Origin of the sequence: Streptomyces sp. NPDC050610, assembly GCF_040654875.1 — a bacterium.
Taxonomy (GTDB): Bacteria; Actinomycetota; Actinomycetes; order Streptomycetales; family Streptomycetaceae; genus Streptomyces.
This window is the reverse complement of record NZ_JBFAIV010000044.1, coordinates 1-56,603: the sequence shown is the minus strand read 5'-3', so window position 1 is coordinate 56,603 and position 56,603 is coordinate 1. Positions and strand designations below refer to the sequence as shown.

The following is a 56,603-nucleotide window of genomic DNA, read 5'->3' as shown; positions in this document are numbered from 1 at the left end:
GTGTCCTGGACGAGGACCGAGTCCGGCGCGGCGGCCGCCGCCTCCGCCGCGCGCACGGCGTCGTCGTAGACGCCCGGCACCTCCGTGACCCGCGCCCCCTCCCCCGCGATGGCGGCCACGGCGCCCGGGTGCACCCCGTGCGCCACGAAGACGTGGGCGTGGTGCCCGAGCAGCCGGGCGGTACGGGCCACCGCCCGGCCGTGATTCCCATCGGTGGCGGTGACCAGCCGTACCGATGCCCCGTCCCGACCACTGCCCTGAACCCCGTCCCGAACTCCGTCCCGGGCGGCGTCCGCCTCGCGCCGGGCCAGGACCCGGTGCACCGCCCAGGACGCGCCCAGCGCCTTGAACGCGGGCAGCCCCAGCCGCGCCGACTCGTCCTTGACGAAGAACCGGCCGACGCCCAGTTCGGCGGCGATCCCCGGGAGTTCGGTCAGCGGCGTGGGTGCGTAACCGGGCAGCGAGGCGTGGAAGGCCCGTACGTCGGCGGGCGCGGGCTCGCACGTCCAGGCGCGGGCGGCGGGACGCGCGTACCAGGAGGGCGGACGGGCGGACGGCGCGCGGAAGGGCGTACGGGCGGAGGCGGCGATCTCTGGCATGGGGCCAGCTTGCGATCCGGGCGCCCCATCGGTCCAGCAAATGTTTCCGGCCCAGGTTCGTCGGGCGAGCCGCCGGTGAGCTGACGGTGAGCCGGCGGCGGACGGAGCGACACTGGCACGAGGCGCCCCGAAGCGCCCTCCGAGGGCCCAAACCGCCTGTCCTCCACCGCCCCCGGAAAGTTTCTCGGAAGAATTCCGAAGAATTCTCGGCGGAGGTGTCGATCCCGGCGTCTCCCGTTCGACGCAAGGGTGAGAGGCGGGGAGAGTCCCCGCCCCTCCCGACCGAGGAGTCACCATGCCGCGCTACCTGACGATGATCCGCATCGACGAGCGGAACGCCCCCGCCGACGGCCCCAGCCCCGAGCTGCTGGAGCGGATGGGCGCGCTGCTGGAGGAGATCACCAAGGCCGGGGTCATGCTGGACACGGCCGGGCTCACGCCGACCGCCGAGGGCACCCGCGTCACCTGGTCCGGCGGCAAGATGAGCTGCACCGACGGGCCCTTCACGGAGAGCAAGGAAGTCATCGGCGGCTACTCCATCATCCAGGCCAAGGACAAGGCCGAGGCGGTGGAGTGGACCAAGCGGTTCCTGCTCACGCACGAGGACTACTGGACCATCACGGCTGAAGTCCGCGAGATCATGGAACCCTGACCCGGCCACGCCTGCTCGAACGCGCTTGCCCCGCCCTCGCGCGGCTGCTCTGATAAGTGCCCGTGACGGCAGCAGCGAGTACGAGCAGGACGACTGAGACGACTGAGACGACCGGGATCTCCAAGACAGCCGAGGCGGCCAAGACGGCCGAGGTGGTCAAGACGGCCGAGACGGCCAAGGCGGTCGAGACGGTCGAGACGGTGTTCAGGATCGAGTCCGCGCGGATCATCGCCGGTGCCGCCCGGATCGTACGGGACGTGGGCATCGCCGAGGAGTTGGCGCAGGACGCCCTGGTCGCCGCGTTGGAACAGTGGCCCGAGTCGGGCGTACCGGAGAAGCCGGGCGCCTGGCTCATGGCCACCGCCAAGCACCGCGCGATCGACCTCGTACGCCGCAAGGAGACGTACGCGCGCAAGCTGGCGGAGGTCGGGCGGGCGCTGACGGACGTACCGTCGCCGTACCCGGGAGACCTCGAAGGCACCGCGGACCCCTCCGACCCCTCCGACCCCTCGGACGCCGGGGCCATCGGTGACGATCTGCTGCGGCTGATCTTCACCGCGTGCCACCCCGTGCTGTCGACCGAGGCCCGGATCGCGCTCACCCTGCGGCTGTTGGGCGGGCTGACGACGCAGGAGATAGCCCGCGCCTTCCTGGCTCCGGAGCCGACCGTCGCCCAGCGCGTCGTCCGCGCGAAGCGCACCCTAGCCAAGGCCGGGGTCCCCTTCGAAGTGCCGGGCGCAGCCGAGCGGACGGCGCGGCTCTCCTCGGTCCTGGAGGTCATCTACCTCATTTTCAACGAGGGTTACTCCGCGACGGCCGGCGAGGACCTGGTGCGCCCGGCGCTGTGCGAGGACGCGCTCCGGCTCGCCCGCGTCCTCGCGGGCCTGATGCCCGGGGAGCCGGAGGCGCACGGTCTGGCCGCGCTCCTGGAGTTCCAGGCGTCGCGCATCGCGGCGCGTACGGGCCCGGACGGCGCCCCGGTGCTCCTCGCCGACCAGGACCGGTCCCGGTGGAACCGGATGCTCATCCGCCGCGGCATCGAGGCCCTGCACCGCGCGGGCCGCGGCCCGTACGCCGTCCAGGCCGCGATCGCCGCGTGCCACGCGCAGGCCGTCCGCTACGAGGACACGGACTGGGCGACGATCGCCGCACTGTACGGACGGCTGACGGCCCTGGCCCCGTCCCCGGTGGTGGAGCTGAACCGGGCCGTCGCCGTATCGATGTCCCAAGGCCCGGCGGCTGCCCTGCCCTTGGTCGACGCCCTGGCCGGCGAACCGGCCCTGAAGGGGTACCACCTCCTGCCGAGCGTCCGGGGCGACCTGCTGGCACGCCTGGGCCGCGGCGACGAGGCGCGTACGGAATTCGAGCGCGCGGCGTCCCTGACCCGCAACGCCCGTGAGAAGGCGCTCCTTCTGGAACGGGCCGCCGCCTTCCCGAATCCCGAATAGGGAGCCGGAGGGGAAGCCCGAGAGGGGGCCCTTGAGGGAGCCCTTGAGCGGCGTGCTCGGCGCACAGGCAGCCGACGCCCTTCCCGACCCGCTCCCGGCCCACCCACTCGGGATGCCGCTCGATCATCAGCGCCGCCCCTCGTCCACGATCGTCCGCTCGACGGCGGCGAAGTCCCGGCGGAGTCCCGGCGGAGCCACGTCTCGTCGCGTTCAGTCGATGACGGCGGTGGCTTCGACCTCGACCAGGTGCTCGGGTATGTGCAGCGCCGCGACGCCCAGCAACGTACTCGGCGCGGCCGGAACGACCCCCAGCTTCGCGGCGGCGCGCGAGACCCCCTCCATGAACAGGGGCAGCTTGTCGGGGGTCCAGTCGACGACGTACACGCTCAGCTTCACCACATCGGCGAACGAGGCCCCGGCCTCGGCCAGCGCCGTGCCGACGTTGAGGTAGCTCTGTTCGACCTGAGCGACGAGGTCGCCCGCGCCGACCGTGACCCCGTCGGCGTCCCAGGAGACCTGCCCCGCGGTGTGGACCAGCTTCGAACCGGTCGCGATCGACACCTGCTGGTAGGCGGGGATCTTCGGCAACCCGTCGGGGTTCATCAAGGCGACGGCCATGCCGCTCACTTCCATCCGGTCTCTCGTAGTTACTGGCGAACCGTAAGAGAGTCCGCGCTGACGTGGAAGAACGCACTTTTCCGTGGCTGGGGGACCTCATGGTCACCGAGCAGTCGAGCAGCCGAGCGCCCTGCCGTCCCGACCGGACCCCGACCGGCCCCCGACCGGACCCCGACCGGACGCAGCACTCAACGCACGGCGTCGTCCGCGAGGATCGCCTGAAGTCTCGCGCGGCATTCGGAGACGAAGGCGGGAAAGGTGCGCCAGTAGTAGGAGACTCCGCTGACGCCCACCGCGATGGCCCAGGCGCGGGCGCGGGCCCAGGTCGCGTCATCAAGGCCCAAGGCGTCCCAGTAGGCCCGTCGCGCCTGCGGCGGCAGGTCCCAGACGGTGGAGTGCTCGGCGTCGGGGAGGCCGACCGAGAGCCCTCCGAAGTCGATGACCGCGTGGAGCCTGCCGTTCCGGACCAGCAGGTTGGTCGGCTTGAGGTCGCCGTGGAGCCACACGTGGGGCCCGGAGGGCTCGGGCAGGGCGAGCGCGGCCCGCCACAGCCGTTCCAGGGCGTCGACGTCGAGTTCGGCGCCCACGAGGGCCCGGCACTCGTCGAGACATCCGCCGACCCACTGGTCACACGGCTCCAGGGTGCCCCCGCGGTACCAGCTGAGACCGTCCCCGCGCGTCGCCCCCATCAGGTCGACGCGATGCAACTCCCGCACGACGGCCGCCAAATCGGCCCCGAACGCGGCCCAGTCCCGGACGGTCTCCGGGCCCGCCTCCTCACCGTCGATCCAGCGGTAGACCGACCACACCAGCGGAAAGGCGTCGGTCGGCGCCCCCGCGTGAACAGGCTCGGGAATCGGCCGCGAAAGGCGGGGCGCCAGGCGCGGAAGCCATTCCCGTTCCTTCCGCAGGGACTGCCCGGTGCCGGCCGTTCGCGGAAGCCGTACGAGCAGGTCGGCGCCCAGCCGGTACATGGTGTTGTCCGTACCCGCGCCCGCGGGCGACAACGGCAGGGCGGCCCACTCCGGGCGCTGCGCCTTCAGCAGCGACCGGACAAGTTCTTCGTCGGCAGGGGTCTCGTCCTCGTGAAGCGTCACGCGGAAAGTCTCGACGCAGGAGGGAGCGGGGGCCAGCGACTTTCCATCGCGCCTGATCAAGGCTCTGGAAGCCCCTTGCGGAACCGGCACGTTCAGAGACAGCCGCGAGAAGCCGTCAGCCGGCACCTCCACACCACCCACCACCGTTGACAGCCATGGCTAACGACATTAGCTTTTAGCTAACAGCATTAGCCAAGCAGGCCGGAGGGACGCCATGACCGAGTACCTTGCCGTCGAAGGCGGGACCATCGCGTACGAGGTGGCGGGCGACGGCCCGCTGATCGTCCTCGCGCACGGCATGGGCGACAGCCGCTCCGCGTACCGCGCCGTGCTCCCGCGACTGGTGGCGGCGGGTCACCGGGTCGCCGCGGTCGACCTGCGCGGGTGCGGCGAGTCCAGCGCCGACTGGCCGACCTGGAGCCGTACCGCCATCGCGGGCGACCTGCTCGCCGTGATCCGCCATCTCGGCGGCGGCCCGGCCGTACTCGTCGGCCACTCGATGTCCGGCGGTGCCGCCACCATCGCCGCCGCCCGCGAACCCGCGCTGATCAGCGCGGTCGTGGAACTGGGACCGTTCACCCGCAAGCAGTGGGCCCGCCTCGGCGACCTGCGGGTACGGCGCTTCCGCCAGGGCATGCTGCGGCTGCTCGGCGCGAACGCGCTCGGCAGCGTGCCGCTCTGGCGCTCGTACCTCGACGTCGCCTACCCGGGCGTGAAGCCGGCCGACTGGACCGAGCGCCTCGACCACCTCAGCTCCCTGCTGCGCGAACCGGGCCGGATGAAGGCGTTCCAGGGCATGGCCCGCAGCGCCCCGGCCGACGCCGGCGCGCGGCTCGGCGACGTCCGCTGCCCGGTCCTGGTCGTGATGGGCACGCTCGACCCCGACTGGGCCGACCCGCACGCCGAGGGTTCGGCGATCGTCGACGCCCTGCCGGCCGGCCTGGGCCGCCTTGAGATGATCGAGGGAGCCGGGCACTACCCGCACGACCAGTTCCCCGACCAGGTGGTTTCCCTCATGCTCGCTTTCCTCCAGCCGCAGCCGGACGCCGCCCGTGCCTAGGGCCGGGCTGGACCCGACGACCGTGGTCGCGGCCGGCGCCGCCCTCGCCGACGAAGTGGGCATCGCCAACCTGACGATGGGCCTGCTGGCCGAGCGGCTCGGGGTCCGTACGCCGTCCCTGTACAAACACGTGGGCGGCCAGGAAGACCTCAACCGCCGCATCGCCGCCCTGGCGCTGAGCGAGGCCGCCGACGCCGTCGGCGGCGCGGTCCAGGGCTACGCGGGGCAGGACGCCCTGGCCGCCGCGGCCCGCTCGTTCCGCGCCTTCGTCCTGGAGCACCCCGGCCGGTACGCCGCCACCGTCGGCATGGAACCCTCCGGCCCCGACGACCCCCTGGCCGCCGGGGGCCGGCGGCTGCTCGACGCGTTCACGGCGGTTCTGCGCGGTTACGACATCCCGGAGGCCGACGTCGACCACGCCCTGCGCGCGCTGCGCAGCCTCTGCCACGGTTTCGCCACCTTGCAGGCGGCGGACGGCTTCCAGTGGAGCGCCGACGTCGACACGAGCTTCGAGTGGCTGATCGCCTTCGCCGACCGGGGCCTGCGGTCGTACGCGCCGGGGGCGGGGGCGGCGTAAGAGCGGGACGGCCCGCCGCCTGCGACGAACAGCGCGGCCACGTCCAGCAGTTGCGCTGACACGCACCAACTGTCCGCGACCGCGCCCCCGCACCCCCGGCCTCAGCGGACGTTCACCGTCACCACGTCGGAGGTCCGCTGCCGTACGGGGTGGCTGTCCTTCGGGGTGTTCAGGCCGTACACCGCCGCACGGTATTCCACGGCGCCGCTGTGCGCGGCCTTGATGTGCACGGCGACCTGCGCGTCGCCGTCGCCCCGCTCGACGACGGAGCCGCAGGTCACCTGGGCCCAAGCCTGCTTGCCGCTACGCCATTCCAGGCATACCCGCAGGTAGCTGGAGGCGTCGTCGTACGCGCTCGCCGTCACCGCGAAGGCCTTGCCGACCTGCGCCGTGTGCGGCGCCTTGATGCTCACGTCCCCCTTGGCGAACGCCGGCCCGGCGGCCAGCGCCACCGAGGCCAGACCCAGCGCACCGATCGCGGCGGCACGGCCGCCCCGTACCTTCATCCCGGTCTTCTTCGTCCTGGTCATGGACTTACCTCCCGTGGGCCTCCCCGGACGGCGAGACCCTCCCTTCGCGAGGACGCCCACTGCGCCTCGCTGATCACCGAGACGGACCTCCTGCCCCACCCGTTGCCTCGCGTCCGGCGCCTTTACGGATCCATGGCAAAACGCGCCAACGCGCTGCGCAGACCCGGGAGTCGGCCGCCCTGCGCGACCACGAAGCGGACCGGTACAGGGCGGCGCCGGACACAGCTTCCTCCCGCCTAACGACGCAGCGCCTCCGCACCGGCGTACCGGGCACTGTCGCCCAGCTCCTCCTCGATGCGGATGAGCTGGTTGTACTTGGCGGTGCGGTCGGAGCGGGACAGCGAGCCGGTCTTGATCTGGCCACAGCCCGTGGCCACCGCCAGGTCGGCGATCGTCGTGTCCTCCGTCTCGCCCGAGCGGTGCGACATGACGACGGTGTAGCCCGCCCGGTGGGCGGCGTGGACGGTGGCCAGGGACTCCGTCAGGGTGCCGATCTGATTGACCTTCACCAGGACCGAGTTGGCGACGCCGGAGCGGATGCCTTCGCGCAGGAGGGTCTCGTTCGTGCAGAACACGTCGTCGCCGGTGAGCTGGCAGCGCGCGCCGACCCGCGCCGTCAGGTCCTGCCACCCGGCCAGGTCGTCCTCGGCCATCGGGTCCTCGATCGACACGACGGGATAGGCATCGATCAACTTCACCAGGTAGTCGGCGTGTTCGGCGGGGGTGCGCCGGATGCCCTCGCCGGTGTAGTCGTAGACGCCTTCGCGGAAGAACTCGGACGATGCCGGGTCCATGACCAGGCCTATGTCCGTACCCGGCCGGTACCCCGTCCGTTCGACCGCGGCGACGACGAAGTCGAGGGCTTCTTCGGCGGTGCGCAGGGCGGGCGCGAAGCCGCCCTCGTCGCCGACGCCCGTGGAGTGCCCGGCGTCGAGCAGGTCGCGGCGCAGGGTGTGGAAGATCTCGGACCCCATCCGCACGGCCTCGGCGAAGGTCTCCGCGCCGATCGGGGCGATCATGAACTCCTGGAAGTCCAGCGGATTGTCGGCGTGTGCGCCCCCGTTGACGATGTTCATCATCGGTACGGGCAGCAGCCGCGCGTCGGAACCCCCGAGGTAGCGGTAGAGCGGCAGCCGGTGTGCGGCCGCCGCGGCCTTGGCGGCGGCCAGGGAGACCCCGAGGATCGCGTTGGCGCCGAGCCGGGACTTGGCGGGGGTGCCGTCCGCGGCGACGAGGGCGGCGTCGAGGCCGGCCTGGTCCTCGGCCTCGCGGCCGATGACGGCGGCGGCCAGCTCCATGTCGACGTGGCGGACCGCGCGGTCGACGCCCTTGCCGTGCCAGCGGGCCGGGTCGCCGTCGCGGAGTTCGACGGCCTCACGGGCGCCGGTCGAGGCCCCGGAGGGCACCGCGGCCCGGCCGATCGACCCGTCCGCCAGTTCCACGTCTACTTCGACGGTGGGGTTGCCCCTGCTGTCGAGGACGCGGCGGCCGGTGACGGAGGTGATGACTGTCATGGGAATCCTCCCGTTGTCGCATACGTGCCGAGATCCGGCTGCGACGACGGTGGCGCTGGATCCGGCACGAAAAACTATACAGCAATGCTGTTCAGTTCAGCTGTTCAGATACGCTGTGCAGCCCCACTGAACAGCCGCACTGAACAGCCCTGCTGCGCAGATGTGCTGCGTTAAAGTTCGGTATGCCCCTTCCGGAATCCGCCGCCGTCGCGGCCGACCTGCGCACCGCGATGGGAAAGCTCACGCGGCGCGTGAAGCTTGAGGACCAGATGCCGCTCGGCCAGGTGGCCGTCCTGGGCGCACTGGACCGCAGCGGCGCGATGACCACCAGCGAACTCGCGACCGACCAGCGCGTACGCCCGCAGTCCATGGCCCGCGCCGTAGGACTCCTCATGGACCAGGGCCTCATCACCCGCCGAGCCCACCCGACCGACGGCCGCAAGAGCCTGGTCGAACTCTCCCCCGCCGGCCAGGCACTGCTGGAAGAGGAACGGGAACGCAGGGCCGACTGGCTCGCGCGAGCGATCGAGGCGGAACTGACCCAAGAGGAACGGGCACTGCTGGCGCAGGGAATCGGCCTGGTGGAGCGCATCGCGGCGCACTAGCCGGTAGCCAGGCAGCGCTCCTCTGACACTGCCCTGTCCCAGGTGACTGTGGGGCAGGGGGTCTGTCCTGCGGTGCCTACGGTTGCGCGGGACAGGCCGGCAGTTGGTGTCCAACCGTAAGCAGCATGGTGGTTCATCCGCGGAGCCAGGCCAGCAGGCGTCGCGGAGTCGGTCGCGATGTGCTGGCCGGCAGGCGCCGGGGGGCCGGTTCGGCTCTCCTGGCTTGTTGGGCGAGCCGGTATTCGTCCGCCTCGCGGATGAGCTCACGAGAGCGGATCTGGTGCCACTCGAAGTGCATGCCCTCGCTCCTACTGCTGGAGTTCCAAGACGTCGGCGACCACGCAGCTGACGTTGTCGGAGTCGCCGGAGCCGTTGGCGAGGGTGATGAGTGCGCGGACCGCCTGCTCGGGCTCACTGATCTCGGAGAGCACCCGGTGGATCTCTTCGGTCGGCACGACGGTCGGCAGGCCGTCGGGGCAGAGCAGATACCGGTCTCCCCGCCGGGCATCGTGCAGGCGCATGTCGGCGGTGGTATCGGTTCCTTGGCCCAGGGCCCGGGCCAGCAGTGACCGCTGGGGGTGGGAGGCGGCTTCTTCCGGGCTGAGGCGTCCTTCGTCGACCATCGACTGCACCATGGTGTGGTCGTGGGTGATCTGGAACAGCTCTCCGTCACGCAGGAGGTAGACGCGGGAGTCGCCGATGTGGACGAGGGCGAGTTGCGATCCGGTCCAGAGCATCGCGGTGAGTGTGGTCCCGGCCTCTTCGGGGGAAGAGCCGGCCCCGGCGAGGCCGTTCACGGCTTGTTTGGCCTGTTCGACCGCGTCTTCGAGGACATTGAGGAGATTGCCCGCCGGGATGCTGTCGGTTTCGAGGTGCTTGAGCGCGTCGACGGCGGCAGTGCTTGCGGAGCCTCCTTGACTGCCGTAACCGTCGGCGACGGCGAGCAGGCGGGACCCGGCATAGGCGGTGTCCTGATTGCTCTCGCGGATGAGGCCGGTGTCGGAGAGAGCGGCGTGGATGCCCAGGGGCTTGAAGGTCGGGGACATGACAGGGTCCTTCCGTGACAGGTGGTCGACGAGGAAGGTGGCCAGGTCCCGCCGTGCGGCGGTGTCGGCTTCGACCTGGGCCCAGAACGCGCGGATCTCCTGGGCTGCCGCGTCTGCCTCCAGCGTGCAGACGCGCTGGATGCGGGTCAGGGGCATACCCATGCGCCGGAGCCAGGCGACCAGGCGGGCTTGGTCCAGTTGTTCCGGTGCGTAGAGCCGGTAGCCGGTCACCGGGTCGACGCGAGCGGGAGGCAGTAGGCCGAGCTCGTCGTAAAGACGCAGCGCCTTCGGCGACAGCCGGGACGCCTTCGCGAACGCCCCGATGGTCAGCAACCCCATGCTCGTTCCTCCTCATGCCGAGCACTCGCCCGGCCCAACCGATCCTGTGGCCTCCCCCAAGGTGAAGGTCAACCAAGGTCCTACTCGGCTGCGTCCGATGGGCTCGACCGGTGCCGAGCCGTCCCATCACGGATAGATCCGGGCATCGTAGGCGGCCCGCCGGCCACCGCACGTTCGCTGTCAGCACCGCATCCGGCGTCCCCACCCGCTGGAAGCCCCGGCCCACCGGCCGGCGGGCCGTCGCCGCCACGGCGAATTTCGCCGCGTCATCCCGCTCGATCAGCTCGTCCGGACACACGTCCACCACCGAACCCGTTGGTGTTCGGACGACGAATTCTGCTATTTCGGCCTGTGGATAGTGGGGCTCGGCCGGGATGCCTTCGCGCGGGCAGTGATCGATCCCGACGCTCTGGCCGACACCCCAGAGGTTCAGTTCCTGGTGGGTCGCCCTCGGGAGCTCTGGAACGACGACTGGCCGGAGTGGGAGTCCCTCGAATACGTCGCCATGGAGGCATATGGGCTGCTCACCCGCGCGGATGACGATTGCGGGGACGCATTCCATGAAGCCGTCGAAGCCGAGCAGGGCGCTGTAGGCGGCAATTCAGGGCTGCGCGGCGAGCAGTGCGACGTGCGATGCGAAGACGAGGCGCTGCGCGAACTGCTGAGGCTGAGCGCGATGTTCCCCCTCCGGCCACTTGCCCGGTAGGCGTGTTAAGCACGAGGGATCAGGCCGAGGCTTCGGGGGTCTCGGCAGACAAGCGATGCCACGCGTGGCCGCAGCCGTCGGAGCAGAAGCGCTCTCGTCGGCGTTCGTCGGCGATGGCCAGCACCGCGATCAGTAGCCGGAACGACTTGAGGCGCTCGTCGTGCGGGGTGAGACCCAGGCTCGCGCCCTGTCGGGTATCCCACCACGCAGCGCGTGAGCCACATCGAACTCGTCAACCATGCGGTGGACCGTACAGGTGTCCTGTCGCAGTGCAGCTGACAGATCGTGGGCCGCTGACCTGCTGGGTTGCCATGTCGTTTGAGAACGCCGCGGGCCGACGTTCTCAAACGACATGGCTTTCACGGAAGCGCGCTGGTGGTGGGCAAGGACAGCTCAGCCGTCTCGCTCTTCGGCAAGGCTGCCCATGGCCGTCCGGAGACGGTGCCGGGCTGCTTCCAGATGTTCGGCGTAGTCGGCGGCGAAGATTCCAGGGAGCGCTTTGTCCAGTGTTCCCGCGATCTTGTGGATCGGGGCCCATGCGGCCGGATCGTCGACCAGGCGGCTGAGATCTGTCATCTGTACTCGCTCCAGCCAGTCCGAGAGGACCAGGGCCTCGTCGGGGGTGAGCTTGATCGTGATGTCGCTCTTCTCCACGACCGGAACCTAATTAGTCGCGCTTGGGCCAGATCGGGCCCTGGTCGGTCCAGATGACGCCCTTGTTGCGGCACAGACAGAAGGGGTGGCCGATCGGGTCGGTGTAGACCTGCCAGCCATAGCCGTTGGGGCCGATGAAGTCCTGCCTCAGCGTCGCACCGAGGTCGAGGACGCGGCGCTGCTCGGACTCGATCTCGTCCACTTCGAAGTCGAGGTGGAACTGCTTGGGGTGCTCGCTGTCGGGCCACTGCGGAGCGCGATAGTCGTCCACCCGGATGAATGCCAGCTCGATCTCACCGAACTGGATGCCGGCCCAGTCCTCGGAGCTGCCTTCCTTGATCGGACGGCCCGTCACCTCGGAGTAGAAAGCCGCCAGCTTCATCGTATCCGGGCAGTCGATAATGAAATCGGTGAGTCGCAGCATCCCGCGATCTTGTCACAAGCTCACACCCCGACTTCGAGACAGGCCAGTCGCGATCTCGATAGAGACAGAAGCGTCGGCAGAGGGGGTCCTGGGTTCCGAGGGTGGTGTAGATCCGCGCGAATCGTCGGCTCAGCTCGGCGGTTGTTGCCAGGTAGAGCTCTTTGGGGTCGAGGGCGGTTGTGGGCGGGTCGAGGATCAGGGGCGTCAGCATCACGATCTCGGGGAACGCCGCGAGGCGACTGCGGCCCCCTTCCCCCTGGCCGCCACCTCCGTCCACGGGCCGTCGAAGTAGGGGACTGTGCAGCTTAAACGGGACCAAACCCGTCGTCCAGGTGATCACGCAGTCCGGCGCGATCCCCCACCGCCGGGCCGCATCTCCTGACTGCTGAGGCGAGGGGACGGGCTTTTGGTCAGGCTCGTAAGGTGTAGGCATGTGGACCCAGCACATCCAGGCTCTGTAATCACGAGGCGTTGAGGGCGATGCCGTAGGGCGTCGCCCTCCTTGGCGTGCCTGTTTACGTGATCCATCTCCCTTGTGCCGCCCACACCGAGGCGGCGAGATGCCGGGCCTCGTCTTTCTTGAGACGGCGGCTTTTGAGAGCGCGTGCAGGCACGGTCCCTTCCCTTCACCGTCGCCTGGAGTGCCTCGTGCCTGCGTTGCTTCCCCCTGCCCTCGAACCATTTCTCGACTTGCTGCGCTGCCCGGTGTGCCGCGCCTGTCTCCGACCCGACCGTGGCTCACTGCGCTGCCCGGAGGGCCACACCTTCGACATCGCCCGTCAGGGCTACGTCAGCCTGCTGACGGGCATCCGCGCCACCAGCGGTGACGACGCAGCCATGATTCAGGCCCGAAACCGGTTCCTGTCCACTGGTAGGTACGCCCCTATCCACCAGCCCCTGACTCGTATGACAGCCGACGCCCTGCCTGGTCAAGGCACGGTCGTAGACGTCGGATGCGGCACCGGCTACTACCTGGGCGGCGTACTCGATCAACTGCCCGGCATCCGCGGCCTGGGGCTGGACACGTCAGCACGCGCCCTGCGCTCAGCAGCCCGAGCCCATCCGCGAGCTGCTGCGGCGAGCTGGGACGTCTTCCGCCCCTTCCCCTTGGTTGACCAGAGGGTCGACGTCGTGCTGGACGTGTTCGCCCCGCGCAACCCGTCCGAGTTCCATCGAGTGCTCCGTCCGACCGGCCGGTTGATCGTGGTGCGCCCCATCGAGCGGCACCTGGCCGAGCTACGGGGCCAGATCCCCGCGATGGTCACGATCGACCCGGACAAGGAACAGCGCCTGCAACAGGCGTTGGACCCCTACTTCCAGGCCGCCGATACCCAACACGTTGAATACACCACGCCCCTGACCAGGCAAGAAGCCATCGACCTGGTGGGGATGACACCGAGCGCACGCCACCTGACCCACGCGGACCTGAGCGGCCACGGCTCCCTGCCCAGTCAGGTGACCGTCTCCGTGCTGGCCACCTCCTACCAGCCTCGGTAACCACGGGCGGGCGGATACGCCTACTGAACCGACAACCCAATGGGCGCGCCTGGCGCCCCACCTTCCTGGCAACTCGGGCAAGGTGGGGCGTCCGTCCGCTGGCCGTCGTGATCTCTCGGACCATCCGACAGCCGGAGCGGTGGGCACTGCCCTCGCGGGCAGGTGGCTCTGGTGGGCTCGTTGCTGCGCAGATCAGCCGGGACCCGTTCACTTCACACTGCAGACCCGGTGGGAAGTCGCAGATAGACCGGGAACGGACACCTATCGTGCTCAGTGTCCTGTCTCAGCTAGGTCCGGGCATCGAAGGCATTCGGACCTGGGATGCCCGTAGAAGCTTGAGACGCCCGATCCCGGGATCGTCTCAAATGGCTCCGGGTAGCTTCTTGTTCGGTATATGTGCAATATCCCGTGGGTTCGACCGGGGTTTCTTCCGCCGTTGCAGCAGGTCAACCGAGCAGGCGGGACTGGCGAGCCGTGTGGATCATGATGGGGTCTCGGAAATCCTGAAACCCCATCATGATCCACATGCTTCTTCTGTCGGCTGATCTAGTCGTCTTCGTCGGCACCCAGATTCATCGCCTCGCACAGGACGCGGATTGCCGCGCGACGAGCGGGGAAGCTGTTGCGGGTACCGAGTGCGCCCGTGCCTGATCCGCTGGGCGTGACGATGCCCGCGGCCGCCCACACCGGGTTGTCCCAGGCGAAGAAGTCGTCGTCGTCCTTCGCGGTGATGGCCTTGAACGCAACATCCGGATCTACGTGGTCGGTGTACATCGCGGACATCGCGCCGACCAGGCCATAGATCACCACGGCGCTGGTGGCGATGGTGTTCTTCCGCTGGGTTTGGCGTGCCGGAGTCGAGAGCTTGCCGTATTCCGGGCGGACCTTGACCAGGGAATCCCATGCGCTGATCAGCCAGCTGGACTGTGCTTCGACGTCGGCGGTGGTGACAGGCCCGCCCTTCCAGGAGGTTTCGATCGCCCTGCTGATGGTGTTGAAGGCGGTCAGTTTGTGTGAGCTGGCGGATACGGAGTTGGCCAGGACCTCGATGTTGTCCTGACCCAGATGCTCGCTGCCGTTGACGAGCCTACGGGCGAGCTCCTGCTCCTTGGTCTCCGAGTAGGCGTACTTCGCGGTGGAGTCGTTCACCTTGTCGCCGCGAGTGTTGTAAATGGTCGCGACCTTCTTCGCGAGCGCATCATCGAGCATCCAGATCCGTACCTGGAAGCGAGTGCTGAGGTCGAAGCTCCCCAGCGGGTTGTCCGCAGCAGCCAGGATCGACTTGATCCGAGAGAGAGAGTCAACGGCGCAGTCGAGCACACCTGAGGTGATGGTCAGATTGGTCTGCCCGGTCTCATCGTCGAACCAGGTCTCATAGACAGACTTGCTGGGATCGAGCCTGATCGAGATGTTGCCGATGATTGCCTCGTTGTCGAGCAGCTCGCTAGTCCACTTGTTGACCTTGATCTTCGTCTTGCCGATGAGACGCTTGCCCTCCATGTGCGCAGGACGGATGTTGCCGGTGAGGGAGAGCAACCCGCTCTTGTGCAGATCCACGAGGTAAGCCCCGGTCATCTGGCACTCGACGTGTACGCCACCGGCGTCATCGACCTGCGCGACGTTGAGGATCTCCAGCGGGAGGGCGAGACCTTGGGTTTTTTCGGCGACCGTCACGTTCGTCTCCTTTGTGCGGGACGCCTTGGTGACGCCCATTGGTCAAGCATACGCAACCTACGTGTGTTTTTCAATCGTCACGTGCGATGGGGCTGCGCTACGTGTCAGGGCTGCCTTCTACGTGTCTCCGAGGGTGTCGCCCGCCCAATCGTCGTCGTCACCCCGACGCCCCGTCCTCCATCTGTACGTCCTTCTGTAACTGCACAATGCGGAGAGGGATCTCTCGATCTCGGCGGCGGTCTCTCTCAACATGGTGGCGAACCACATGGTTCCGTCGAACCTGGGGACCAGCTCCACCTGGAGCCGGTCGTTGAATTCGTCGATGAACTGCTGGAACCCGTGCCCCTCCTGGAGGGCGAGTGACCGCCAGTGGGGTGAGGCGTAGAGAGCGGTGGTCGTGACGGTTTCCGGGTAGTGGGCGATGAGGCGGCGATGGTCACGGTTACTGCCGTGCTGGAGCGGGGGAAGCGCCCGGACACGTCGTGATGTGTCCTCCTGGCGGAAGCTCCGGCCGGTGAGTTCGTTCCAGAGAGCGGCTCCGCGTTCGTAGCAGGTGCTGAGGACGACGAGACCGTGCTCGTGGAGAAGGCGCTGGTGACGTTGTTGGGCTTGGAGGACGTCAGGGAGGTCGGTCAGGTCGGCCTGGATCATGTAGTTGCCCGGGGGCTGCCCAGTCCAGAGCCTGTGGCGGAGACAGACCTGCTCGTGGAAGCGGGAGCGCCGGGCGGTGACCTGGTGGATGCGGTTGTAGCTTCCGGTGCGCCGGGCGACGCAGAGACGGCAGGGAACGCCAGGGAAGAAGTCCGGGCGGTGGGGATGACGCATCTTCGGCTGTTGGCCGAGATAAGGGATCGCCTGCAGGAGGCTCTCCCGGGGCTGTCCGCTGGCCATGCTGAGCCGGTCGATGTAGTCCTGCCGGGACTCCAGCCAGTGGCTCTGCGCGAATGTCCTTTGCGCAAGGATCCCGTTCGCCTCGCCCAGCCGGCGGAGGTAGGACTTCTCGCTCTCCTGCGGGAACGGTGTGACGGTGCGGGGGAGCGGACGGACCAGCCAGTAGTCGGTCGGCTCGCTCATCCGGCCCTCTGGCGGGAGGAGTTCTCGCTGTTGTGGTCGATCCGGGTCTTCTTCAGCTGGCCCAGGGTGATGCATTCACTCTGGTCGAGGATCGACGAGATGGCCGCGACGCGGATCAGGTGGGAGAGGCTTCCGATCACGCCGCCGGTGCGTTGGTGCAGGTAGTCGGAGAGATTCACCAGGGTATTGGGCTGATGACGGTGAAGGCGCAGAGTGTTCTCCAGCGTGGCGATCAGCGATCGCCATTCCGCGTCGCGGGGAAAGGGGCCGGTGCGGACCAGGACGGAGCGTCCGCCCATCTGCCGGCCGCGGATCCCGGTGAACACGCCGGACTGCTCGACGTCGATGCCGGCATAGACGAAGGTCGCGGGAAGGTGCTCCGTGAAGTACTTCAGGTGGTCGGACAGGTCCTCACCGGCGGTGGTGCCGTGGTTCAGCAGGTGAATCTCGTCGTCGAGCACGAGGTCCGTGCGGGCCTCGATCATCACCTGGCAGACGACGTTGGTGATGTCGATCGTGTTGTGCCGGGCCGAGACGGAGGGCAGGCCGAGGAAGCGGGCGAACTCGATGGCGAGCTTGCGGGGTGACCCTTTCGGCGGGGCGGTTAGATAGACGACGGGGATCCGGTCACTCTCTGGGTAGCGCTGTCGGACCCGTAGTTCGTGGAGGCGGCCGAGCTGCTTGAGCGCGGTGGTCTTGCCCGTTGTCTGCTGGCCGGAGACGATCAGACCGCGCCGGGCGCCGGATTCGCGCTGGTTGAGCAGGGTCAACAGGCGTCCTTGGTGGGCGATCTCCCGGACGGCCGCAGTGCGTACGACTTGAAGTTCGGAGTGATAGAGGACGCGGGCATCGTCGTAGAGTTCCTGGTCAGCAGGGCTCAGCGAACACCGCTGGCTTTCGGGCAGCAGATCGAAGGCCGCCTGGTCGGCTTCGACGAACTGCCGCCAACCGGTGAGCTGCGTGGTGGGATCACGCCGCGTCTCCAGCAGGCCAGTGGCGCCGCCCGCGTCCGGCTCCGGTGGGTTCACCACCATTTCTCAGCCTCCTTGCGGGCATCGAAGATTCCGAGCGGGACGACGTCCGCAAGAGCGTCCTCGCCTTCCTCCGCGTCGCGAGAGGACATCTCGACGGGCTCGGCGGGAGCGGGCCGGGGCCAGGAGGGAGTACTGGTCGACCGGGTGCGGACGGCGACCTTGCGCTCCTTGCGACTGCGGCGGGCGGGCTTGTCCGGCGTGGCCTGGGGGCCGTCGGCGGCCCGGTCCAGGAGAGCGACCGCGGCCTGGGCGATCTCCTCCTCGGTGACCGGATCGGTGCCGCGTTCGGCAAGGACACGGCGGGCGTGGTCCCAGGCCAGCTCGCCCATCGGAGTCGGTGCGGTGCGGAGGTGCCGCCAGATCGCCGTGATCCAGGTGCCCTCGCGGTGGTTGCGTACCCAGATGCGGGAGATGTCATAGGGGTCGTAGCGGACCTCCCACCGCTTGCCGTCCCGTCCGGTCCCGGACGGCTGCCGGCGCCATGGCGTCAGCTCCGGGCTGTCGTAGGTGCGGTGACGTATGCGGATGCCGTAGGAGTTGATGGTCCGCAACTCCCTTGGCAGCAGGCCGATGTACTCCTCTGGGCTCAAGGGGACTGGGACGTAGCCGGCTGCGGCGACCAGGGCGGCGTACTTCTCGTTCGGGCTCATCGCCCGCTCGGGCATGAACGGATCGCGCAACCCGTCGTGCGGACGGTTCTGCCAGATGACGATCCATTCCTGGAGCAATTCCTGGAGCTGGTGGACCGACCAGAGCGGCCCGGAGCCCGGATCACTGCCGCGGTGTTCGGCGCTGCGTCCCTTGTGGCCGGGGAGGTACTGAGTGAACATCGTGGCGACCGATCCCAGTGTCGACTCGATGTGCGGTTTGTCGGTAGGGGTGTCCGGGTGGCAGGGCTGGAAGTTCAGGCCCAGGGACCGGCAGGCCGTCCGGAAGGTTTCGGAGAGATATGCCTTGCCGCGGTCGCAGACGATCGTCTCGGGTGTGATGACCGGGACGGCCGCGGCCTTGGCCAGCCGCTCGTCCAGCGCCATGAGCGAGGCGTGCGGCAGAACCGACCGCGACATGCGAAGCGCGTCTGCCCAGCCCGGCCGCATCGGTTCCGGGGTCATCGCCCGCGCCAGCAGCAGGGCGGCGTCGACCGCCTTCGTCGAAGGCCGCAGCACGGCTGCCGCGAGCGTCCTGGTCGCGATGTCCACGATGCCCGTCAGCTCGACCGTGTCCACGGTGCCGTCGGTCATGAACGACCAGGACATCGAGCGGAGTCGAATCGATCTCCATCACCTCGCCGGGCCGGGCTGCGGTGAGCTGGCCGAACATGCCGTCCGGCTGCTTGGCCAGCGAGCGCCGGGTGCGGGCCAAGCCCAGGGTGTGCCGGCCGGATGTGACCGCCGACAGGAGCCTGTAGAACGTCGCCCGCGACGGCAGCGGGACTCCGGGGCCGTGCTCGGCCTCCACCAGCCGTTCCATCCGGCGCCGCAGCACCTGGGCGGAGACCGTTGACCGGCAGGTCTGGTCGTCCACCACCCGCCGCAGAGCCTCGACAACCCGCCGTTCAGCCCGGCCTGTGCCGTCTGGAGCCGTCCGCAGCCGCGGGTCGACCAGGCCGAGAACCCCTTCCCGCTCGAAGCGGGCCCGCATGTCCTGCAGCACCGTGAGCGACACCGCCGTCCCGGCCTCCGCCAACTCGGCGGCCTTGGCGAGTTCCCGCTGCCGCAGCGACTTCACCGCCGGGTTGTACTCGGGCCTCACTGGCCCGTCCGGAGCGTAGGCCGGACAGCCGGTGAGCAACTCCACCAGATGCCGCTGCCACCACTCGGCCCGCTCCACCGCCTTGCCCGGCAACCCCTCCAGCACCCCGGCGGCGGGAACCGTCATGCGCGGCGAGGCCGCCGTGACCACCACGAACCCGTCGGACGCCAACAGATGCGGCAACAGCACCACGCTCGCCGACCCGTTCTCGTCGACGAGCCGGACCGTGGTCCCCTCCAGGGCCGCCACCGTGTGCAGGCGTTCATCGAACCGGACCGCATCACCCACCCGCAGCAACCGCGGACGCATCGGCATAGCCACCTCCCATGCTCGCGTCGGACAGCCGGACCGTCGCCCCCGCCGACAGCAGAGCCGTTTCCAGGTCAGCAGCGAACACCTGGCGCCAGAGCAGGTGATAGAGCACCGGAAGCACCGCGATCGGGTCGCCGACCCTGCGAACCCCTTCCAACAGCGGGGCGTCCTCGGAGAACACCGCCATCAAGCGGGCGGCGACATCCGGGCGGTGCACTCGCGGATGCCGGTAGCCGGCCAGCCACCGCGCGTTCGCCATCAGCACCGCATCCGGGGCTCCGACCCGCATGAAAACCCAGCCCACCAGCGAACAGGCCGCAGCCGTCGCGGCGAACTTCACCGCGTCACACGGCTCGATCCGATCATCGGAGCGGACGTCAACCACCAGTCCCGTCCCGTCCGCGCGACGCACGAAGAAATCCGGCGTGTGCCGGACCCGCTTCCCCTCCGGGTCCGGCCACGACAGCCGGAACGGTTGCGAGGCCATCCCCGTCACCAGCGGATCGAAGTCCAGCAGCACCAGCCGGTCCCGCTCCAGCCACGACTCGAACCCCACGTGATCACCGCAGGTCGCCGACCAGTACCAGCCGCACCAGTTGCCCTGACCTCGAAATGCCGGGAAACGCCGCTCAGGCGGCACGTCCTCGAACCGAACCGGCCACAACTCGCCCAGCGTGCCCCGCCGCCGTACGCCTGCCGCGGTGACGTACTCGACCTCGAAGTCCTCCGCGGACTCCGGAACCTGCCCACGCTCCGCCACCCCGGCCTCCGGTACGACGCTGACTAGACGCTACGACCGTAGAAGCGCCGGACCCGCCGGACCCGCCGGACCCGGAGAAGACTGAGACACCCCACAACTTGCCCGGGCATGACCGAGACTCCCACTCGCATGCCCGGAGATCTCCGAGACTGCCCGGACATAGCAGAGACAGGACACTCAGGCTCACCCGCCCCAAAGTGGCGTAGCTAACTTCTGCAAGCGTTCGCTTGCAGAAGTTAGCGAGGGTGGTGCAGCATCGAGGCATGGCATCACTGAACGTCGGCAATCTCGGCGAGTTCCTGCGGGAGCAGCGGCGCAGCGCGCAGCTGTCGTTGCGGCAGCTCGCCGATGCCGCCGGGGTGTCGAACCCGTATCTCAGCCAGATCGAGCGCGGGCTGCGCAAGCCGAGCGCGGACATCCTGCAGCAGCTCGCCAAGGCGCTGCGGATCTCCGCCGAGACCCTGTACGTGCAGGCCGGGATTCTCGATGAGCGGGACCGGGACGAGGCCGAGGTGCGGAGTGTGATCCTCGCCGATCCCTCGATCAACGAGCGGCAGAAACAGGTGCTGCTCCAGATTTACGAGTCCTTCCGCAAGGAGAACGGACTCGCGCCGGACCACGAAGACGGCGACGACGAAGCAGGCACATCCTCTAGCTGATCCGGGAGACCATCGCCATGGCCATCGCCGAAGACATCCGCAAGACCCTCACCGACCCGAAGCCGCTCTACGCCGCGGCCGGGGCCGCTGACGCGACCGCCGAGAAGCTCGGGCAGCTGATCGCCGAGGCGCCCGGTCTCATCGCCGAGCTGCGGGAGACCGACCCCAAGGCCGTGCAGGAGCGGGTCACCAAGCAGGCCAAGGAGGCCCAGGTGACCGTGCAGACCAAGGTCACCGAGGTGTTCGGGTCCCTCGACACGGATCTGAAGAAGTGGCGCGACACCGCTCAGGACCTGGCGCTGCAGGGCGTGGGCCAGGCCGTGGGGTACGCGGCCAAGGCCGGCGAGACGTACGAGAAGCTGGCCGAGCGCGGGCGTGAGGCCGTGCAGACCTGGCGCGGCGAGGCGGCCGACGAGGTCGCCGAGATCGCCGTGGCCATCGAGCCCGACCCCGAGGAGTCCGCCGCGCAGGACGGGACGAAGGACGAGGCCAAGGGCGAGGCGAAGAGCGAGTCCGCCGCCCCGCAGGCCTCCGCCAAGAAGCCCGCCGCCCGCAAGCCCGCCGCCGCGAAGAAGCCGGCGCCCAAGGGCGCCGACCAGTAAGGCTCCGGAACGGGCCGGGCACGCCCCGCGTGTCCGGCCCGTTGTACCGGTACGGTGGCGTGGCGGCGAGCGCCGACCGTAAGGGCCGCAGAAGCCTTACGGGCCCCACAGCGGACGAGAGGACTGAGAGGTGAACGGCGTGCTGGTGCAAGCCTTCGGCAACGTCATGTACTGGGTGTCGATCGCCCTGCTGGTCTTCACCCTGGTCGCGTTCATCGACGCCGCCATCCACCGCGAGGACGCCTACCGCGCGGCCGACAAGCAGACCAAGCCGTTCTGGCTGATCATCCTCGGCATCGCGACCGCCGTGAACCTCTTCATGGGCATCCTGTCCTTCCTGCCGATCATCGGGCTCATCGCCACCATCGTCTACATGGTGGACGTGCGCCCCGCGCTCAAGCAGGTCTCCGGCCGGCGCGGCGGCCCGCGCCGCGGCGGCTCCAGCTCGGACGGTCCGTACGGGCCGTACAACGGCGGCCGCTGACAGCCTCCCCGGAGGACGCAGAGGGCGCCAACCCAGAGGACGTCACCCCAGAGGACGTCAGCCCAGAAGGCGTCAGCCCGGAGGACGACACAGCGCATAGGGCGTCAGCCCGGAGGGCGTTCGGCCCGGAAGACCTCCGGGGCGGGCGCCCTCAGCCGCGGTCCAGCAGCAGCACGGCGACGTCGTCCGTCAACTCCCCGCCGTTCAGGTCCCGTACCTCGGTCACCGCCGCGTCGAGCAGCTTCTCCCCGCGCAGCCCCTCCCCGAGCTGACGGCCGATCAGCTCGGCCATCCCCTCCTGGCCCAGCCGCTGCGTGCCCGCGCCGATCCGGCCCTCGATCAGGCCGTCGGTGTACATCAACAGGCTCCACTCGGAGCCGAGTTCGAGATCATGGCGCGGCCAGCGGGCCTCCGGCAGCAGTCCGAGGGCCGGGCCGCCGTCCTCGTACGGGAGCAGGAGCGGTAACCGCTGATCCGGCCGTACGAGCAGCGGCGTCGGGTGGCCCGCGAGGAACATGCCCGCGCTGCCGCCGTCCGGCGCGATGTCGACGGTGCAGAGCGTCGCGAAGATCTCCTCGTTCGCGCGCTCGTGTTCCAGGACCCGCTGGAGCGTGGAGAGCAGTTCGTCGCCGCTCAGCCCGGCGAAGGTCAACGCCCGCCAGGCTATGCGCAGTTCGACGCCGAGCGCGGCCTCGTCCGGGCCGTGCCCGCAGACGTCGCCGATCATCGCGTGCACGGTGCCGTCGGGCGTACGGACCGTGTCGTAGAAGTCGCCGCCGAGCAGCGCCCGGCTGCGGCCGGGGCGGTAACGGGCGGCGAAGCGCAGGTCGGAGCCGTCCAGCAGCGGGGTGGGCAGCAGGCCGCGCTCCAGCCGGGCGTTCTCCTGCGCGCGCAGCCGCGACTCGCTCAACTGCCGCTGCGCGATATCGGCTCGCTTGCGCTCGACCGCGTAGCGGATCGCGCGGCTCAGCACCCGCTCGTCCAGTTCGTCGCGGAAGAGGTAGTCCTGCGCCCCGACCCGTACGGCCTCCGTCGCCCGTTCCGCGTCCGTCTCGGCGGTCAGCGCCAGTACGGCGTGGCGCGGCGCGAGCCGCAGCACCTGCCGCAGCGTGTCCAGCGCGTCCCCCGCCTCGGGGCAGTCGCTCGGCGGCGCCAGGTCGAGGAGGATGCAGTGCACGTCGTCCGTGAGCAGCCGGGCCGCCTCGGTGAGATTACGAGCCGTACGGATACGCACCGGCTTGCCCGATACGTCCAGCATCTCGGGCAGGGAGAGCACGTCCGCCGGATCGTCCTCGATCACGAGCAGCGAGAGGCCGCCGTCGGACGGTGCGGCGGTCCGGGGCTGCGGCAGCGTCCGAGCCTCGCCCGGCGGAGCCGCCCGCGGCCCTGGCACGGGTACGGACATCGGTTCGCTTCCCTTCCCTCCCCCATGAATCCATGGCACGCCGGAGGGCACGGGGCCCCGGGAGGCGCGGCCCCCTCAGGGCGCGGCGGTCCGTTCGATCAGCGGGCCGCCGGACGCGACCATAGCGCCAGGGCACGGCCCAACGGAATGGCATCAAGTGATTCACCCGCGTCATACGACGCCCCCCGCCAGGCATTTCGCCTGCCACGCGACAATCGGGCAATGACAAACATCACGCTGGTCCAGGGCGACATCACCGAGCAGTCCGTCGATGCCGTCGTCAACGCCGCGAACACCTCTCTCCTCGGCGGCGGCGGTGTCGACGGCGCCGTCCACCGGCGCGGCGGGCCGGAGATCCTGGCCGCGTGCCGCGCCCTGCGCGCGTCGCACTACGGCCGCGGCCTGCCTCCCGGCCAGGCCGTCGCGACGACCGCGGGCCGCCTTCCCGCGCGCTGGGTCATCCACACGGTCGGCCCGGTCTTCTCCGAGGACGAGGACCGCGGCGGGGTCCTCGCCTCCTGCTACCGGGAGTCGCTGCGCGTCGCGGGCGAGCTCGGCGCCGCCACGGTCGCCTTCCCGGCGATCTCCACGGGCGTCTACCGCTGGCCGCTCGCGGACGCGGCCCGCATCGCGCTGCGTACGGTCCTCGACACCGTGCGAGGCGACGCCCGCCCCACCGCCGAAGCCGGTCCCGCCGCCACTCCCCCGAGCGGACCCGCCGCCGGCCCCCTCACCGAAGTCCGCTTCGTCCTCTTCGACGCGCGGGCGTACGCGGCCTTCGACGACGCCCTGCGGGAGCTCCGCTGACCCCGCCGCCCCTGCCGCCCTCACGTACGCGCATAGGTACGCGCATACGTACGCACGTACGCGCACCACTCACCCCATGCGCCCCGCCGACCCCACAGCCGTCACGCGTCAGGCCGTACGACCCCCAGCACCGGCATCGAACCCGCCCCCGCCAGCGTCACCTGGCGGCCCGGCCGCGGCGCGTGCACGATGGCGCCGCCGCCCACGTACATGCCGACATGACTCGCGTCGCTGAAGTAGATGACGAGATCCCCCGGGCGCATATCGCGCGCGTCGACCTTCGGCAACTGCCGCCACTGCTCCTGCGAGGTCCTCGGTATGGAGCGGCCGGCGGCGGCCCACGCCTGGAGGGTGAGGCCGGAGCAGTCGAAGGTGTTCGGACCGACCGCCCCCCATACGTAGTCCTTGCCGATCTGCGCCGTCGCGAACGCGACCGCCCGCTTGCCCAGCTCGGTCGCCGCGCCCCCGCCGCCCTTCGGCGCCCCGGCGCCGAGCCACTTCTCCTGCGCCGCGTTCGCCCGCTCCTCCTCCAACTGCCGCAGCCGGTCCCGTTCCTTCGCCGCCAGCCGCGATTCGAGGTGCTTCGCGGTCCGGAGCCGCTCCTCGATCTCCTTCTTGGCGTCGGCCCTCTTCGCCCGCTCGTCCGCGAGCTGCTCCCACTGCTCGCTCGCCGCCTTCGCGTATCCGTCCAGCGCGGTCCGGGTGGCGGCGAGGTCCGCGATGAGCCCGCGGGCGGCCTGCTGGCCCTTGCGGGCGAGGGCCGCGTTGTCGAGGAACTGCGCCGGATCGCCGCCGAACAGCATCCGGGCCTCGGCGGGCATCCCGCCACTGCGGTACTGGGCGCGGGCCATCGCCCCGGCCCGGTTCCTCAGCCCGGCCATCCTGTCCTGCGCGGCCACCACGGCCCGCGCGATCTTCAGGATCGCCCGCTCCTGCTCGCTCTGCCGCTCGCCCGCGGCGTTGTACGCGTCCGTGGCCGCCTCCGCCTTCCGGTAGAGCGAATCGACCTCCGTACGCACCTCCTCCAGGCTCTGCCGCTTCGCTCCGGGACTGCCCGGACGCTGCGGCTCCGCATAGGCGGGGCCCGGCCCGGTCTGCGCCCCCGCCACACAAGCGAGCGCGACCGCGGCGACCACGGCGCCCCGAGCCACGGTCCGCACCCGCACCCGCACGACCACCGCGTCCTGCGCCGCCGCCCGTACCGAAGCCCCGGCCCGTACACGCACGCGCACCCCCGCCGGCTCCCGAGCCCCCCGCCCGCCATCGACGTTCATCACCCGTCAGCCTCCGCTTCGCGCAGCCCATACCTGACGTGCCGTCACATAGGCTCGGATGGTGCCACGGCGCTCCGCGATACAACAGAGAGCGGTCCGTATTGCCTTCGCGATTCCCCCGCGATTCCCCGGCGATCCCCCTCGCCGTTCCCCCGCGATCCGCCGCGCCGTTCCCCCGCGATCCCCCGCCCCACTCCCCGGGGTTTCCGCCGCCGCTCCCCGCACGCCGCCGGCGCTCCCCACCCCCGGAGCGCGCCGCCGGGCGGCTCTCACCGCCGCGCGGCCTCCCCCGGCGACCGTCCCTTACGCGCGCCGGAGCCGCCCCCGCCCGGCAGGCCACCACACTGACGGCCGAGGTTCACCCCCCGTTCACTCACCCCGCTCGACCACTTCACCTGTTCTGCCTAATTTCGGCCGTACACAGTGCGAGCCACACCGTCCGAGGCCCGCAACGCCCAGCAGAACTCCATAGCTGGACCCCGTGCTGGACAGCCAGGCTGAACAGCGCAGACTCCCGTTCGACAACCTCTTTGCACGCCGCCCCAGCGGCGGCTCCCGGAAGGAACCCCCGAAAGTGAAGCTTCAGCGCAAGAACCGGCTCCGCGCCGCCGCCTTTGGCGCCCTCGCCGTCTCCGGCGCCCTGGTCCTCACGGCGTGCGGCTCGGACAACAACAGCGGCGACGGCGGGGGCTCGGCCTCCAGCAAGGCCGCGGGCAACATCAAGTGCGAGGGCAAGGGCAACCTGCTCGCCTCCGGCTCCACCGCGCAGAAGAACGCCATGGAGCTCTGGACGAAGAACTTCATGGCGGCCTGCCCCGACATCAAGATCAACTACAAGGGGACCGGCTCCGGCGCGGGCGTCCAGGAGTTCCTCCAGGGCAAGACGGCGTTCGCGGGCTCCGACTCGGCGCTCAAGCCCGAAGAGGTCGCGAAGTCCAAGAGCGTCCTCAAGGGCGGCCAGGGCATCAACCTCCCGATGGTCGGCGGCCCCATCGCGATCGGCTACAAGGTGCCCGGCGTGAAGGACCTCGTCCTCGACGCCGACACCATCGCCAAGATCTTCGACGGCAAGATCGCCAAGTGGAACGACCCCGCGATCGCCAAGCTCAACAAGGACGCGAAGCTCCCGGACCTGAAGATCCAGCCGTTCCACCGCTCCGACGAGTCGGGCACGACCGACAACTTCACCAAGTACCTCAAGGCCGCCGCGCCGAAGTCCTGGCCGTACGAGCCCGCCAAGGCGTGGGCCGGAAAGCAGGGCCAGTCCGCGGACGGCTCCTCCGGGGTCTCCTCGCAGGTGAAGCAGAACGACGGCGCCATCTCGTACTTCGAGCTCTCCTACGCCACCTCGAACAGCATCGACACGGTGAAGGTCGACACCGGCGCCGCCGCCCCGGTCGCCGCCACCTCCGACAACGCGTCCAAGGCCATCGCCGACGCGAAGGTCGTCGGCTCCGGCAAGGACCTCGCCCTCAAGCTGAACTACGCCACCAAGGCCGAGGGCGCGTACCCGATCACCCTGGTCACGTACGAGATCGCCGGCGACAAGGGCAACAAGCCCGAGACCCTCGCCGCCACCAAGTCCTTCCTGGCCTACGTCGCCTCCGACGCCGGCCAGGCCGGTCTCAAGGAGCTCGGCTACGCCCCGCTCCCCGCGGAGATCGCCGCCAAGGTCCGCGCGAACGTCGCTTCCCTCTCCTGATCCGTGTGCGGCCGGGCCCCGGCGGCCCGGCCGCACCGTCCGGTGCACCGCCGCGCCAGGAGCCGGGCAGTCCGGCTCCGCAGACCGGAGAAATCCATGGACATATCACCGCCCTCAGCGACCAGCCCCCCACCACGACCGACGAAGGCCGCCACCCGAGCCGGTGACCGGATCTTCCTCGCGTTCTCCCGCGGCTCCGGCATCCTGCTCCTGGTGATCATGGCCGCCATCGCGGTCTTCCTCACCGTCCGCGCCGCCCACGCGATCTCCGCGGACGAGGGCAACTTCCTCACCACCTTCGACTGGGACCCCAACTCCCAGCACCCGACCTTCGGCATCGCGGTCCTCGCCTTCGGCACGGTCGTCAGCTCGGTCATCGCGCTCGCCATCGCCGTGCCCGTCGCGGTCGGCATCGCGCTCTTCATCTCGCACTACGCGCCGCGCCGCCTCGCGGGCCCGCTGGCCTTCGTCATCGACCTGCTGGCCGCCGTCCCCTCGATCATCTACGGCCTGTGGGGCGCCCTCTTCCTCGTCCCCCACCTCGGCGGCGTCTACAGCTGGCTCGACGACTACTTCGGCTGGACCGGGATCTTCTCCTACGACGGCGGCGCCGCGCGGTCCCTCTTCACCATCTCCATCCTGCTCGCGATCATGATCCTGCCGATCGTCACCAGCGTGAGCCGCGAGGTCTTCCTCCAGGCCCCGAAGACGCAGGAGGAGGCCGCGCTCGCGCTCGGCGCCACCCGCTGGGAGGTCATCCGGATGTCGGTCCTCCCCTTCGGCCGCTCCGGCGTCATCAGCGCCTCGATGCTCGGCCTCGGCCGCGCGCTCGGCGAGACGATGGCCGTGGCCACCGTGCTCTCGCCCAGCTTCGTGATCAACGCCAGCCTGCTCGACCACGGCGGCGGCACCTTCGCGCAGAACATCGCCAGCAGCTTCAAGGAGTCCGGTGAGCTGGGCAAGGACGCGCTCATCGCCTCCGGCCTGGTCCTGTTCGCACTGACCCTGCTGGTCAACGGCGCGGCCCGGATGATCATCTCGCGTCGCAAGGAGTACACGGCATGAGTGACGTGATCGCGGACCGGCCGACGGTCTCCGACAGCGCCCCGCTCCCGCGGCCCGGCCTGCGCCGGCCGCGCCTGCCCCGCTGGACGTCGGCCGCCGTCGCGGCCCTCGCCGTCGCCGTCGGCGTCGGCATCGGCCTCGGCGCCGGGCTCAGCAGCCGCGTCCAGTGGGGCCTGATCGCCGCCATCCTCTTCGTGGCCGTCATGTACGCGGCGGCGGCCCGCGTCGAGGGCCGCCGCCAGGCCAAGGACCGCCTCGCCACCAGCCTGGTATGGGTCTGCTTCCTGATCGCCGTCGTCCCGCTCGTCTCCCTGCTCTGGGAGACCATCGCGCGCGGCATCAAGGTCCTCGACGGCGCCTTCCTGTCCCACTCGATGGCCGGTGTGCTCACCATCCAGCCCGGCGGCGGCGTCTACCACGCGATCATCGGCACCCTGGAACAGGTCGGCATCGCCACCGTCATCGCGGCCCCGATCGGCCTGCTGACCGCCATCTACCTGGTGGAGTACGGGCGCGGCAGGCTCGCGAAGGTCGTGACGTTCTTCGTGGACGTGATGACCGGCGTCCCCTCCATCGTCGCCGGCCTGTTCATCCTGAGCCTGTGGATCATCATGCTGGACTTCAGCTACTCCGGCTTCGCCGGATCGATGGCCCTGGCCATCCTGATGATGCCGGTCGTGGTCCGCTCCACCGAGGAGATGCTCAAGCTCGTACCGAACGAGCTGCGCGAGGCGTCCCTGGCCCTCGGCATCCCGAAGTGGCGCACCATCCTCAAGGTCGTGCTGCCCACCGCGATCGGCGGCATCGCCACCGGACTGATGCTCGCCGTCGCCCGTATCGCCGGCGAGTCCGCCCCGATCGTGCTGCTGGTCTTCGGCTCCCAGGTGATCAACAACGACCCCTTCGAAGGCGCCCAGTCCTCGCTGCCGTACTACATCTACGAGCAGTGGGCGAACGGCAACGAGGCGTCGTACGACCGCGCCTGGGCCGCCGCCCTCGTCCTGATCGCCTTCGTCATGATCCTGAACCTGGTCGCCCGAGCCATCGCGCGCTGGAAGGCCCCGAAGACCGGCCGCTGAGGCCATCCCGATATGCGGCTCCGCCGAGCGGGGCCAGTCGCAGAAAAGAAGTGATTCACATGGCCAAGCGCATCGACGTCGGCGGCCTCAACGCGTACTACGGCGGCCACAAGGCCATCGAGGACATCTCGATGACCGTCGAGCCCCGCTCGGTGACCGCCTTCATCGGCCCCTCCGGCTGCGGAAAGTCCACCTTCCTGCGCACCCTGAACCGGATGCACGAGGTCACCCCCGGCGGCCGCGTCGAGGGCAAGGTGCTGCTCGACGACGAGGACCTGTACGGGCACGGGGTCGACCCCGTCTCCGTACGCCGCACGGTCGGCATGGTCTTCCAGCGCCCCAACCCCTTCCCGACCATGTCCATCTACGACAACGTCGCGGCCGGCCTGCGCCTCAACGGCCGGGTCCGCAAGTCCGAACTGGACAACGTCGTGGAGAAGTCCCTCAAGGGCGCCAACCTCTGGAAAGAGGTCAAGGACCGGCTCAACAAGCCGGGCGCCGGCCTCTCCGGCGGCCAGCAGCAGCGCCTCTGCATCGCCCGCGCCATCGCCGTCGAACCGCAGGTGCTCCTCATGGACGAGCCCTGCTCCGCGCTCGACCCGATATCCACCCTCGCCATCGAGGACCTGATGGGCGACCTCAAGGAACGCTTCACGATCGTCATCGTGACGCACAACATGCAGCAGGCGGCCCGCGTCTCGGACCGTACGGCCTTCTTCAACCTCGCGGGAGTCGGCCAGCCCGGCAAGCTCGTCGAGATCGACGAGACCGAACGCATCTTCTCCAACCCCTCGGTACAAGCCACCGAGGACTACATCTCCGGCCGCTTCGGCTGAGCCGCCCCACACGTCGTGCGGTGCTGCATGGCGGTGCCACCGCAAGACGAGGGCCCGCCCCTGCTCCCAGGGGCGGGCCCACAACCCACCTGTCCGACACTGGAGGACGACCGAACGCCAGCCCAAATCAGCCCGTCCGGCGTTTGAGGACACCCCAACGCCCGCCCCACTCAGCCCGTCAGGGGGCACCTCCCAGCGGTAGCTGGGGGAGCTTGAGGACCGGGGCCCGGGGCGGAGCCCCGGAAAGCCAGGGCGCAGCCCGCCCCCATCACCACGTCAACCAAAGACCAAGTCCACAGCCCAATAACTAATGGCAGCGACCAGCGCCGCAGCCGGCATCGTGATGAACCACCCCATGATGATGTTCTTGGCCACGCCCCACCGAACGGCCTTGACCCGCTTAGTCGCCCCCACGCCCATGATCGCCGAAGTGATCACATGCGTAGTGGAGATCGGCGCGTGGAACATGAACGACGCGGTGTACATCACCGAAGCCGCCGTGGTCTCCGCCGCGAACCCCTGCGGCGGGTCCAGCTCGATGATCCGGCGGCCGAGCGTCCGCATGATGCGCCAGCCGCCCGCGTACGTACCGAGCGAGAGCATCAGCGCACAGACGATCTTGACCCAGATCGGAATGGGGTCGCCTTCGTCCTCGACACCGCCGATGACCAGGGCCATCACCACGATGCCCATCGTCTTCTGGGCGTCCTGGAGGCCGTGCCCGAGCGCCATGCCGGCCGCCGATACGGTCTGCGCGATCCGGAAGCCGCGCTTGGCCTTGTGCGGGTTGGAGCCCTTGAACAGCCACAGGATGACGACCATCACGAAGTAGCCGAGAACCAGCCCCACGACGGGCGAGAGGAACATCGGGAGAACGATCTTCTCCCAGACGCCCCACCAGTGGACCGTCGAGGAACCGGCCAGCGCCGCGCCCACCATGCCGCCGAAGAGCGCGTGGCTGGAAGACGACGGCAGGCCGAAATACCAGGTCGCCAGGTTCCAGACGATCGCTCCCACCAGCGCGGCGAAGAGGATCATCATCCCCTGGCCGCCGGTCGGTGTGTCGATCAGTCCTTCGCTGACGGTCTTGGCGACCCCGCTGCCCAGGAAGGCGCCGGCGAGGTTCATCACCGCTGCCATCGCGAGGGCCGCGCGCGGGGTCAGCGCCCGCGTGGAGACCGAGGTCGCGATGGCGTTCGCGGAGTCGTGGAAGCCGTTCGTGTACGTGAAGAAAAGCGCGACCCCGATGGTCACGACAAGCGCGAAGGTGTCCACCGGGGGTCAGGACTCCTTGACCGCGATGGTCTCGACGGTATTGGCGACGTGCTCGAAAGCGTCCGCCGCCTCCTCCAGCACGTCCACGATCTGCTTGAGCTTGAGCACGTCCATGGCGTCGTACTTGCCGTTGAACAGGTGCGCCAGGAGCTTGCGGTGGATCTGGTCCGCCTGGTTCTCCAGCCGGTTGACCTCGATCCAGTACTCGGTGAGGTTGCTCATGGTGCGCAGATTGGGCATGGCCTCGGCGGTGAGTTCCGCCGCCCGCGCCAGCACCTCGATCTGCTGCTCCACGCCCTTCGGCAACTTGTCGACCTGATAGAGAACGACCAGGTCGACGGCCTCTTCCATGAAATCCATGATGTCGTCGAGGCTCGACGCGAGGGTGTAGATGTCCTCACGGTCGAATGGCGTGATGAAAGAAGAGTTCAGCTGGTGGAAGATCGCGTGTGTCGCGTCGTCCCCGGCGTGCTCCGCTGCCCTCATCCGTTCGGCGATCTCGACCCGGGCGGAGGAATCCGCCCCGAGCAGTTCCATCAGGAGCTTCGAGCCCGTGACGATGTTGTCCGCGGAGGCGGAGAACATGTCGTAGAAGCTCGTCTCCCTGGGGGTCAGACGAAAGCGCACTGGGGGTCCTCGGGGTGCAGCGGATTCGGTCGACTTGATGCTAGGCGCATCATCAAGCCACGGCTAACTGGCATTCCATCAGTGTCGCCCATCGGGCAGAGTGCTCAGCAAGGGGTACCGCCTCCTCGGCACACTCGGCGCCGCGGGAAAAACAAAAGATTCGGTACCATATACCCGGTGGGGGTATACGGCCCGACTCGGAACGACGGAGGACGCCATGACGAGCACGGAAGCGGCAGTGAACGGCGCCCCCGAAGCGCCCGCCCCGACCGACGCGACCGCCGAGGCGCTCGCCACCGCCGACCACGACCGCGGCCCGCACGGCTACAGCCACCAGAAGGACCAGCACCGCAAGCGGCTGCGCCGGATCGAGGGCCAGATCCGCGGCCTCCAGCGCATGATCGACGAGGATGTCTACTGCATCGACATACTCACGCAGGTCTCCGCCAGCACCAAGGGGCTGCAGTCCTTCGCCCTCCAGCTCCTGGAGGAGCACCTGCGGCACTGCGTCGCCGACGCGGCCACGCGCGGCGGCGAGGAGATCGACGCCAAGGTCGCCGAGGCCACCGCCGCCATCGCGCGCCTGCTGCGCACCTGAACCGGGCGGCCCGGCCCGTCCCACACGAGAACTGCCCGGGCCGGCCCGTTCCGCACGAGACCCGTCCGGGCCGGTCAGGCCAGATCGAGTCAGATCAAGTCAGGCCAGGTCAGGTAAGGCCAGATCAGGTCAAACCACCGCCGAGAGCCGGTCAGCCCCTGCCGGGCCCCATAACCGCCGGCACCCCCGTCACCTCCGGGAATCCGGCCCCTTCGCGGACTCCGGCCGCCGCTGCGGCACCACCCTCAGCACTTCGTCGATACGGTCCGGACTGAGCCGTTCCTCGTCCGCGCTGGACGCCGCGATCATCAACTCGCCATAGAGATCGATCTCGACGAGGGCGGCCATGGGGTCCGACGCACCGGACGAAGGTCGACGCGAAACCACGGGTTCCACCTCCTTCTCCGATCGGCGATTTACCAGCGTACGGATCGCTGCACACCCCGTGCATGGCACAGACGGACCATTTCGATGGCCCGAGCCGACGCCCGCACTAATTCCCCGGAGAAACAACCTTCCCCGTATAGATATCCGTAGCCGGGGGTAGCCGCACGGTGACTTCCGTCCCGAAGGCGGACAGCTCCACCGTCGACGCCACGTCCATCGCGCCGTGCTCGGCGTCCCGGACCGTGAAGCGGTGCCGCACCTTGCGCAGCCGCCCCTGCTCGTCGAGGTAGGCGTCGCACGCGACCGTACGGCCGAAGAACCCTTTCGCCGCCGCGGCCAGCGCCCCCCGCTGCCCCGCCGAGGCCGCCTGGGCGGCCCGTTCCAGGTCGCAGTCACCCTTGAAGTGCCGGACCGTCGCCCCGCCGGACCGCTCGTTCCCGGCGTACCGCACCCGCCGCGCCCCGCGCAGCAGTTCGGCGGCGACGAGCGGATCGGTCGCCCCGTTCGCGACGAGGTTCCCGTCACCGAGCGAGCCGGTGGCGAGGTGCACCCACTTGTCCGCGGGGACGCCCGCCCCGCGGTTCTTCATGTAGAGGGCGCCGGGCGCGAACACCTCGGTGATCACCGGACGCCCGGCGGGCCCTGCCGCGCCCGCCCCCGGCGCCGCGTCGCCCGGAGCCGGTACGCGCACCCGCAGCCGGCCCAGCGACTCCCCGAAGCCGTAGTCGCCCGTGCCCAGAATGGTCAGCCGGGTGCCGCCGCTGACCGTCTCCAAGTACGTACGGACGCGGGCCCCGCCCGTTCCGGCGAGTACGTCGGCGGCGTGCCGCACGGCGGCGAGGGCCTCGCCCGGCGCCGGTGCGTCGACCGCGCTGACGGCCGCGGCCCTGCCGTGGTCCCCGGTGGCGGCGCCGGTCGAGCAGCCGGCCGTCCCGAGCAGTCCCGCCGCGATCCCGGCCGCCACGGCGGTGGCGACGGCCGCGCCCCCGCGTCCCCGCTCCTGCACCACCATCGACGGCCTACCCCCTGGCCTCGCTGCACCTGGACACCCGCCCGGTTCAACGACGGTCCCGGAGCCCCGTCACGGCCGGTAGCGTGGTCACGTGTCCGAACCGACCCCCCACGCCCATTCCACGACCACCACGGAGAATGGCGCCTTCTGCGTCGCCCGGTGCGCGTGCGGCTGGTACGGTCCGGCCCGCCGGGCCCGTGCGCGCGCCCGCGAGGACGCCGATGCCCACCTGGTCGAAACAGGTGACGGAACGCCGTACAGGGGTAGGCCATCTCTCTGAACGGACGTGTCCGAGCGGCGCCGCGGCCACCGAGCGCTCCGGCCACGGCATGAGCACGGCATAGGGGCGGAGACCACGATGGACAGGCGCAGACTGCTGGCGACGGGCGCCGGGCTGGCGGCGGGCGGCGCGTGGCTCGCCGCGTGCAGCGGTGACGCGAGCCACGCCGCCCCCGACGGCAGCGGCGCCTCGGCCCCCGGCCGCAAGCCGTCCGTACCGCCCGCCCGCAAGGCGCACGACCCCGACTGGACCGCCCTCGGCAAGGGCCTCTCCGGCGACCTCATACGCCCGGACGACGCCGACTACCCCACGGCCCGCCAGCTGTACAACACCCGCTTCGACAGCCAGCGCCCGGCCGCCGTCGCCTACACCGCCGGCGCCTCCGACATCGCCGAGTGCCTCGCCTTCGCCCGCCGCCACGGCACCCCCGTCTCCATCCGCAACGGCGGCCACAGCTACGCCGGCTGGTCCAGCGGCAACGGCCGCCTGGTCATCGACGTCTCCCGGCTGAACTCGGTCCGTACGACCTCCTCGACCACCGCCGCGATAGGCGCGGGCGCCAAGCTCATCGACGTCTATACGGGGCTCGCCGGACAGGGCGTCACCGTCCCCGGCGGCTCCTGCCCCACGGTCGGCATCTCCGGCCTCACCCTCGGCGGCGGCCACGGCGTCGTCTCCCGCGCGTACGGCCTGACCTGCGACAGCCTGACGGGCGCGACCATCATCACGCCCGACGGCAAGACGCTGCGATGCGACGACTCCAGCCACGCGGACCTGTTCTGGGCGCTGCGCGGCGCGGGCAACGGCAACTTCGGCGTCGTCACCGAACTGCGGTTCCGTACGCAGCGGGCGACGAGCGGGGCGACCGGCTATGTCTCCTTCCCCTGGTCCCGGGCGGCCGCGGTGATCCGCGCCTGGCAGAAATGGGGGCCCAATCAGCCGGACGAGATATGGACCGCGTGCGACCTGTCCGTGACGGCCGGCCAGGACCCGCGCATCGCCGTCTCCGCCTTCACCATCGGCACGGCGGGCGACCTGCGCAACGCCATGGACCGGCTGGTGGAGTCGGCGGGCGGCTCCGCCGGGTCCGTGACGGTCTATCAGCACACCTACCTGGACACGATGCGCCGCTACGCGGGGTGCGGCACCAAGTCGGCCGCCGAGTGCCATCTGCCCGGCAGCACGCCGGGCCGCCGGCCGAGCGGGACGCTGGGGCGCGAGACGTACGCGGCGCGCTCGGACTTCTTCGACCGGGACCTGACGGCGCTGGGCCTCCAGACGCTGGTCGGCCAGGTCGAGCGGTTCAGCCGCACCGCGGGCAGCGGCAAGGGCTCGGTCCAGCTGACGGCGATGGGCGGCGCGATCAACCGCGTCAAGCCGCTGGCCACCGCGTTCGTCCACCGCCGCTCGCTGTTCCTGGCCCAGTACCTGACCTCGTGGCCCTCGGGCGGCTCCGGCTCCGCCCAGACCCCGTGGCTCGACGGCATCCACTCCGCCATGCGCCGCTTCGCCTCCGGCGCGGCCTACCAGAACTACTCCGACCCCGGACTCAAGGACTGGCGCCGCGCCTACTACGGCGACGCCGCCGACCGCCTCACCAAACTGAAGGGCCAGTACGACCCGAACCGCGTACTGGACTTCCCCCAGGCCCTCTGACCTCGCGGGCCGGGCCGGCCCGCAACACGTACGACCGTAAGCAGCCCGCTGCGCACGCGCTCTACTCCCGCGCAGCGGCCTGGGTATCAGGTCGTTCTACGCGGCGAGATCGTTGTCGCGGCGGCGCGGTTCCGGGAGTTCCGCCTCGTCGGAGGCCGCGGCCACCGAAGGCCGGGGCCGCGGTCGTACGAGCCAGCCCGCGCGTGAGTCCGCGAGCCGTGTCATCAGGGGCGTGAGGAGCATCATCGCGAGGGGCGCGAAGAGCAGGGCCACGGCCGTGCCGAGGGCGAAGCCGCCCACGACGTCCGTCGGGTAGTGGACGCCCATGTAGACGCGGCAGAGACCTTCCAGCAGTCCGAGGGCGATGCCGGCCAGGCCGAATTTGCGGTTGGCGCAGAAGAGGCCGACGCCGACGGCCATCGTCAGCGTGGCGTGGTCGCTGACGAAGGAGAAGTCGGTCTTGCCCTTGACCAGGACTTCCAGCCCCTGGTGCTCCATGAAGGGCCGCTGCCGTTGGACCAGGTCCCGGATGGGGATGTTGACCAGCAGCGCCAGGCCGGCAGCGAGCGGGGCCCAGACCAGGCCGGCCACGGCCCCCGGCGCGTCGTCGCGCTTGCGCGCACTCCACCAGGCGAAGAGCATCAGGACGGCGAGGCCGATGACGATGCCGTACTCACCGGTGAACTCCATCGCGCGGTCGAACCAGTGCGGGGCGCCCTTGGCGAAGCCGTTGATGTCGTAGAGAACGCTGACGTCGGGGTTCGAGCCGTCCATCGCGAGTCCAGCCATCTGTCGCGGCCCCTTATCTTTCGCCTGTCACTACGTGCAGCTGCCAACCCCCGTGGTCGATAACGCCGGTAACAGCGCGCCGCGTGCCCACCCCAATGGAACGTCAACACACTGCCCGGCGTTCCGTTCTCCACTCAATGATCACCAGGACGTTACCGAAGGGTGACCCATCGTCGCAGCTCAGGGCAGGGCTTTTACGCGGCGTTGGGTTCGGGCAGTGCTTTCGCACCATCCTCCGTCACACGCGTCGCACCGATGTAATCGGGTTTATCAATCTTGTCGTACCGGATCACCGCGCCGGTGAACGGCGCGTTGATCATGTAACCGTCCCCGACGTACATCCCCACATGGTGAATGCTGCGCGGGTCGCTCAAGTCATTGGCGAAGAAAACGAGATCGCCCGGCATCAGTTCGTCCCGTTTCGGGTGCGCACCCGCATTCCACTGGTCGTTCGCGACGCGCGGCAGCTCGATGCCCACCGAGTGGTACGCGGCCTTCGTCAGCCCCGAGCAGTCGAACCGGCCGCCCTGGTCCGCCGTGCCGTTGCCGCCCCACAGATACGGCGTGCCGAGCACCTTCTGCGCGAAGTAGATCGCGCCGGCCGCCTGCTGGGAGGGGGCGACCGGGCCGACCGGTTTCGCGAAGCTCTTCGCCAGCGTGCGAATCGTCTTCACATAACCCTGGGTCTCCTGGTACGGCGGCACCCCGGCGTTCTTGATCACCGCGTACGCGCCCGCGTTGTACGAGGCCAGCATGTTGTCCGAGAGGTCCCCCGGCACGCTCTTCACGTACTTGGCCAGATCGCAGTCGTACGTCGCCGCGGAGGGGATCGCGTCCTCCGGGTCCCAAATATCCTTCTTGCCGTCCCCGTTGCCGTCGATGGCGTGCGTTTCCCAGGTGCCGGGAATGAACTGCGCTATCCCCAGCGCGTTGGCCGGACTCACGGCTTTCGGGTTCCAGCCGCTCTCCGAATAGAGCTGCGCCGCCAGCAGCGGAGGGCTCAGCGCCGGGCAGAGGTTGCCCCATTTCTGCACCAACGCCTCGTATTGCGCGGGCACCGCGCCCTTCGCCAGCCCGACCGCGCCGGCCGTGCCGCCGCCCACCAGGTTCGAGGCGGCCGAATAGACGCCTACGACCAGCAGGCCGATGAGGCAAAGGGACATCCCGATACCGACGCTGACGCCCAACCAGAGTTTTCGCACCCCGCCGGCCTCCCCTGCCCACCCGCCCACGAATCCGTCGTTCCGCACGGTACGGCCACCGGCCCCCACCTGGCGAGAGTGCCTCGGCCGACTCCTCTATGGTGGTCAGCCCGAACACCGCACAAGGGGGCACAGTGACGGAGCTCAACTGGCAGCAGGCCACCGACGGCACCGAGAAGGAGTTCCTCGAAGTCGCCTTCGGCGAGGACGGCAACGTCTACTTGCGCGAGAACCTCAAGCCCGACGAGGTCGTCATCACGACCCGCGCCAAGTGGGACGCCTTCGTCCTCGGCGTGAAGGCCGGCGAGTTCGACCACTTCATCGAGGACTGAGAGGGCTGAGAGGACTGACGGAGCTGAAGGGACTGGACTGCCTGGAGCGGCTGTCAGGGCTGAAGAGCCGACGGCCGCCGGGCCGAGGCCCGACAGCTCCCCGGCCCGAACGCCGTACGCCGTGAGCACACCGCTCATCGGCGCGCCGCGTCCGGGCCGTGGCCCTGCCCCTCGGCCTGCCCCGAGTCGCCCGTACCGTCTGTCGACCCGCCCGTCGACCCGCCCGTCGTCCCATCCGTCGACACCGCATCGGGGCCCTGCGAGCCCGTGACGTCCGAGCCGAACAGGGAAGCGCCGACGGCCATCGCCACCACGAAGGCCACCCCGCCCGCGACCACGCCGAACAGCACCTTGTGCTGCCGCAGCCACGCCCGTACGGCGCCGAACCCGGTCGGGGCCGAACCGCCCCGGCCGCCGCCGCCCGTGACGCTCCTGGGCGCGCCGCCGCGGACCGCGCCCCTGCTGCCGCCGCCCGCTCCGCGCGCCGGCGCGCTCCGGCCCGCCGCCCTGCCGGCCGAGCTCCGGCTCGCGCTGCGATGGCCGGCCGCCGGCAGCGCGTACGTCGTCAACGACTCGCGCTCCAGGGCCAGGGCCGGACCGGGAGCGATCACCGGCGCCGGCTCGGGGACCGGGAGGGGCTGGGGGATGTCGCGCCAGGAGCCGCCGCCGAACCAGTCGGCCGCCTCCTGCGCCGTCGGCCGGTCCTCCGGCGACTTGGCCAGCATCCGCAGCAGATACGTCTCGAAGGAGCTGGGCAGCCCGCCGCAGTACTGCCGCGGGGGCACCGGCTCGGCGTCCACGTGCTGGTAGAGCAGGGCGGTGGGGGTGTCGGCCCAGAACGGCGGCTGTCCCACCAGCAACTGGTAGAGCACGCACCCCAGCGCGTACACATCCGAGCCCGGGCCCGCCGCCCGGCCGAGGGCGCGCTCCGGCGCGAGGTAGGTGCTCGTGCCGACGATCTGGCCCGCGCTGGTCAGTCCGGCCGAGGTCTCGTCGACGAACCGGGCGATGCCGAAGTCGCCTATCTTGAGCGTGCCGTCGGCGTCGGTCATCAGGTTTCCGGGCTTCACGTCCCGGTGCACGACGCCCTGCCGGTGCGCCGCCGCCAGCCCGGCGGCGGCCTGGGCCGCGATGTCCGCCACCCGGGCCGGGGCGAGCGCGCCGCCCGCGGCCGACGACAGCTCCTGCGCCAGGCTGGGCCCCTGCACCAGCTCCATGACCAGATAGAAGCGCCCGTCCCAGGCCCCGAAGTCGTACACCCCGACGACCTGATGGTGGTTCAGCCGCGCGGCGGTCTGCGCCTCCATGCGGAAGCGCATGGCCGCCGATTCGTCGCCGTCGTTCCCGAGCAGCAGCTTGACCGCGACCTGACGGCCCAGCACCTCGTCGGAGGCCCGCCAGACTTCGCCCATTCCGCCGCGCCCGAGCAGATCTCCCAACCGGTACCGATCGGCAACCAGCACCCGTACCATCCTCGATCTCGTTGCATCCCGAGCGTGGGCGGAATGCGGTGAATGCGTGCAATCCTCTCGACGGCCGCAGGGCGCAGCGCATATGAGGGAGACCGCCACAGGGTACCCACCGAACACGCGGTCGTTTGAACATCGGCACGGACCCCCGTCTCACCGTTCATTGCTCGGCGTTCATGCGCGTGGTACACAGAGTGACGATAGGCCACCCCACTGACAACGCCGGGCGCCGCGGCCGGGGATGGAGTGATCAGCGGCACGTGCGAGTCCGGCAAAAAATGACGCCAAGTCGACATGCGTTGGCGGCTTTGTCGGCGAAGATAGGGCCTGACCTCCGCCACCGCGGCGGAGGGTGTACACAACAACCCATAAGGGGCGGTGAGTTACATATGCTTTTGGCAGCCGCAAAGGGCGATATCACCACCATCATCGGCGGAATCGCCCCCGACTGGGGCCCATTCGGGACCCTGGGCAACGAGGCGCGCATCATGGTCGAGGTCGTCATGGCCGTCGCCATCCTGCTGTGCCTGGGCATCGCGATCTGGGGCGCGGCGAAGCAGCGGATCGGCGCGACGGCGCTGCGCGACACCTTCAGCGCGGAACAGGGCAAGGGGCTGATCGTCGCCGGGCTCACCGGTGTGTTCATCATCGGATCGCTGGGCACCCTGTTCACGATCGTCTACGGAATGGCCGTCTGACCCCCCACCCGCACACCAGTACGCCATCCCCACCTCGCACCATCCCCACCACCCGCACCACACCATCCCCCGCCACCGCCGCGCATCGTCCCCCGCGCAGACTCTTTTTCCCCGTTCCCGAACCCCCACAAGTCCCACCCTTCGCACCAGAGGCTGCCTGCTGATGCCCACTCACCCCTCCTCGCCCGCAACCTCCTCCGCGCCGCTACCGTCATATACGGGCAGCCAGTCACCGACGACGTTTGAGGAGGCTTACGCGCTATGAGTCTCGACGGCGACGACGGCTACGGCAGCGCCGGTGACCACGGCAGAGGCGGCAGAACGGGCAGGGGCCGGGGCGACCCCGACGACCAGGGCCGCCCGACCCGCACGCGGCTGCCCGAGGGCGAGGGCGACTACGACGGCGCCCGCCGCGGCGGCCGTCCCGGCCGTACGGGCTTCACCAGCCGCAACCTGATGACCGTCGTCGGCGTCGTGGTGCTCCTCGTCGCCGCCATCGCCTTCGCGAACCGCGGCGGCGGCAGCGACCACGGCGACGACGGCGGCAGCAGCGGCAAGGGCGGCGACCGGAACACCCGCGCCCAGGCCACGGCCCCCACCGGCGTCAAGCCCGTGGACGGCAAGAACAACGGCATCCCCAAGGGCTTCGCCCACACCGAGCAGGGAGCGCAGAGCGCCGCCGCCAACTACGCCGTGGCGCTCAGCTCCGACGGCATGTTCCGCAGCGAGACCCGGCACCGCATCGTCGCCGCCGTCTACGCACCCGACGTCGTCACCGCCCGGCAGAGCGACTACGACCAGGCGTATTCGAGCGAACGCTCCGTCAAGATCGGCCTCAAGACCGACGGCACCGCCCCGTCCGGCATGACCTTCGTGTCCCGCTCCAACCCGGCGGGCACGAAGGCGGCCTCGTACCAGGACGGCGCCGCGAGCGTCTCCGTCTGGTACTCCACGCTGTTCGGACTGGCCGGCGAGCACTCGAAGAACCCCGTCTCCGAGGGCTGGTACACCAGCACCTTCCAACTGAAGTGGATCGGCGACGACTGGAAGGTCACGGCCTTCACGCAGAAGGACGGGCCGACCCCGGTCGGCCGCGACCAGGCCGCGTCCTCGGCCAAGGACATGTCCGACGCTGTGCAAGGTTTCGGAGGGTTCACCTATGCCCGGTAAACGCCGCCGACCGAACCGCGCCCTGACGATCGCCGGTGCGCTGACCGCGGTCCAGACGACCGCGGTCCTGCTGTCGGCCAGAGCCTTCGCCGCCCCCACGCCGCCCGCGACCCCCGGCGCGACCAGCACTCCCTCCCCCGGCGCGACCAAGGAGAACTGCGGGTTCCTCCTGGGCTCGGTGAAGGACCAGTGCGAGAAGCAGCAGGGCGGCGCACCCTCCGGCCCCAGCTCCCCCTCCAACCCCCTCGATCCCCTGTCGTCCCTCGCCAAGGGGTGCGGCGACGCCGCCGCCTGGATCGTCGGCAAGCTCTCCAGCGCCGTGAAGTCCACCGCCAACATCGACTTCACCAACAGCGACTTCCTGCGCCAGTACGCCGTCGTCTTCGCCGCCTCCACCGTCCTGACCCTCGTCCTGTGGCTGCTGGCCGTCGCCAAGCGCGCCGTGCGCGGGGTGCCGTTCACCGAGGCGGTGACCGAGGCCATCGGCTTCCTGTGGCTGACGGTCCTGGCCTCCGCGTTCACCCCGCTGATCCTCTACACCGTGGTCTCCGCCACCGACGCCGTCACCGACGTCATCGCCAAGGGCACCGGGGCGAACAACGACGCCTTCTTCGGGGGCTTCGCGAGCGCCCTCAAGAAGGGCCAGGACATCGGCGGCGGCCCCATCATGCTGATCGTCGTCTCCCTCGTCTCCGTACTGGCCGCGGGCGTGCTCTGGCTGGAACTGGTCATCCGGGCCGCGCTCCTGTACGTGGGCGCACTGCTGGGCACCGCCGTCTACGCGGGCCTGGTCGACAAGAACATGTGGGGCCACGTCCGCCGCTGGGCGGGCATCATGATCGCGGTGATCCTCGTCAAACCGATCATCGTGGTCGTCCTCGGCCTCGCCGGCGCACTGTCCAGCGGCAACGGCCCGAACGCCATCTCGGCCGTCGTCTCCGGCCTCGCCATCATCATCCTCGCGATCTTCGCGAGCGCGATGATCTACCGCTTCGTCCCCGGCTTCGGCGATGAGATCATCAACAGCCGCAGCGCCAGCAGGGACCCCGCGTCCCGGCAGGCCGCCGCCGTGATCTCCTCCCCGGCCGCCCTCGTCAAGCAGGGCATCAACACGCACAGCGCCCGCGGCTCGGACGGCGGCGGGGGCGGCGGAGGCGGCGGCGGTCAGCAGGCCAAGCCCGCCAACCCGGTGTCGGGCGGCGTCGCCGCCCACAGCACCCGCGCCCCCAGCGGCGGCGCCGGGAGCAAGACAGCCGCCCCCGCACCCCGCACGCAGGACCGCAGCACCGGCAAGACCCCAGGAGGTGACGGGCATTGACGACCCAGTCGCAAGCCCAGCCGATCACGCCCCGCCGCACCTACCTGATCGGCCGCGCCCGTCCCAACGCCGTCGTCGGCAAGAACCGCGAGACCGGCGAGATCGCACTGATCATCGCGGGCGCGTTCCTCGGCATGGTGGGCGGCCTGGCGATCCAGATCCTGCCGTTGCGCATCGCGGCCCTCACCGGGTTCCCGATGCTGGCGCTCGCCGCCGTGTACGTCCCGTACAAGAACCGCACCTTCTACAAGTGGTTCGAGATCAACCGCTCGTTCAAGCGCACCCTGCGCCGCGGCGCCGCCTACCGGTCCACCGCCTCCCAGGCCGGCACCTCCCTCGACGGCCGGGAGGTCGAGGTCGGCCCGCCGCCCGGCATCGGCCGCATCAACTGGCTGGCCGCGCCCTTCGGCCCCGACGAGATCGCCGTCCTGCTCCACGCCGACCGGCGCACCGTGACCGCCGCCATCGAGATCGAGGGCCCCGGCGTCGGACTGCGCGACAGCGAGGACCAGGAGGCGCTCGTCGACCGGTTCGGGACGCTCCTCAAACACGTCGCCAACGGGGACGGCTTCGTCACCCGCATCCAGATGCTGGCCCGTACGCTGCCCGCCGACCCGGACGCGCACGCCAAGGACGTCGAGCGGCGCGGCTCCGACAAGTCCCCGCAGTGGCTCCAGGACTCCTACGACCAGCTCCAGTCCATGGTCTCCACCTCCTCCGAGCAGCACCGCGCGTACCTCGTCGCCTGCATGCACTTCACCCGCGAACTCGCCGCCGAGGCCAACGCCATGGCGCGCGCCTCCCGCCACGAGGCCGGCAAGCGGCGCCTCGACCGGGACGCCGGACTGGCCGTGGTCATGGCCCGCGAGCTCACCGACATCTGCGCGCGCCTCGCCGAGGCCGACATCCGGGTGCGCCAGCCGCTCGGCCAGGGGCGGCTCGCCTCGCTCGTGCACTCCATGTACGACCCGGACCACCCCATCGACCACATCCAGGCGATGACCAAGCGGAACGCCTGGCCCGCCGAACTGGACGCCATGGAGCCGACCTTCCTCCAGGCGAAGACCCGCGAGTCCGCCACCCGCGCGCCCTGGTGCCACTCCACGGCCTGGGTCAAGGAGTGGCCGATGACGCCCGTAGGCGTCAACTTCCTCGCGCCGCTGCTGGTGCACACGCCGGACGTGATCCGCACCGTCGCGGTCTGCATGGACCTGGAGCCCACCGACGTCGCCATCGAGCGGATGCTCACGGAGAAGACCAACGACGACGCCGAGGCGTCCCGGCAGGCGAAGATGAACCGCGTCATCGACCCCCGCGACAGCGCCCACCACGTCCGCGTCGACCAGCGCGGCGAGGACCTGGCGAGCGGCGCGGCCGGGGTCAACCTGGTCGGCTACCTCACCGTCTCCTCCCGGTCGCCCGAGGCGCTCGCCCGCGACAAGCGGACGATCAGGGCGTCGGCCGGCAAGAGCTATCTCAAGCTGGAGTGGTGCGACCGCGAGCACCACCGGGCCTTCGTCAACACGCTGCCGTTCGCGACCGGCATCCGACGATAGGGGCAAGCCGTGCTCGATCCGCTCGCCGCACTGTCCGAGGCGTTCACCAGCTTCCTCTTCGGAAAGGTGGAGACGACCCGGCTGCCCGTCAGAACCTCCACCGGCCAGGCCCAGGCCGTCTATCTGCCCACCGCCGCGCCCGGCCTGGGCGACTCGGGCGTGATCATCGGACGCGAGGTGTACAGCGGCAAGGGGTACATCTACGACCCCTTCCAGCTGTACGGGCAGCAGCTCCCCGCGCCGCACTGGCTGGTGCTCGGCGAGTCCGGCAACGGCAAGTCGGCGCTGGAGAAGACGTACGTCCTGCGCCAGCTTCGGTTCCGCGACCGCCAGGTGGTCGTGCTCGACGCGCAGGGCGAGGACGGCGTCGGCGAGTGGAACCTCATCGCCGAGGAGCTGGGGATCACCCCCGTCCGGCTCGACCCGATGGCCGCCCTCAACGGCGGCATCCGCCTCAACCCCCTCGACCCCTCGATCACCACGACGGGCCAGCTGGCCCTGCTCCGCACGATCATCGAGGTCGCGATGGGCCACGGGCTCGACGAGCGCGCCGGCTTCGCGCTCAAGGTCGCGCACTCCCATGTGAACGAGACGATCACGGACCGGCAGCCGGTGCTGGCCGACATCGTCGAGCGGCTGCGCCACCCCGAGGCGGAGTCCGCGGAGGCGATGAACGTCGACATAGACGACGTACGGGCGTGGGGCCTGGACGTCGCGCTGGTGCTGGACCGGCTGGTCGACGGCGACCTGCGCGGCATGTTCGACGGCCCGACGTCGGCCGGCATCGACCTGGACGCCCCGCTGATCGTCTTCGACCTCTCGCACATCGACCGCAACTCCATCGCCATGCCGATCCTGATGGCCATCGTGGGCGTCTGGCTGGAGCACACCTGGATCCGCCCCGACCGGAAGAAGCGGATCTTCCTGGTCGAGGAGGCGTGGCACATCATCAACTCGCCGTTCGTCGCCCAGCTCTTCCAGCGGCTGCTGAAGTTCGGCCGCCGCCTCGGCCTCTCCTTCGTCGCCGTCGTCCACCACCTCTCCGACGTGGTGGACGGCTCGGCCGCGCGCGAGGCCGCCGCGATCCTGAAGATGGCCTCCACCCGCACCGTCTACGCCCAGAAGGCCGACGAGGCGCGGGCCACGGGCCTGGTCCTGGGGCTGCCCCGCTGGGCGGTCGAGATCATCCCGACGCTCACCCCCGGCATCGCGGTGTGGGACGTCAACGGCAACGTACAGGTCGTCAAACACCTGATCACGGAGGCGGAACGGCCGCTCGTCTACACCGACCGGGCCATGACGGAGGACGGCCTGGCCATGGAGCTGGCGGCGGAGGCCGCGGCGGCGGAACGGGCGGCGGCGGCGCTGGAAGACCGGCTCTCGGACGAGGCGTACGGGTCGTCCGAGCCGACGGTGGCGTGAGATGACCTTCTCGGGACCTTCAGGCCCTTCGGGACCCTCAGGAGCCTCGGGCCCCTCTGGAGCCCCAGGCCCCTCAGGGCCCTCGGCGCCGAGACCGAGACGCGACGGCCAGCGGGGCATCCCGGACGGCCTGCTGGTCGGCCTGCTGGCGTTTCTGCTGGGGCTGACGGTGCTGGTCTGGACGGGCACCGGCCTGGCGGCCCTCTTCGCCCACGGCTCCTGGCCCGACGGCGTCACCTTCACCCGCACCCCCCTGGCCATACGCCGCCTCCTGACGTCCCCGCACGACCTCGCCACCGCCTGGCCGGACGCCCCGCACGACGCCCTCTCCGGGTACGGGCTGTTCTGGGGCGTCCTCATCAGCGAACTGATGCTGCTGACCGTGCTGACCGTCTTCGCGATGGGCACGTACGCGCGGTGGAAGGCGGTACGGCGGGCACGCCGGGCGGAGGCCGCTTCCGCCGCACCCGCCGCTACGGGCGCCGCGGCCGCGTACGGGCCCACCGGGACGCCACCGGGCGCGGCCGGTCCGCATGAAGTCGCCGCCGGTCCGCATGAGGTCGCCGCCGCGTCGCCGGCCGTGGCTGCCGCGCCCGAGGCGGCGACGGCGATTCCGGGGAGCAGCCCCCCAGCCGCCCAAGTCCCCCCGAACACCGAGCCGACGACATCCCCAGCCCCACCGGCCCCAGTCGACTCCCCAACATCAGCCGCCACGACCGTCACCCCCGGCAGCGCCCTCCCCTGGACGGCAGCCGTGCCCGCCCCCCGCACCCCCGCCGCACCGACCGGCCTCCACTACGGAACCTCGCACGGCGACGCCGCCCTGCTCGCCGTGCTGGAAGCCCCCGGCCCCGTCCTCGTCGTCACCAGCGACCCGGCCCTGTGGGCCGACACCAAGGACTCGCGCGCCAAGCTCGGCCCGACGCACGCCTACGACCCGAGCCACCTCCTCGACACCCCGGACCGGCTGCGCTGGAACCCCGCCGAGGGCTGCGAGTCCCGCGAGACGGCCGCCGCCCGCGCCGCCGCGCTCCTGGCGCCCGTACGGCCGTCCGGCTCGCTCGACTCCTCGACGGCGGAGGCCGCCGAGACCCTGCTGCGCTGCTGGCTGCACGCCGCCGCCGTGGGCGGCCGGCCGTTCCGGCTCGTACACCGCTGGGCGCAGGGGAACGGCGCGCACGAGCCCGTACGCATCCTGCGCACCGACGCCAAGGCCGCGACCGGCGCGGCCGGCGAGCTGGAGGCCACGCTCACGGGGCACCCGGACCGCCGCGACCGGGCGCAGGAGCTGGTGGCGCGTGCCCTGGCGGCGCTCTCCTCGATCCATATCCGCGACGCTTGCAACGCCCATCGAGCGGATTCGCTCGCTTTGGAGTCATTCATCGCCGAAACGGGCACGCTTTACGTTGTGGGTGAGGCGATTGAGGACCCTCGCACCCACCCGGGTGCGATGCCGCTGCTCACCGCACTCGCCGCCAGCGTGGTCGAGCACGGCCGGAGCGTGGCCGAACGGTCACCCGCCGGTCGGCTCGACCCACCACTCACGTGCGTGCTGGACGATGTCGCCGCCGTCGCCCCGCTGCCCGCCCTGCCGGAACTGCTCGCCGACGGCGCGCCGAAGGGGCTCGTGACGCTCGCCCTGATGCGCTCCGAGGAGCAGGCCCGCGCCCGGTGGCCCCACCGCCCCCTCACGCGGTAGCACTGACAGCACCCCCGATCCGCCTGCTGCCCCCACTGCTTCGCGCGCCGCGTTCCGCGAGAGTCGGAGCACCACCCGGCGAGCAGCGAAGGCGGAACCCATGTCCACTGAAGTGACCGACGGCGCGCGGGATGTTCTCGCGCTGACGCACGCCACCGTGATCGACGGCACCGGCGCCGGGCCCGCCCACGACAGGACGGTGCTCGTCGAAGACGGCCGGATCACCACGATCGGCAGGTCCGCCGAGGTCCCGGTGCCCGAGGGCGTACGGACCGCGGACCTCACCGGCAAGTACCTGATACCCGGCCTGGTCGACGCGCACGTCCACAGCCCGGCGCTGGAGGACATCGCCCCGCCGCTCTATCCGCTCACCGGCATCACGACGGTCCGCGAGATGTGGGGCGAGCCGCTGCACCACGAGTGGCGGCGGAAGATCCGCCAGGGGGAGCTGCTCGGCCCCCGCTGGGTCATCGGCAGCGCGATGGTCGACGGGACGCCGTCCCTGTGGTCCGGCGACGCGGGCTCCGTCATCCTGGTGGGCGACGAACACGCCGGCCGCCACGCGGTGCGCCAGGTCAAGGCGGACGGCGCGGACTTCGTGAAGGTCTACTCCCGGCTCTCCCGCGAGGCGTATCTCGCGGTCGCGGACGAGGCCCGCCGCCAGGGCATCCCGTTCGCGGGGCACTGCCCCGACACCGTGCCGGTCGCCGAGGCGAGCGGCGCGGGCCAGCGCAGCATCGAGCACCTGCACGCGCTCCTGCTGTCGACGGCCTCGCGGGAACGGGAGACGGACATCCGCCGCGGCCTCGCCGAGGTCCGCCTCGACCCGGTGCCGAGCAGCCTGGACCGCTACCACCGCTGGTTCCAGCAGATCCACGACCTGGAGGGCCAGGCGGTACGGGCCTACGACCGCGAGCGCGCGAGGTCCCTCTTCCACCGCCTGGCGGCCAACGGCACGTACGTCACCCCGACGCTGACGGTCCATCACATGCTGGAGCGCCCGGGCGAACTGCCCTCGCACGCGCCCGAGTGGACGTATCTGCCGCGCTGGATGACCGCGTCCTGGCCCGACATCCTGGAGAGCCTGATCGGCGGCCGCACGGCGGAACAGGCCGAACTGGTCCGGACGGCCTACGCCCACCGCCTGCGCCTCGTCGGCGAACTGCACCGGTGCGGCGTACCGCTCCTCGCCGGCACGGACACTGGCACGGGCTACGCGGTGCCGGGCTTCGCCCTCCACGACGAACTGGCCCTCCTGGCCGAGGCCGGCCTGACCCCCATGCAGTCCCTCCAGTCCGCGACCCGCACCCCGGCCCACTTCCTCGGCCTCGCCGACCGCACCGGAACCGTCGAGGAGGGCAAGACCGCCGACCTCCTCGTACTCGACGCCGACCCGCTCCACGACATCCGCAACACCCGGAAGATCGACTCCGTGGTCCTGCGCGGCCGCCTCATCGACGCCGCGGAACGCCGCCGCCTGCTCACCACCGTCGAAAAAGCCGCCGCCGACAGCACCCCGCCGACCAACGGCACAGCGGTCACAGGCGGCTGCGGCTGCTCACTCCATCCTCGGCCCTGAGCACACGCGCCCGCCTCAGCACACCGGCCAACGGCGCCCCGTCCACCCCGTCCATCGCGTCCATCGCGCCCCTCACGCCTCCGGCCGCGACAGCGCCAGCTCGTACTCCCGCTCCCCGGGCCGGCCCGGCATGTCCGGGGTCCGCCCGGTCGGCTCGAAGCCGAGCTTGCGGTAGAAGGCCAGCGCCCGGAGGTTCTGCTGGTGGACGTGGAGACGTACGCGCTCCATGCACGGGTCCGCGAGGGACCAGGACCACTCGACCCCCGCCCGTACCAGCTCCTGCGCGAGACCGGTACCCCGGTGCTCGGGCCGTACGTAGACGCCGATGAGCTGCGTCTGCGGGGCGCTCGGGGCCCCGCCGAAGATGTGCTCCGCGTCCGGGCCGTCCGGCTTCTCGACCTGGGCGGTCACGGTCCCCGCCCACTCCCCGGCCGGGCTCTCGGCGACGAAGGCGAGCGCCGTCTCACCCGCCGCGGTGACGCGGGTGCGCTCCTGCCAGTAGCCGTCGGGGCGGGCGTGTGCCTCGGCGAGGGTGGTGACGAAGGCGACGGAAGCGTCTGGATCGGCGAGGGCGGCCAGCCGCAGGGCCTTGCTCTCGGCCCACTCATCGGGGCGTACGGGTCTGATGATGTAGTCCATCAGCAGATGATCGCCCGGCCCCGCGGCCCCGGTAAAGCCGGATACTCCGGGCCCCGCAGTCCCGGTAAGGCCGGATGCCCCCGGCCCCGCCGCCCCGGTAAGGCCGGATGCCCCCGGCCCCGCGGCCCCGGTAAGGCCGGAGATACGCCTGACCCGCCACCCCGGCAAAGCCGAATACTCCCGGCCCCGCCACCCCAGTAGCGCCGAATTCTCCCGCCCGCGCTCCCCCGCACGCCCTCGTACGCGCCCAGGCCCCCTTGCCCGCTCCCCCGCCGACCCCATAGCCTCCGCCCGCCCGGCGGAAACCGCCCGCCGCCGACCGAGGGGGCAGCGCGTGCCGGAGCGACCGACCGCCGCCATGGCCATGGGCGCCGACGAGGCCGAGGCCGTGCTCCCCCCGGAGCTGCGCGCCCGCCTCGCCCGCCTCACCGACCTGCACCCGGACCCGCTCACCGGACCGCTGGACACCCCGGCGGCCCGTACGGTCCTGGCCCGTACCGACCTCCTCGTCACCGGCTGGGGCTGTCCCCCGCTGACCGCGGACGTCCTGGCGCACGCGCCCCGGCTGCGGGCCGTACTGCACGCCGCCGGTTCGGTCAAAGCCCTGGTCAGCGAGGCGCTCTGGGCCCGCGGCATCGCCGTCTCGTCGGCGGCCGACGCCAACGCCGGGCCGGTCGCCGACTTCACCCTCGCCGCCATCGTCCTGGCCGCGAAGAAGGCCCTGCCGACGGCCGCCGCCTACCCCGGCGGCTGGCCCGCGTTCCGCGACCGCCGGGGCGCCGACGCCCGCACCATCGGCGTCATCGGCGCCTCCCGCATCGGCCGCCTCGTCATCGCCCGGCTCCGCGACTCCGACCGCGGCCACCGGCTCCTGCTGCACGACCCGTACGTACGCGAGGACGACGCCGCGCGGCTCGGCACGGAGCCGACCGGCCTCGACGAACTCTGCCGGACCGCCGGCATCGTCACCGTGCACGCCCCCGAACTCCCGGACACCATCGGCATGCTGAACGCGCGGCGGCTCGCCCTCATCCCCGACGGCGGTACGGTCGTCAACACCGCGCGCGGTTCCCTCATCGACACGGACGCCCTCACCCGCGAGTGCGCCACGGGCCGCCTCGACGCGTTCCTCGACGTCACGGACCCCGAGCCGCTGCCCGCCGGCCACCCGCTGCTCGCCCTCCCCAATGTGCTGGTCACCCCGCATATCGCCGGGGCCCAGGGCAGCGAGGCCCGCCGCCTCGGCGCGTACGCGGTCGACGAGGTCGCCCGCCATCTGCGCGGCGAGCCCCTCCTCGGCCGCCGCTCCGCCGCGGACCTGCCGTACCTGGCCTGACGGTCCGTCGGCCGCTCGTCGCCGCGTACCGCCACACGGCCCCGTTCGGCGCAGCAAATCGCGGCATGACGGTCTGTCACCTGTGAAGGTTGTCGGGTCGGCCGGTTGCCGAGGTGTCACCGGGGCGCGAGCGAAAGGCATTCCATGACCGAGCAGCGCGCGAGCGGACGGACTCGCTCCGCAAGAGCGGCCACGGGGCTGCTGATGTCCTTGGGGCTGCTGACCGCCATCGGCTGGGCATCCGGCCACGACGCCCGCGCCGCCCCCGCCACCATCCCGAACCCCGCCCCCGCCACCGACACCACCCCGGATCAGTACTCGCCGTTCTGGGTCGACCCGAACAGCCAGGCGCAGCACCAGACCCGCATGGTGGAGAAGCGCGGCCGGGCCGGCGACGCGGCGCTGCTGCGCCGGATCTCGGACCGGCCCACGGCCGTCTGGCTCACCGAAAAGGACCCGGCGGAACACGTGCGCGAGGCCACGGAGGACGCGACGCGCGCCGGGCAGGTCCCGGTGTTCGTCGCGTACAACATCCCGGGCCGCGACTGCGGCCAGTACTCCTCGGGCGGCGCGGCGAGCGACGAGGAGTACCGCCAGTGGGTCGGCCGGATCGCCGAGGGCATCGCCGGCCGGCGGGCGGTCGTCATCCTGGAGCCGGACGCCGTGCCCCAGGCCGCGACCGGCTGCGACGGGCGGTCCCGGGTCGACGCCGAGACCGAGTCGGGTTCCGCGGCCGGCCTCCGCCCCGCGCCCGGCTCCCGCTCCGACCGCCGCTCGCTGCTCGCCGACGCCGTACGGACCCTCAAGGCGCGGCCCGGCGCGGCGGTGTACGTGGACGCGGGCAACGCCGGATGGATCCGCGACGTGAACCAGATCGCCGACGTGCTGAAGAGCGCGGGCGTGAAGTCGGCCGACGGCTTCGCGCTCAACGTCTCCAGCTTCCAGACCACCCGCGCCAGCCAGGAGTACGGGCACCGGCTCTCCGCCGCGCTCGGCGGCGCCCACTACGTGATCGACACCAGCAGGAACGGCAAAGGGCCGGCGCCGGAGCACGAGAACCGCGGCGGCGAGCCGTGGTGCAACCCGCCGGGCCGGGCCCTCGGCACGCCGCCGACCACGAAGACGGGCAGCCCGGCCGTGGACGCGTACCTGTGGGTCAAGCGCCCCGGCGAGTCGGACGGCGCGTGCCGCGGCGGCCCGCCCGCGGGGCAGTGGTGGACGGAGTACGCGCTCGGGCTGGCACGTGAGGCGATGAGCGAGCCGACCGGGGGAGGGCCCGCCGCGGACCCGGCAGCCGAGAAGCAGCCCGCCGCAGACCGGCGGGCGGAAGACCGGCGGGCGAACGACCGCCCGTAGCGGGTGGCACACACGGGCGGCCCACCGGTGAACATGCCACCGATGGGCCGCCCGACCTTCTCCGCTCCCATGAACGCGCCGCTACGACGACGGGGCTACCGCTACCGCACGTGAACCCACCTGGCCTGCGACGGCGTCCCCCGCCCGTCCGTGATGAAGAGCATGTACCAGCCGCGCGGAACCAGCGCCTGGTCGTGCGGCACCTTCACCTTCAGCTTCCCGCCGTGCCGTTCGACGTCCAGCGCGATGGAGCGCTGTTCGACGTCGGTGGCGTGGGTGACCGCGCTGGGGCGCATGAGCCGCGCTTTCTGCACGGAGGCCGTGGCCGGAACGGCGAACTCCGCAGAGCCGCCGCGCCGCACCTCGGTCGGCCCGGCGCCGAGCTTGGGTCGCGTACGCCCGTACAGATACGGCGGGGTGTAGACCTCGATGCGCTTCTCGAAGGCGGCGACGGCGGTGTTCGCCCGGTCCGCGAAGAGCGGGTTGGAGCCGAACACCGCGATCCGGCCGTCCGGCAGCAGCATCGCCTCGGAGTGGTAGTCCCGGCCCACCGCCGGATCGGCCGCCGGCCGGAACGCCCGGCGGGCCGGGTCGTAGAACTGCGCCTTGTGGATGTCGCTGGCGCCCTTGCCCCGGTAGTCCTTCGAGCCGCCCGTGGTGAAGACGGAGTCGTCCGGGGCGAGCACGGCGTTCAGATACCGGGTGCCCCGCCCGAGACCGGGTCCGGGGCGGAAGGCGGGGTCGTCCTTGGTCAGGTCCGCGATGGCCGTACGGCCGGTGGAGCGGTGGGACTCGCCGACGCCGCCGCCCCCGAAGATCATGACCTTCTGGCGCTGGGCGGGCGGCAGCAGCACGGACGTCGACGTCTCGGTCTGATCGTTGTCGCGCAGCCCCGGCACCGGCTTGAAGGTGTTCGCGTCGGGGTTCCACAGGCCCGGCCGCCGGCCCTTGTCGGCCGGGCCGTACCCGGCGTTCGAACCCGAGTAGAAGAGATTGCCGCCCTTGGTCAGAAAGAGCGCCGGATAGGTGGGGAAATACCGGTGCGGGCCCGCGGACCACTTCTTGGACTTCGGGTCGTAGACCTCGTTGTCCCCCGGAATGATCTCGCCCATGTCGTCGAGCCCGGATACGGCCAGCACCTTGCCGTTCTTGAGCGTGACCAGCGTCGGGTACCAGCGGGCCTCGGCCATCGAGTCGACGGGAATGTACCGCTCGGCGATCGGGTCGAACTCGTACGCCTCTTTCAGCCCCTGGAAGTCCTTCTTGTCCAGGCCGAGTTTGGTGGCCAGACCGTAGTGGTTACGGGCGTCCGCGCCCTTCTCACCCACGATCTCGTACTGCGCCGCCACGTTGGCGATGCCCTTCTCGCCCTTCCGCACGGCCTCCACGAAGACACGGGCCTGCCCGGCGGTAACGGTGACCTTCCCCTTGGCCCGCGTTCCCGTTCCATGCTCGGCGAACTTCTTCTCGGCGCGGGGCACGAGGACATTGACCTGGGAAACGTACTCCTGGCCGCTCGGCCCCCGGAATACCGTGCCCTTGGGCAGCGTCTTCGGGGCGTCGGGGTCCTCGTTCTTCACCACCATCGCCCCGCCGGCCCGCGTGACATCGCCCTTGAGCTTCTCGTACCGCGCGGTGCCGCCCGCCACGAGGAGATTCCCGTCGGGGAGTTGGGCATGGCCGCCGCAGAACATGTCCTTCGGAGTGTCGATCTCCTTGAACGTGTTCTTGACCGGGTCCCAGAGCACGCTCTGGAACGTGCCCGCCTTGAAGTTCTTCTCGTCATTGCCGGAACCGGCGATCATCAGCACTTTCCCGGTGTGCAGCAACGCCGCGTGGATCGAATTGATCCGGTACTTCTCCGGCACGTCGACCAGATCCCAGTGGCCGTAACGCGCCATGTACTCCGGCTTGTTGATCGTGTAGTCGTGGTACGCGCTCTCGGCGAAACCGTAGACGGCCGGGGCGTTCATGCCGCCGAGCACGACCACGGCCGCGGCGCCGAACGCCAGCTTCCGCGTACGTGAACTGGGACGGTACTTCACTGCGCTCCTCCCTTGCCCGCTGCTCTCTCCTCGCGCCCCGCCCGCCCCGCCATAGCCGGAACCCGACTGCCACCCGTTTTCGCTCGCTCCCCCGCGCCCGCCCCGCCCGACTCACTCCGCACAGCCCCGTCCCCCGGAACCTCGCGCCGCTCCCGTACGAGCGTCAGCACCCACAGCGCGACCGGGGCCAGGGCGATCACCGTGGCGAGACAGGCCCAGGAGCGCATCGCGATATGGGTATGGCCGAGGAACCCGGAAGCGATGACCGAGCCGCCGAACAGCGCCGCCCACATCAGATGCGTGGAGAACGTCCGCACACGGTCGGGACTGGCCGAATCACCCTTCGAGGTGACGACGAAACCCGCCTTGCGCCGCAGCACCGCACCGACCAGCGAACGCGCGTACAAAGGCGCCGACAACGCCGACATCGCCATTCCCGCCGCCCCCGAAGAACCCTCCGGCTCATGCGGGCTGACGTTGTGCCGGCGATTCCACAGATAGAGCCCGATCTGCAGCGCCGCGGCATCGCTGTACAGCATCATCCAGATCTGCGACTCGATATGGATTCCCGAGGCCCCGAGTCCCAGGAACAGCACGCAGGAGACCCCGCCGAGAATCCAGTTCACCGCGGTCATCGGGTAGTACGCGACGAGCAGCGCGTAATTCAGCATCCGCCCCGGCGACAGCGTGAACGCCGCCCGCCAGAACTGCCGGAAGAGGGTCTCGTACGTGCCGCGGCTCCAGCGCAGCTGCTGGTTGAAGAAATCGGTCCAGGTAGAGGGCCCCTCACCCACGGCCAGCACATCCGGGGTGTAGACGGAACGCCACCGGTTCCCCGACTCCGGATTGCGCTGCCGGTGGATCTCCAGCCCCGTCGCCATGTCCTCGGTGATCGAGTCGAACAACCCCCCGACCTGCTGGAGCGCGTTGACCCGCACACAATTGTTGGTACCGACGAACATCGGGGACCCGTACGCGTTCCCCGCCCGCTGAATGAGCGCGTGAAAGAGGAACTGCTGGCTCTCGGACGCCTTGGCCACGGTGCTGTCGTAGTTCCCGTACACCTGGGGGCCGACGACGAACGCCACATCCGGATCACGGAAATAGCCGAGCATCCGCTCCAGGAACTCCGGCAGCGGCACATGGTCGGTGTCGACGCAGGCCATGAACTCATAGCCGGAGCCATGCGCGTCCAGCCACGAGTTGTAGTTGCCGTGCTTGGTCTTCGCCCGAAAGGACCCGCTGGGCTGATTCCACTTCTCCACCCCTTTGCGCGAGAAGTGCCGGACCCCCAGCTCCTCGCACATGCGCCGCACCTCGGGATCATTGCCCTCGTCCAGCAGCCAGACGTGCAACGTCCCGTCGTGCCGCAGCCGCATCGCGCCCTCCAGCGTGGCGCGCAGCATGTCCATCGGCTCCTTGCCGGGGACGAAGCTGGTCAGGAACGCCACCCGGGTGCCGGACTCGGCGGTCACCGGAACGGGGTCGCGGGCCACCAGCGTGGCATGGGCGTTGGAGACCACGTTGACGACGCGGAACGTCTCCAGGAGCCCGATGGAGACCAGCATCACCCAGTCGGCAGCGGTCTCCCAGCCCGAGACGTACTGCCGGTGCACCCAGTGGTCCGGCCAGATCAGCCACACCAGAAGCACGAGGGAGACGATCGGCGCCGCGGTCAGCAGCAGCGCGGTACGCACCCGGTGCGCCCCACGGCCGAGCAGGCTGTGATAGCGCACGCGGTACGGCGCGTCACCCGTACGGTCTGGTTCGGTGAGCGGCCCGGCCAACCGGCTGAAACGCTCATAGTCGTAGCTCTGACCGCTGTCCTGGTCCCGTGCCGCCTCCTGGCCGCCCCCACGGGCAGCGGCAGGAGCCGGAATGCGCCGGCGCTGACGGTCCTTGTCTCGGTGGGCAGTTCTCTGTGTGGTGGGCACGGCATCCCCACGTCCTTCTCCTGCCCCAAATGGGCAGAAAATAGAATAATGGCGAAGGAAAGATAACTAATCTGACCGACCATCAGGACGTAGGACGAACCTCGGCGTGGCGTGAGTCACGCAGATGGCCGCAGAACACTTGATCCCACGGCGGACCACACGCAGACAGCGCCCACCACCCGCCGGCCCCTGCGCCGACGCCGCCCCGGGGGACGGGGGCCGCGCCCCTTATAGGTTCCGACTCCCCCGTGAACGCAAAAATGCCGGTGTCCCAGGCCATAAGGCCCGGGACACCGGCTTAAAAATTGTTCGGCGGCGTCCTACTCTCCCACAGGGTCC

54 protein-coding genes (1 of these 54 running past the window's edge) are annotated in these 56,603 nt (G+C 70.4%); 28 read left to right on the top strand and 26 right to left on the bottom strand.

Features of this window, described 5'->3' with window-relative positions; all coding sequences use genetic code 11:
- On the bottom strand, positions 1-599 hold the 5' portion of the coding sequence (locus AB0I22_RS35195) for a diaminopropionate ammonia-lyase (protein WP_363135071.1). The gene continues 595 nt to the left of window position 1, outside the view; 599 of the gene's 1,194 nt are visible here — the first part of the coding sequence; it begins with the start codon at positions 597-599; the stop codon falls past the left edge of the window.
- 295 nt (positions 600-894) lie between these two features.
- On the opposite strand from AB0I22_RS35195, the gene AB0I22_RS35190 reads away from it, so the two are divergent.
- Positions 895-1,251, top strand: a complete 357-nt coding sequence (locus AB0I22_RS35190; protein ID WP_363135070.1) for a YciI family protein — start codon at positions 895-897, stop codon at positions 1,249-1,251.
- Between the two features lie 152 nt (positions 1,252-1,403).
- Complete coding sequence (locus AB0I22_RS35185; protein ID WP_363135079.1) at positions 1,404-2,699, top strand: RNA polymerase sigma factor; 1,296 nt, start codon at positions 1,404-1,406, stop codon at positions 2,697-2,699.
- Positions 2,700-2,909: 210 nt separating this feature from the next.
- Here AB0I22_RS35185 and AB0I22_RS35180 read toward each other — a convergent pair whose 3' ends face one another.
- Both AB0I22_RS35180 and AB0I22_RS35175 read right to left on the bottom strand, forming a co-directional pair.
- Complete coding sequence (locus AB0I22_RS35180) at positions 2,910-3,317, bottom strand: RidA family protein (protein WP_363135069.1); 408 nt, start codon at positions 3,315-3,317, stop codon at positions 2,910-2,912.
- Between the two features lie 188 nt (positions 3,318-3,505).
- Positions 3,506-4,414, bottom strand: coding sequence for an aminoglycoside phosphotransferase family protein (locus AB0I22_RS35175; RefSeq protein ID WP_363135068.1), 909 nt, complete (start codon positions 4,412-4,414; stop codon positions 3,506-3,508).
- A gap of 214 nt (positions 4,415-4,628) precedes the next feature.
- On the opposite strand from AB0I22_RS35175, the gene AB0I22_RS35170 reads away from it, so the two are divergent.
- Positions 4,629-5,474, top strand: coding sequence for an alpha/beta hydrolase (locus tag AB0I22_RS35170; protein ID WP_363135067.1), 846 nt, complete (start codon positions 4,629-4,631; stop codon positions 5,472-5,474).
- 22 nt (positions 5,475-5,496) lie between these two features.
- On the top strand, positions 5,497-6,051 hold the full coding sequence (locus AB0I22_RS35165) for a TetR/AcrR family transcriptional regulator (protein WP_363135078.1): 555 nt from the start codon (positions 5,497-5,499) through the stop codon (positions 6,049-6,051).
- A 101-nt stretch (positions 6,052-6,152) separates the two neighbouring features.
- Here the strand turns inward: AB0I22_RS35165 and AB0I22_RS35160 are convergent, their stop codons facing one another.
- Both AB0I22_RS35160 and eno read right to left on the bottom strand, forming a co-directional pair.
- Positions 6,153-6,581 (bottom strand): hypothetical protein, encoded by a 429-nt coding sequence (locus AB0I22_RS35160; protein ID WP_363135066.1) that lies wholly within the window; start codon positions 6,579-6,581, stop codon positions 6,153-6,155.
- 236 nt (positions 6,582-6,817) lie between these two features.
- The gene (gene eno, locus AB0I22_RS35155) at positions 6,818-8,095 is read right to left on the bottom strand and encodes a phosphopyruvate hydratase (RefSeq protein WP_363135065.1); all 1,278 of its coding nucleotides are present in this window, start codon (positions 8,093-8,095) and stop codon (positions 6,818-6,820) included.
- Between the two features lie 182 nt (positions 8,096-8,277).
- Here eno and AB0I22_RS35150 point away from each other — a divergent pair, with 182 nt between their 5' ends.
- Entirely contained in the window at positions 8,278-8,700 is a 423-nt protein-coding gene (locus tag AB0I22_RS35150; RefSeq protein ID WP_363135064.1) for a MarR family transcriptional regulator, read from the top strand.
- A gap of 308 nt (positions 8,701-9,008) precedes the next feature.
- Here the strand turns inward: AB0I22_RS35150 and AB0I22_RS35145 are convergent, their stop codons facing one another.
- The gene (locus AB0I22_RS35145) at positions 9,009-10,085 is read right to left on the bottom strand and encodes a MerR family transcriptional regulator (RefSeq protein ID WP_363135063.1); all 1,077 of its coding nucleotides are present in this window, start codon (positions 10,083-10,085) and stop codon (positions 9,009-9,011) included.
- A gap of 358 nt (positions 10,086-10,443) precedes the next feature.
- Here AB0I22_RS35145 and AB0I22_RS35140 point away from each other — a divergent pair, with 358 nt between their 5' ends.
- The gene (locus AB0I22_RS35140) at positions 10,444-10,791 is read left to right on the top strand and encodes a DUF4240 domain-containing protein (protein ID WP_363135062.1); all 348 of its coding nucleotides are present in this window, start codon (positions 10,444-10,446) and stop codon (positions 10,789-10,791) included.
- Positions 10,792-10,810: 19 nt separating this feature from the next.
- On the opposite strand, the gene AB0I22_RS35135 is transcribed toward AB0I22_RS35140, so the two are convergent.
- From AB0I22_RS35135 to AB0I22_RS35125, 3 genes are all read right to left on the bottom strand, one after another.
- Entirely contained in the window at positions 10,811-10,969 is a 159-nt protein-coding gene (locus AB0I22_RS35135; RefSeq protein ID WP_363135077.1) for a DUF5958 family protein, read from the bottom strand.
- Between the two features lie 215 nt (positions 10,970-11,184).
- Positions 11,185-11,445, bottom strand: coding sequence for a hypothetical protein (locus tag AB0I22_RS35130; RefSeq protein ID WP_363135061.1), 261 nt, complete (start codon positions 11,443-11,445; stop codon positions 11,185-11,187).
- A 13-nt stretch (positions 11,446-11,458) separates the two neighbouring features.
- Positions 11,459-11,869, bottom strand: a complete 411-nt coding sequence (locus tag AB0I22_RS35125) for a VOC family protein (protein WP_266457694.1) — start codon at positions 11,867-11,869, stop codon at positions 11,459-11,461.
- A 648-nt stretch (positions 11,870-12,517) separates the two neighbouring features.
- On the opposite strand from AB0I22_RS35125, the gene AB0I22_RS35120 reads away from it, so the two are divergent.
- A complete protein-coding gene (locus tag AB0I22_RS35120; protein WP_363135060.1) occupies positions 12,518-13,366 on the top strand; it encodes a putative RNA methyltransferase in 849 nt (282 codons plus the stop codon).
- Positions 13,367-13,912: 546 nt separating this feature from the next.
- Here AB0I22_RS35120 and AB0I22_RS35115 read toward each other — a convergent pair.
- The 5 genes from AB0I22_RS35115 to AB0I22_RS35095 all read right to left on the bottom strand — a co-directional run bounded on the left by AB0I22_RS35115 (position 13,913) and on the right by AB0I22_RS35095 (position 19,972).
- Positions 13,913-15,079, bottom strand: coding sequence for a DNA sulfur modification protein DndB (locus AB0I22_RS35115; protein WP_363135059.1), 1,167 nt, complete (start codon positions 15,077-15,079; stop codon positions 13,913-13,915).
- Between the two features lie 78 nt (positions 15,080-15,157).
- Positions 15,158-16,114 (bottom strand): hypothetical protein, encoded by a 957-nt coding sequence (locus AB0I22_RS35110; RefSeq protein WP_363135058.1) that lies wholly within the window; start codon positions 16,112-16,114, stop codon positions 15,158-15,160.
- Entirely contained in the window at positions 16,111-17,148 is a 1,038-nt protein-coding gene (locus AB0I22_RS35105; protein WP_363135057.1) for a TniB family NTP-binding protein, read from the bottom strand. The genes AB0I22_RS35110 and AB0I22_RS35105 overlap by 4 nt, the downstream gene beginning before the upstream one ends.
- Positions 17,139-18,404: a Mu transposase C-terminal domain-containing protein gene (locus AB0I22_RS35100; protein WP_363135056.1), complete on the bottom strand. Its 1,266-nt coding sequence runs from the start codon at positions 18,402-18,404 to the stop codon at positions 17,139-17,141. The genes AB0I22_RS35105 and AB0I22_RS35100 overlap by 10 nt, the downstream gene beginning before the upstream one ends.
- A 776-nt stretch (positions 18,405-19,180) precedes the next feature.
- Positions 19,181-19,972 (bottom strand): TnsA-like heteromeric transposase endonuclease subunit, encoded by a 792-nt coding sequence (locus AB0I22_RS35095; RefSeq protein ID WP_363135055.1) that lies wholly within the window; start codon positions 19,970-19,972, stop codon positions 19,181-19,183.
- 263 nt (positions 19,973-20,235) lie between these two features.
- Between AB0I22_RS35095 and AB0I22_RS35090 the strand changes: the two genes are divergently transcribed.
- The 3 genes from AB0I22_RS35090 to AB0I22_RS35080 all read left to right on the top strand — a co-directional run bounded on the left by AB0I22_RS35090 (position 20,236) and on the right by AB0I22_RS35080 (position 21,717).
- The gene (locus tag AB0I22_RS35090; RefSeq protein WP_030892648.1) at positions 20,236-20,631 is read left to right on the top strand and encodes a helix-turn-helix transcriptional regulator; all 396 of its coding nucleotides are present in this window, start codon (positions 20,236-20,238) and stop codon (positions 20,629-20,631) included.
- Positions 20,632-20,648: 17 nt separating this feature from the next.
- Complete coding sequence (locus AB0I22_RS35085) at positions 20,649-21,233, top strand: hypothetical protein (RefSeq protein ID WP_363135054.1); 585 nt, start codon at positions 20,649-20,651, stop codon at positions 21,231-21,233.
- A 139-nt stretch (positions 21,234-21,372) separates the two neighbouring features.
- Positions 21,373-21,717 (top strand): DUF2516 family protein, encoded by a 345-nt coding sequence (locus AB0I22_RS35080; protein ID WP_363135053.1) that lies wholly within the window; start codon positions 21,373-21,375, stop codon positions 21,715-21,717.
- A gap of 151 nt (positions 21,718-21,868) precedes the next feature.
- On the opposite strand, the gene AB0I22_RS35075 is transcribed toward AB0I22_RS35080, so the two are convergent.
- Positions 21,869-23,122 carry a fused response regulator/phosphatase gene (locus AB0I22_RS35075; protein WP_363135052.1) on the bottom strand — a complete coding sequence of 418 codons (1,254 nt, stop codon included), beginning with the start codon at positions 23,120-23,122 and terminating at the stop codon, positions 21,869-21,871.
- 222 nt (positions 23,123-23,344) lie between these two features.
- Between AB0I22_RS35075 and AB0I22_RS35070 the strand changes: the two genes are divergently transcribed.
- The gene (locus tag AB0I22_RS35070; protein WP_363135051.1) at positions 23,345-23,929 is read left to right on the top strand and encodes an O-acetyl-ADP-ribose deacetylase; all 585 of its coding nucleotides are present in this window, start codon (positions 23,345-23,347) and stop codon (positions 23,927-23,929) included.
- Positions 23,930-24,030: 101 nt separating this feature from the next.
- Here the strand turns inward: AB0I22_RS35070 and AB0I22_RS35065 are convergent, their stop codons facing one another.
- Positions 24,031-25,161, bottom strand: coding sequence for an NlpC/P60 family protein (locus AB0I22_RS35065; RefSeq protein ID WP_363135050.1), 1,131 nt, complete (start codon positions 25,159-25,161; stop codon positions 24,031-24,033).
- Positions 25,162-25,777: 616 nt separating this feature from the next.
- Here AB0I22_RS35065 and pstS point away from each other — a divergent pair.
- The 4 genes from pstS to pstB all read left to right on the top strand — a co-directional run bounded on the left by pstS (position 25,778) and on the right by pstB (position 29,885).
- The gene (gene pstS / locus AB0I22_RS35060) at positions 25,778-26,905 is read left to right on the top strand and encodes a phosphate ABC transporter substrate-binding protein PstS (RefSeq protein ID WP_363135049.1); all 1,128 of its coding nucleotides are present in this window, start codon (positions 25,778-25,780) and stop codon (positions 26,903-26,905) included.
- A 96-nt stretch (positions 26,906-27,001) separates the two neighbouring features.
- Entirely contained in the window at positions 27,002-27,970 is a 969-nt protein-coding gene (pstC, locus tag AB0I22_RS35055; RefSeq protein WP_363135048.1) for a phosphate ABC transporter permease subunit PstC, read from the top strand.
- The gene (pstA, locus tag AB0I22_RS35050) at positions 27,967-29,049 is read left to right on the top strand and encodes a phosphate ABC transporter permease PstA (protein WP_363135047.1); all 1,083 of its coding nucleotides are present in this window, start codon (positions 27,967-27,969) and stop codon (positions 29,047-29,049) included. Before pstC ends, pstA begins: the two co-directional genes overlap by 4 nt.
- A 59-nt stretch (positions 29,050-29,108) precedes the next feature.
- The gene (gene pstB / locus AB0I22_RS35045) at positions 29,109-29,885 is read left to right on the top strand and encodes a phosphate ABC transporter ATP-binding protein PstB (RefSeq protein WP_363135046.1); all 777 of its coding nucleotides are present in this window, start codon (positions 29,109-29,111) and stop codon (positions 29,883-29,885) included.
- A 276-nt stretch (positions 29,886-30,161) separates the two neighbouring features.
- Here pstB and AB0I22_RS35040 read toward each other — a convergent pair whose 3' ends face one another.
- On the bottom strand, positions 30,162-31,160 hold the full coding sequence (locus AB0I22_RS35040; protein ID WP_363135045.1) for an inorganic phosphate transporter: 999 nt from the start codon (positions 31,158-31,160) through the stop codon (positions 30,162-30,164).
- A 6-nt stretch (positions 31,161-31,166) separates the two neighbouring features.
- Entirely contained in the window at positions 31,167-31,787 is a 621-nt protein-coding gene (locus AB0I22_RS35035) for a DUF47 family protein (RefSeq protein WP_030892276.1), read from the bottom strand.
- A gap of 217 nt (positions 31,788-32,004) precedes the next feature.
- On the opposite strand from AB0I22_RS35035, the gene AB0I22_RS35030 reads away from it, so the two are divergent.
- Entirely contained in the window at positions 32,005-32,385 is a 381-nt protein-coding gene (locus tag AB0I22_RS35030) for a metal-sensitive transcriptional regulator (RefSeq protein WP_363135044.1), read from the top strand.
- 189 nt (positions 32,386-32,574) lie between these two features.
- On the opposite strand, the gene AB0I22_RS35025 is transcribed toward AB0I22_RS35030, so the two are convergent.
- Positions 32,575-32,772 (bottom strand): hypothetical protein, encoded by a 198-nt coding sequence (locus tag AB0I22_RS35025; protein WP_363135080.1) that lies wholly within the window; start codon positions 32,770-32,772, stop codon positions 32,575-32,577.
- Between the two features lie 106 nt (positions 32,773-32,878).
- Positions 32,879-33,784 (bottom strand): hypothetical protein, encoded by a 906-nt coding sequence (locus tag AB0I22_RS35020; protein ID WP_363135043.1) that lies wholly within the window; start codon positions 33,782-33,784, stop codon positions 32,879-32,881.
- A gap of 91 nt (positions 33,785-33,875) precedes the next feature.
- Here AB0I22_RS35020 and AB0I22_RS35015 point away from each other — a divergent pair, with 91 nt between their 5' ends.
- Positions 33,876-34,064, top strand: coding sequence for a hypothetical protein (locus AB0I22_RS35015; protein ID WP_363135042.1), 189 nt, complete (start codon positions 33,876-33,878; stop codon positions 34,062-34,064).
- A gap of 78 nt (positions 34,065-34,142) precedes the next feature.
- Positions 34,143-35,720 (top strand): FAD-binding oxidoreductase, encoded by a 1,578-nt coding sequence (locus tag AB0I22_RS35010; protein WP_363135041.1) that lies wholly within the window; start codon positions 34,143-34,145, stop codon positions 35,718-35,720.
- A gap of 96 nt (positions 35,721-35,816) precedes the next feature.
- Here AB0I22_RS35010 and AB0I22_RS35005 read toward each other — a convergent pair whose 3' ends face one another.
- Complete coding sequence (locus tag AB0I22_RS35005) at positions 35,817-36,509, bottom strand: phosphatase PAP2 family protein (RefSeq protein ID WP_363135040.1); 693 nt, start codon at positions 36,507-36,509, stop codon at positions 35,817-35,819.
- A 194-nt stretch (positions 36,510-36,703) separates the two neighbouring features.
- Positions 36,704-37,711 (bottom strand): bifunctional lytic transglycosylase/C40 family peptidase, encoded by a 1,008-nt coding sequence (locus AB0I22_RS35000; protein WP_363135039.1) that lies wholly within the window; start codon positions 37,709-37,711, stop codon positions 36,704-36,706.
- 134 nt (positions 37,712-37,845) lie between these two features.
- Between AB0I22_RS35000 and AB0I22_RS34995 the strand changes: the two genes are divergently transcribed.
- Positions 37,846-38,043, top strand: coding sequence for a DUF397 domain-containing protein (locus AB0I22_RS34995; RefSeq protein ID WP_363135038.1), 198 nt, complete (start codon positions 37,846-37,848; stop codon positions 38,041-38,043).
- Between the two features lie 134 nt (positions 38,044-38,177).
- Here AB0I22_RS34995 and AB0I22_RS34990 read toward each other — a convergent pair whose 3' ends face one another.
- The gene (locus AB0I22_RS34990; RefSeq protein WP_363135037.1) at positions 38,178-39,506 is read right to left on the bottom strand and encodes a protein kinase; all 1,329 of its coding nucleotides are present in this window, start codon (positions 39,504-39,506) and stop codon (positions 38,178-38,180) included.
- Positions 39,507-39,901: 395 nt separating this feature from the next.
- Here AB0I22_RS34990 and AB0I22_RS34985 point away from each other — a divergent pair, with 395 nt between their 5' ends.
- The 7 genes from AB0I22_RS34985 (at position 39,902) to AB0I22_RS34955 (ending at position 48,954) form a co-directional block, all read left to right on the top strand.
- Complete coding sequence (locus AB0I22_RS34985; RefSeq protein ID WP_363135036.1) at positions 39,902-40,210, top strand: hypothetical protein; 309 nt, start codon at positions 39,902-39,904, stop codon at positions 40,208-40,210.
- A 261-nt stretch (positions 40,211-40,471) separates the two neighbouring features.
- The gene (locus AB0I22_RS34980) at positions 40,472-41,380 is read left to right on the top strand and encodes a hypothetical protein (RefSeq protein WP_363135035.1); all 909 of its coding nucleotides are present in this window, start codon (positions 40,472-40,474) and stop codon (positions 41,378-41,380) included.
- The gene (locus tag AB0I22_RS34975; RefSeq protein WP_363135034.1) at positions 41,370-42,698 is read left to right on the top strand and encodes a hypothetical protein; all 1,329 of its coding nucleotides are present in this window, start codon (positions 41,370-41,372) and stop codon (positions 42,696-42,698) included. Before AB0I22_RS34980 ends, AB0I22_RS34975 begins: the two co-directional genes overlap by 11 nt.
- A complete protein-coding gene (locus AB0I22_RS34970) occupies positions 42,695-44,254 on the top strand; it encodes an SCO6880 family protein (RefSeq protein WP_363135033.1) in 1,560 nt (519 codons plus the stop codon). The genes AB0I22_RS34975 and AB0I22_RS34970 overlap by 4 nt, the downstream gene beginning before the upstream one ends.
- A 9-nt stretch (positions 44,255-44,263) precedes the next feature.
- Complete coding sequence (locus tag AB0I22_RS34965; RefSeq protein ID WP_363135032.1) at positions 44,264-45,676, top strand: ATP-binding protein; 1,413 nt, start codon at positions 44,264-44,266, stop codon at positions 45,674-45,676.
- A gap of 169 nt (positions 45,677-45,845) precedes the next feature.
- Positions 45,846-47,375 (top strand): type VI secretion protein, encoded by a 1,530-nt coding sequence (locus tag AB0I22_RS34960; RefSeq protein ID WP_363135031.1) that lies wholly within the window; start codon positions 45,846-45,848, stop codon positions 47,373-47,375.
- A 100-nt stretch (positions 47,376-47,475) separates the two neighbouring features.
- Positions 47,476-48,954: an amidohydrolase family protein gene (locus AB0I22_RS34955; protein WP_363135030.1), complete on the top strand. Its 1,479-nt coding sequence runs from the start codon at positions 47,476-47,478 to the stop codon at positions 48,952-48,954.
- A 72-nt stretch (positions 48,955-49,026) separates the two neighbouring features.
- Here AB0I22_RS34955 and AB0I22_RS34950 read toward each other — a convergent pair whose 3' ends face one another.
- Positions 49,027-49,593, bottom strand: coding sequence for a GNAT family N-acetyltransferase (locus AB0I22_RS34950; protein WP_363135029.1), 567 nt, complete (start codon positions 49,591-49,593; stop codon positions 49,027-49,029).
- Between the two features lie 334 nt (positions 49,594-49,927).
- On the opposite strand from AB0I22_RS34950, the gene AB0I22_RS34945 reads away from it, so the two are divergent.
- Positions 49,928-50,929 carry a hydroxyacid dehydrogenase gene (locus tag AB0I22_RS34945; protein ID WP_363135028.1) on the top strand — a complete coding sequence of 334 codons (1,002 nt, stop codon included), beginning with the start codon at positions 49,928-49,930 and terminating at the stop codon, positions 50,927-50,929.
- A gap of 144 nt (positions 50,930-51,073) precedes the next feature.
- Positions 51,074-52,285 carry a glycoside hydrolase family 6 protein gene (locus AB0I22_RS34940; protein ID WP_363135027.1) on the top strand — a complete coding sequence of 404 codons (1,212 nt, stop codon included), beginning with the start codon at positions 51,074-51,076 and terminating at the stop codon, positions 52,283-52,285.
- A gap of 101 nt (positions 52,286-52,386) precedes the next feature.
- Here the strand turns inward: AB0I22_RS34940 and AB0I22_RS34935 are convergent, their stop codons facing one another.
- Entirely contained in the window at positions 52,387-54,330 is a 1,944-nt protein-coding gene (locus tag AB0I22_RS34935) for a kelch motif-containing protein (RefSeq protein ID WP_363135026.1), read from the bottom strand.
- A complete protein-coding gene (locus tag AB0I22_RS34930) occupies positions 54,327-56,117 on the bottom strand; it encodes a cellulose synthase catalytic subunit (RefSeq protein WP_363135076.1) in 1,791 nt (596 codons plus the stop codon). The genes AB0I22_RS34935 and AB0I22_RS34930 overlap by 4 nt, the downstream gene beginning before the upstream one ends.
- Between the last annotated feature and the right edge of the window lie 486 nt (positions 56,118-56,603).

What these genes read in the sequence shown, in the direction of transcription:
- AB0I22_RS35190 (WP_363135070.1), top strand. Translation starts at nt 895, where the DNA reads ATGCCGCGCTACCTGACGATGATCCGCATCGACGAGCGGAACGCCCCC.
- AB0I22_RS35180 (WP_363135069.1), bottom strand. Translation starts at nt 3,317, where the DNA reads ATGGCCGTCGCCTTGATGAACCCCGACGGGTTGCCGAAGATCCCCGCC.
- AB0I22_RS35170 (WP_363135067.1), top strand. Translation starts at nt 4,629, where the DNA reads ATGACCGAGTACCTTGCCGTCGAAGGCGGGACCATCGCGTACGAGGTG.
- AB0I22_RS35160 (WP_363135066.1), bottom strand. Translation starts at nt 6,581, where the DNA reads ATGACCAGGACGAAGAAGACCGGGATGAAGGTACGGGGCGGCCGTGCC.
- eno (WP_363135065.1), bottom strand. Translation starts at nt 8,095, where the DNA reads ATGACAGTCATCACCTCCGTCACCGGCCGCCGCGTCCTCGACAGCAGG.
- AB0I22_RS35150 (WP_363135064.1), top strand. Translation starts at nt 8,278, where the DNA reads ATGCCCCTTCCGGAATCCGCCGCCGTCGCGGCCGACCTGCGCACCGCG.
- AB0I22_RS35145 (WP_363135063.1), bottom strand. Translation starts at nt 10,085, where the DNA reads ATGGGGTTGCTGACCATCGGGGCGTTCGCGAAGGCGTCCCGGCTGTCG.
- AB0I22_RS35125 (WP_266457694.1), bottom strand. Translation starts at nt 11,869, where the DNA reads ATGCTGCGACTCACCGATTTCATTATCGACTGCCCGGATACGATGAAG.
- AB0I22_RS35115 (WP_363135059.1), bottom strand. Translation starts at nt 15,079, where the DNA reads ATGGGCGTCACCAAGGCGTCCCGCACAAAGGAGACGAACGTGACGGTC.
- AB0I22_RS35110 (WP_363135058.1), bottom strand. Translation starts at nt 16,114, where the DNA reads ATGAGCGAGCCGACCGACTACTGGCTGGTCCGTCCGCTCCCCCGCACC.
- AB0I22_RS35105 (WP_363135057.1), bottom strand. Translation starts at nt 17,148, where the DNA reads ATGGTGGTGAACCCACCGGAGCCGGACGCGGGCGGCGCCACTGGCCTG.
- AB0I22_RS35100 (WP_363135056.1), bottom strand. Translation starts at nt 18,404, where the DNA reads ATGTCCTGGTCGTTCATGACCGACGGCACCGTGGACACGGTCGAGCTG.
- AB0I22_RS35090 (WP_030892648.1), top strand. Translation starts at nt 20,236, where the DNA reads ATGGCATCACTGAACGTCGGCAATCTCGGCGAGTTCCTGCGGGAGCAG.
- AB0I22_RS35085 (WP_363135054.1), top strand. Translation starts at nt 20,649, where the DNA reads ATGGCCATCGCCGAAGACATCCGCAAGACCCTCACCGACCCGAAGCCG.
- AB0I22_RS35075 (WP_363135052.1), bottom strand. Translation starts at nt 23,122, where the DNA reads ATGTCCGTACCCGTGCCAGGGCCGCGGGCGGCTCCGCCGGGCGAGGCT.
- AB0I22_RS35070 (WP_363135051.1), top strand. Translation starts at nt 23,345, where the DNA reads ATGACAAACATCACGCTGGTCCAGGGCGACATCACCGAGCAGTCCGTC.
- pstC (WP_363135048.1), top strand. Translation starts at nt 27,002, where the DNA reads ATGGACATATCACCGCCCTCAGCGACCAGCCCCCCACCACGACCGACG.
- pstA (WP_363135047.1), top strand. Translation starts at nt 27,967, where the DNA reads ATGAGTGACGTGATCGCGGACCGGCCGACGGTCTCCGACAGCGCCCCG.
- pstB (WP_363135046.1), top strand. Translation starts at nt 29,109, where the DNA reads ATGGCCAAGCGCATCGACGTCGGCGGCCTCAACGCGTACTACGGCGGC.
- AB0I22_RS35030 (WP_363135044.1), top strand. Translation starts at nt 32,005, where the DNA reads ATGACGAGCACGGAAGCGGCAGTGAACGGCGCCCCCGAAGCGCCCGCC.
- AB0I22_RS35020 (WP_363135043.1), bottom strand. Translation starts at nt 33,784, where the DNA reads ATGGTGGTGCAGGAGCGGGGACGCGGGGGCGCGGCCGTCGCCACCGCC.
- AB0I22_RS35010 (WP_363135041.1), top strand. Translation starts at nt 34,143, where the DNA reads ATGGACAGGCGCAGACTGCTGGCGACGGGCGCCGGGCTGGCGGCGGGC.
- AB0I22_RS35005 (WP_363135040.1), bottom strand. Translation starts at nt 36,509, where the DNA reads ATGGCTGGACTCGCGATGGACGGCTCGAACCCCGACGTCAGCGTTCTC.
- AB0I22_RS34985 (WP_363135036.1), top strand. Translation starts at nt 39,902, where the DNA reads ATGCTTTTGGCAGCCGCAAAGGGCGATATCACCACCATCATCGGCGGA.
- AB0I22_RS34980 (WP_363135035.1), top strand. Translation starts at nt 40,472, where the DNA reads ATGAGTCTCGACGGCGACGACGGCTACGGCAGCGCCGGTGACCACGGC.
- AB0I22_RS34975 (WP_363135034.1), top strand. Translation starts at nt 41,370, where the DNA reads ATGCCCGGTAAACGCCGCCGACCGAACCGCGCCCTGACGATCGCCGGT.
- AB0I22_RS34955 (WP_363135030.1), top strand. Translation starts at nt 47,476, where the DNA reads ATGTCCACTGAAGTGACCGACGGCGCGCGGGATGTTCTCGCGCTGACG.
- AB0I22_RS34950 (WP_363135029.1), bottom strand. Translation starts at nt 49,593, where the DNA reads ATGGACTACATCATCAGACCCGTACGCCCCGATGAGTGGGCCGAGAGC.
- AB0I22_RS34940 (WP_363135027.1), top strand. Translation starts at nt 51,074, where the DNA reads ATGACCGAGCAGCGCGCGAGCGGACGGACTCGCTCCGCAAGAGCGGCC.